General features: G+C 65.5%; 50 protein-coding genes (1 of these 50 cut by a window edge). 23 read left to right on the top strand and 27 right to left on the bottom strand.

The window, feature by feature from the left end; genetic code table 11:
* On the top strand, window positions 1–72 hold the 3' end of the coding sequence (lpxO, locus tag BLW48_RS24795) for a lipid A hydroxylase LpxO (protein ID WP_093058112.1). Its footprint begins 825 nt before the window's first position; 72 of the gene's 897 nt are visible here — the last part of the coding sequence; its start codon lies off the left edge, out of view; its stop codon occupies window positions 70–72.
* 10 nt (window positions 73–82) lie between these two features.
* Here the strand turns inward: lpxO and BLW48_RS24790 are convergent, their stop codons facing one another.
* Complete coding sequence (locus BLW48_RS24790) at window positions 83–967, bottom strand: LysR family transcriptional regulator (RefSeq protein ID WP_093178048.1); 885 nt, start codon at window positions 965–967, stop codon at window positions 83–85.
* Between the two features lie 105 nt (window positions 968–1072).
* Between BLW48_RS24790 and BLW48_RS24785 the strand changes: the two genes are divergently transcribed.
* Both BLW48_RS24785 and BLW48_RS24780 read left to right on the top strand, forming a co-directional pair.
* The gene (locus BLW48_RS24785; protein WP_093178046.1) at window positions 1073–2062 is read left to right on the top strand and encodes a tripartite tricarboxylate transporter substrate binding protein; all 990 of its coding nucleotides are present in this window, start codon (window positions 1073–1075) and stop codon (window positions 2060–2062) included.
* Complete coding sequence (locus tag BLW48_RS24780; RefSeq protein WP_093178044.1) at window positions 2059–3108, top strand: threonine aldolase family protein; 1050 nt, start codon at window positions 2059–2061, stop codon at window positions 3106–3108. Before BLW48_RS24785 ends, BLW48_RS24780 begins: the two co-directional genes overlap by 4 nt.
* A 19-nt stretch (window positions 3109–3127) precedes the next feature.
* Here BLW48_RS24780 and BLW48_RS24775 read toward each other — a convergent pair whose 3' ends face one another.
* The gene (locus BLW48_RS24775; protein WP_256330903.1) at window positions 3128–3817 is read right to left on the bottom strand and encodes a phosphatase PAP2 family protein; all 690 of its coding nucleotides are present in this window, start codon (window positions 3815–3817) and stop codon (window positions 3128–3130) included.
* A 111-nt stretch (window positions 3818–3928) separates the two neighbouring features.
* On the opposite strand from BLW48_RS24775, the gene BLW48_RS24770 reads away from it, so the two are divergent.
* The 3 genes from BLW48_RS24770 to BLW48_RS24760 are packed head-to-tail and all read left to right on the top strand — an operon-like array spanning window position 3929 to window position 6201.
* On the top strand, window positions 3929–4612 hold the full coding sequence (locus BLW48_RS24770; protein WP_093178043.1) for a response regulator: 684 nt from the start codon (window positions 3929–3931) through the stop codon (window positions 4610–4612).
* 1 nt (window position 4613) lies between these two features.
* Window positions 4614–5966 carry a sensor histidine kinase gene (locus tag BLW48_RS24765; protein WP_093178041.1) on the top strand — a complete coding sequence of 451 codons (1353 nt, stop codon included), beginning with the start codon at window positions 4614–4616 and terminating at the stop codon, window positions 5964–5966.
* A gap of 13 nt (window positions 5967–5979) precedes the next feature.
* Window positions 5980–6201 (top strand): oxidoreductase-like domain-containing protein, encoded by a 222-nt coding sequence (locus BLW48_RS24760; protein WP_093058118.1) that lies wholly within the window; start codon window positions 5980–5982, stop codon window positions 6199–6201.
* A 69-nt stretch (window positions 6202–6270) separates the two neighbouring features.
* Here BLW48_RS24760 and BLW48_RS24755 read toward each other — a convergent pair whose 3' ends face one another.
* From BLW48_RS24755 to BLW48_RS24730, 6 genes are all read right to left on the bottom strand, one after another.
* Window positions 6271–6966, bottom strand: coding sequence for a hypothetical protein (locus BLW48_RS24755; RefSeq protein WP_093178040.1), 696 nt, complete (start codon window positions 6964–6966; stop codon window positions 6271–6273).
* 13 nt (window positions 6967–6979) lie between these two features.
* Window positions 6980–7297: a toxin-antitoxin system YwqK family antitoxin gene (locus BLW48_RS24750; RefSeq protein WP_093178038.1), complete on the bottom strand. Its 318-nt coding sequence runs from the start codon at window positions 7295–7297 to the stop codon at window positions 6980–6982.
* A gap of 82 nt (window positions 7298–7379) precedes the next feature.
* Window positions 7380–8150 (bottom strand): ABC transporter permease, encoded by a 771-nt coding sequence (locus BLW48_RS24745; RefSeq protein WP_093058140.1) that lies wholly within the window; start codon window positions 8148–8150, stop codon window positions 7380–7382.
* 11 nt (window positions 8151–8161) lie between these two features.
* Window positions 8162–9019 carry an ABC transporter ATP-binding protein gene (locus tag BLW48_RS24740; RefSeq protein ID WP_093058141.1) on the bottom strand — a complete coding sequence of 286 codons (858 nt, stop codon included), beginning with the start codon at window positions 9017–9019 and terminating at the stop codon, window positions 8162–8164.
* Entirely contained in the window at window positions 9019–10050 is a 1032-nt protein-coding gene (locus BLW48_RS24735) for an ABC transporter substrate-binding protein (protein ID WP_093058142.1), read from the bottom strand. The genes BLW48_RS24740 and BLW48_RS24735 overlap by 1 nt, the downstream gene beginning before the upstream one ends.
* A 190-nt stretch (window positions 10051–10240) precedes the next feature.
* Entirely contained in the window at window positions 10241–12541 is a 2301-nt protein-coding gene (locus tag BLW48_RS24730) for an NADP-dependent malic enzyme (RefSeq protein WP_093080533.1), read from the bottom strand.
* A gap of 210 nt (window positions 12542–12751) precedes the next feature.
* Between BLW48_RS24730 and BLW48_RS24725 the strand changes: the two genes are divergently transcribed.
* On the top strand, window positions 12752–14092 hold the full coding sequence (locus BLW48_RS24725; protein WP_093080531.1) for an NAD(P)/FAD-dependent oxidoreductase: 1341 nt from the start codon (window positions 12752–12754) through the stop codon (window positions 14090–14092).
* A 3-nt stretch (window positions 14093–14095) separates the two neighbouring features.
* Here BLW48_RS24725 and BLW48_RS24720 read toward each other — a convergent pair whose 3' ends face one another.
* Genes BLW48_RS24720 through gcl form a run of 3 tightly spaced genes read right to left on the bottom strand, consistent with a single transcriptional unit; the run spans window position 14096 to window position 17645 of the window.
* Window positions 14096–15004 carry a 2-hydroxy-3-oxopropionate reductase gene (locus BLW48_RS24720; protein ID WP_093178036.1) on the bottom strand — a complete coding sequence of 303 codons (909 nt, stop codon included), beginning with the start codon at window positions 15002–15004 and terminating at the stop codon, window positions 14096–14098.
* A 42-nt stretch (window positions 15005–15046) separates the two neighbouring features.
* Window positions 15047–15832, bottom strand: a complete 786-nt coding sequence (gene hyi / locus BLW48_RS24715) for a hydroxypyruvate isomerase (protein WP_093178035.1) — start codon at window positions 15830–15832, stop codon at window positions 15047–15049.
* A 22-nt stretch (window positions 15833–15854) separates the two neighbouring features.
* Window positions 15855–17645, bottom strand: a complete 1791-nt coding sequence (gene gcl / locus BLW48_RS24710) for a glyoxylate carboligase (RefSeq protein ID WP_093178033.1) — start codon at window positions 17643–17645, stop codon at window positions 15855–15857.
* 110 nt (window positions 17646–17755) lie between these two features.
* Between gcl and BLW48_RS24705 the strand changes: the two genes are divergently transcribed.
* Window positions 17756–18658, top strand: coding sequence for a LysR family transcriptional regulator (locus BLW48_RS24705; RefSeq protein ID WP_093058148.1), 903 nt, complete (start codon window positions 17756–17758; stop codon window positions 18656–18658).
* Window positions 18659–18664: 6 nt separating this feature from the next.
* Here the strand turns inward: BLW48_RS24705 and BLW48_RS24700 are convergent, their stop codons facing one another.
* From BLW48_RS24700 to BLW48_RS24675, 6 genes are all read right to left on the bottom strand, one after another.
* Window positions 18665–20161 carry a carotenoid oxygenase family protein gene (locus BLW48_RS24700; protein ID WP_093178031.1) on the bottom strand — a complete coding sequence of 499 codons (1497 nt, stop codon included), beginning with the start codon at window positions 20159–20161 and terminating at the stop codon, window positions 18665–18667.
* Between the two features lie 13 nt (window positions 20162–20174).
* On the bottom strand, window positions 20175–20612 hold the full coding sequence (locus BLW48_RS24695) for a DUF2141 domain-containing protein (protein ID WP_093058150.1): 438 nt from the start codon (window positions 20610–20612) through the stop codon (window positions 20175–20177).
* A 138-nt stretch (window positions 20613–20750) separates the two neighbouring features.
* Entirely contained in the window at window positions 20751–21857 is a 1107-nt protein-coding gene (locus tag BLW48_RS24690) for an AI-2E family transporter (protein WP_093080517.1), read from the bottom strand.
* A 161-nt stretch (window positions 21858–22018) separates the two neighbouring features.
* Entirely contained in the window at window positions 22019–22723 is a 705-nt protein-coding gene (locus tag BLW48_RS24685; RefSeq protein WP_093080515.1) for a GntR family transcriptional regulator, read from the bottom strand.
* Between the two features lie 20 nt (window positions 22724–22743).
* On the bottom strand, window positions 22744–24078 hold the full coding sequence (locus tag BLW48_RS24680) for a C4-dicarboxylate transporter DctA (RefSeq protein WP_093178030.1): 1335 nt from the start codon (window positions 24076–24078) through the stop codon (window positions 22744–22746).
* A gap of 133 nt (window positions 24079–24211) precedes the next feature.
* Window positions 24212–25153, bottom strand: a complete 942-nt coding sequence (locus BLW48_RS24675) for a LysR family transcriptional regulator (RefSeq protein WP_093178028.1) — start codon at window positions 25151–25153, stop codon at window positions 24212–24214.
* Window positions 25154–25289: 136 nt separating this feature from the next.
* On the opposite strand from BLW48_RS24675, the gene BLW48_RS24670 reads away from it, so the two are divergent.
* Genes BLW48_RS24670 through BLW48_RS24660 form a run of 3 tightly spaced genes read left to right on the top strand, consistent with a single transcriptional unit; the run spans window position 25290 to window position 31243 of the window.
* Window positions 25290–26768 (top strand): short-chain fatty acid transporter, encoded by a 1479-nt coding sequence (locus BLW48_RS24670; RefSeq protein ID WP_218137521.1) that lies wholly within the window; start codon window positions 25290–25292, stop codon window positions 26766–26768.
* A gap of 25 nt (window positions 26769–26793) precedes the next feature.
* Window positions 26794–30258, top strand: coding sequence for a molybdopterin-dependent oxidoreductase (locus tag BLW48_RS24665; protein ID WP_093178026.1), 3465 nt, complete (start codon window positions 26794–26796; stop codon window positions 30256–30258).
* 40 nt (window positions 30259–30298) lie between these two features.
* Window positions 30299–31243, top strand: a complete 945-nt coding sequence (locus tag BLW48_RS24660) for a bifunctional Delta(1)-pyrroline-2-carboxylate/Delta(1)-piperideine-2-carboxylate reductase (protein WP_093178025.1) — start codon at window positions 30299–30301, stop codon at window positions 31241–31243.
* A 426-nt stretch (window positions 31244–31669) separates the two neighbouring features.
* On the opposite strand, the gene BLW48_RS24655 is transcribed toward BLW48_RS24660, so the two are convergent.
* Together BLW48_RS24655 and BLW48_RS24650 are read right to left on the bottom strand one after the other, a co-directional pair.
* Window positions 31670–32188, bottom strand: a complete 519-nt coding sequence (locus BLW48_RS24655) for a DUF4760 domain-containing protein (protein WP_093178023.1) — start codon at window positions 32186–32188, stop codon at window positions 31670–31672.
* A gap of 254 nt (window positions 32189–32442) precedes the next feature.
* On the bottom strand, window positions 32443–33789 hold the full coding sequence (locus tag BLW48_RS24650; protein ID WP_093178022.1) for an MFS family transporter: 1347 nt from the start codon (window positions 33787–33789) through the stop codon (window positions 32443–32445).
* A 190-nt stretch (window positions 33790–33979) separates the two neighbouring features.
* Between BLW48_RS24650 and BLW48_RS24645 the strand changes: the two genes are divergently transcribed.
* Window positions 33980–34363, top strand: coding sequence for a nuclear transport factor 2 family protein (locus BLW48_RS24645; RefSeq protein ID WP_093178199.1), 384 nt, complete (start codon window positions 33980–33982; stop codon window positions 34361–34363).
* Between the two features lie 65 nt (window positions 34364–34428).
* Complete coding sequence (locus BLW48_RS24640) at window positions 34429–35178, top strand: DUF4303 domain-containing protein (protein WP_093178020.1); 750 nt, start codon at window positions 34429–34431, stop codon at window positions 35176–35178.
* Between the two features lie 101 nt (window positions 35179–35279).
* Here the strand turns inward: BLW48_RS24640 and BLW48_RS24635 are convergent, their stop codons facing one another.
* Window positions 35280–35876, bottom strand: a complete 597-nt coding sequence (locus BLW48_RS24635) for a TetR/AcrR family transcriptional regulator (RefSeq protein WP_176928943.1) — start codon at window positions 35874–35876, stop codon at window positions 35280–35282.
* 293 nt (window positions 35877–36169) lie between these two features.
* Between BLW48_RS24635 and BLW48_RS24630 the strand changes: the two genes are divergently transcribed.
* The 7 genes from BLW48_RS24630 (at window position 36170) to BLW48_RS24595 (ending at window position 44540) form a co-directional block, all read left to right on the top strand.
* Window positions 36170–36958 carry an SDR family NAD(P)-dependent oxidoreductase gene (locus BLW48_RS24630; protein WP_093080495.1) on the top strand — a complete coding sequence of 263 codons (789 nt, stop codon included), beginning with the start codon at window positions 36170–36172 and terminating at the stop codon, window positions 36956–36958.
* Window positions 36959–36993: 35 nt separating this feature from the next.
* Complete coding sequence (locus tag BLW48_RS24625; RefSeq protein WP_093178018.1) at window positions 36994–37980, top strand: acrylyl-CoA reductase (NADPH); 987 nt, start codon at window positions 36994–36996, stop codon at window positions 37978–37980.
* A gap of 56 nt (window positions 37981–38036) precedes the next feature.
* Window positions 38037–38867: an alpha/beta fold hydrolase gene (locus BLW48_RS24620; protein WP_256330900.1), complete on the top strand. Its 831-nt coding sequence runs from the start codon at window positions 38037–38039 to the stop codon at window positions 38865–38867.
* A 12-nt stretch (window positions 38868–38879) separates the two neighbouring features.
* Window positions 38880–39881 carry an NADP-dependent oxidoreductase gene (locus BLW48_RS24615; RefSeq protein WP_093058164.1) on the top strand — a complete coding sequence of 334 codons (1002 nt, stop codon included), beginning with the start codon at window positions 38880–38882 and terminating at the stop codon, window positions 39879–39881.
* 676 nt (window positions 39882–40557) lie between these two features.
* Window positions 40558–41247, top strand: a complete 690-nt coding sequence (locus tag BLW48_RS24605; protein ID WP_256330899.1) for a response regulator transcription factor — start codon at window positions 40558–40560, stop codon at window positions 41245–41247.
* Window positions 41244–43070 (top strand): ATP-binding response regulator, encoded by a 1827-nt coding sequence (locus tag BLW48_RS24600; protein WP_256330898.1) that lies wholly within the window; start codon window positions 41244–41246, stop codon window positions 43068–43070. The genes BLW48_RS24605 and BLW48_RS24600 overlap by 4 nt, the downstream gene beginning before the upstream one ends.
* A 111-nt stretch (window positions 43071–43181) precedes the next feature.
* Complete coding sequence (locus BLW48_RS24595; RefSeq protein ID WP_177142398.1) at window positions 43182–44540, top strand: NHL repeat-containing protein; 1359 nt, start codon at window positions 43182–43184, stop codon at window positions 44538–44540.
* A 52-nt stretch (window positions 44541–44592) separates the two neighbouring features.
* Here BLW48_RS24595 and BLW48_RS24590 read toward each other — a convergent pair whose 3' ends face one another.
* The 7 genes from BLW48_RS24590 to BLW48_RS24560 form a co-directional block, all read right to left on the bottom strand.
* Window positions 44593–45486 (bottom strand): DMT family transporter, encoded by an 894-nt coding sequence (locus BLW48_RS24590; RefSeq protein ID WP_093178014.1) that lies wholly within the window; start codon window positions 45484–45486, stop codon window positions 44593–44595.
* Between the two features lie 101 nt (window positions 45487–45587).
* Entirely contained in the window at window positions 45588–45863 is a 276-nt protein-coding gene (locus tag BLW48_RS24585; protein ID WP_093178012.1) for a hypothetical protein, read from the bottom strand.
* A 106-nt stretch (window positions 45864–45969) separates the two neighbouring features.
* Window positions 45970–46980 carry a dienelactone hydrolase family protein gene (locus BLW48_RS24580; protein WP_177142397.1) on the bottom strand — a complete coding sequence of 337 codons (1011 nt, stop codon included), beginning with the start codon at window positions 46978–46980 and terminating at the stop codon, window positions 45970–45972.
* A gap of 397 nt (window positions 46981–47377) precedes the next feature.
* Complete coding sequence (locus BLW48_RS24575) at window positions 47378–47707, bottom strand: hypothetical protein (protein WP_093058168.1); 330 nt, start codon at window positions 47705–47707, stop codon at window positions 47378–47380.
* 120 nt (window positions 47708–47827) lie between these two features.
* Window positions 47828–48442: a response regulator transcription factor gene (locus tag BLW48_RS24570; RefSeq protein WP_093178194.1), complete on the bottom strand. Its 615-nt coding sequence runs from the start codon at window positions 48440–48442 to the stop codon at window positions 47828–47830.
* 5 nt (window positions 48443–48447) lie between these two features.
* Entirely contained in the window at window positions 48448–50622 is a 2175-nt protein-coding gene (locus BLW48_RS24565; RefSeq protein ID WP_093178009.1) for a sensor histidine kinase, read from the bottom strand.
* A gap of 83 nt (window positions 50623–50705) precedes the next feature.
* A complete protein-coding gene (locus BLW48_RS24560) occupies window positions 50706–54257 on the bottom strand; it encodes an indolepyruvate ferredoxin oxidoreductase family protein (protein WP_093178007.1) in 3552 nt (1183 codons plus the stop codon).
* A gap of 268 nt (window positions 54258–54525) precedes the next feature.
* Here BLW48_RS24560 and BLW48_RS24555 point away from each other — a divergent pair, with 268 nt between their 5' ends.
* The 3 genes from BLW48_RS24555 (at window position 54526) to BLW48_RS24545 (ending at window position 56918) form a co-directional block, all read left to right on the top strand.
* The gene (locus BLW48_RS24555; protein WP_093058171.1) at window positions 54526–55413 is read left to right on the top strand and encodes a LysR family transcriptional regulator; all 888 of its coding nucleotides are present in this window, start codon (window positions 54526–54528) and stop codon (window positions 55411–55413) included.
* A 431-nt stretch (window positions 55414–55844) separates the two neighbouring features.
* Window positions 55845–56114 (top strand): hypothetical protein, encoded by a 270-nt coding sequence (locus BLW48_RS24550; protein ID WP_093178006.1) that lies wholly within the window; start codon window positions 55845–55847, stop codon window positions 56112–56114.
* Window positions 56115–56492: 378 nt separating this feature from the next.
* Complete coding sequence (locus BLW48_RS24545) at window positions 56493–56918, top strand: hypothetical protein (protein WP_093178004.1); 426 nt, start codon at window positions 56493–56495, stop codon at window positions 56916–56918.
* Window positions 56919–57013 lie beyond the last annotated feature (95 nt).

Here is a 57013-nt window from a genome sequence, read left to right as displayed (position 1 = left end):
TGGGACAAGCGCGTGTACTACCTCGTGAAGTGGGCCATCTTCGGTGGCCTGGCCCTCTGGATCTTCTGGTAATGCCGGCTTTTCACGGCTTTCGCTGAAGGCCGAAGGCGGTTGCGAAGGCCTCTGCAACCGCCTCGACATTGCGGCTGCCTTCGTCCGAGTTTCGCCAGACCAGCGAGAGCTTGCGAAACGGAGCACGACTTCCCAGGCCCACTTCGCGCACCGCATAGGCATCGACCAGCGGACGCCTGGGCTGCGGGACGACGGAAACTCCCAAGCCCTGGGCGACCATTGCAACGATGGCGTCCATCGAGCGCAGCTCCATCACGCAGCGCGCATCGGGTTTCAGGCTGCGCACGTATCGCGCGGCGACGCGTCCTCCCGAAAGAGACAGGTCGTAGCCGATCCAGTCGTAGGCTTCCAGCAGTTGCCTGACGGTCTTACCGGAGGCATTCGGCGGCGCCAGCAACACGTAGGGCTGGCGATGCAGTTCCCGCCAGACCAACCGGCGCGAGCCACCGGCTTCCGGCCTGACGAGCAACGCGACGTCGAGCCGCGCCGCCTTCAGCTCGGAGATCATTTCGTCGCTGTCATTCAGCGGGGGAACCACCACATCCAGCGGCGGATGCTTCCGGCGAAGCTCATGCAGCGCCTGCGGCAGCACGTCGCTCTGCATGCTGGTGATCACGCCGACCCTGATGCGGCCCGCCACTTCCACCACCGGGCGGGAGCGAAGCATCTGCAGCCGGTGGGAGAAGTCGCCCACCGCGCTCACTACCTCATGGGCAAAGGCCGTTGGCGCCACCACGCGGGTGGAGCGGTCGAACAGCGGCTTGCCGAAATACTGCTCCAGCTGCTTGACCTGCAGGCTCACCGCGCTCGGGCTGCAGCCCACGACGCCGGCCGCGGCGGTGAAGCTGCCCTGTTCGAGGATGGTGCGCAGGGTGACCAGCATCGTGAGATTCATGAGAAATCCTCACAGTTGATATTTGTATATCTCGCTTTACTCATTTTATGGCGGGCCTAGGATTCGCTGAATTCATTCAACCTGCCCGATCGGAACCACCCGCTCATGAACGACATCCGACGCCATCGTCTCGCGCGCGCCAGGAGCCTGGCATGCACCTTGGGGCTCGCGCTCGCCGCAGCGCATGCGGCCGCCGCGGCGTGGGTGCCCGAGCGTCCCATTCACCTGGTCTCGCCGAGTCCCCCGGGTGGGGGCACGGATGCCGTCTGCCGCCTGCTTGCGGCCAAACTGGGCGAGCAGGCCAAGTGGCAGGTCGTCGTCGACACCAAGCCCGGTGCCGGCAACAACATCGGCCTGGAGTTCGGCGCGAAGTCGCCGCCCGACGGCTACACCGCAGTGCTGGGCGAAACCAGCAACCTTGCGGTCAACCAGTTCCTCTACAAGAAGCTCAGCTTCGATCCCTCGAAGGACCTCGCGCCGGTTGCGCTGGTCGGCACGGGCGTGTCGGTGCTGGTGGTGAATGCCTCCAGCCCGTACGACAGCCTTGCTTCGCTGCTGGCGGGCTCGAAGAAGAAGCAACTTGCGTACGCATCGTCCGGCAACGGAACCGTCGGGCATCTGGTGGCCGAGAACCTGCGCGTGACGGCGGGAGCCAACGTTTTGCATGTGCCTTACAAGGGCGGTGGCCCGGCCATGACGGACATGCTGGGCGGGCAGGTCGACTTCTACATCTCCTCCCTCGTTTCGGCGCTGCCGCTCATCAAGGACCACAAGCTGCGGGCGCTCGCCGTGACTTCCGGAACAAGAGACGCGTCCCTGCCTGACGTTCCCACCTTCATCGAGAGCGGCTTCAAGGGCTTCGAGTACTACACGCTCTACGGCGTGGTGGTGCCTGCGAAGACACCGGAGAACATCGTCCGGACCATGAACACGGAGATCAACCGGGTGCTCGATTCGGCGGATGTCCGCGCCAACCTCGCCGCGCGCGGCATCTATGTGCGGACCGGAACGCCGGAAGCGTTCAATACATTCCTGAACAGCGAGAGAAGGAAATGGGCGGAGGTCGTGAAGGCGACCGGCGCAACTGCCGAATGACCCAAGACAGCATGTATCCGCCGGTGGACCTTCGCAGCGACACGGTGACGCTGCCCACAGAGCAGATGTACGACCGCATCGCTTCCGCTCCTCTCGGCGACGACGGGCTCGACGGTGACCCGACCGCGCTGGAGCTGGAGGCCGAGGCCGCCCGACTGCTGGGCAAGGAGGCCGCGCTGTATGTCCCGAGCGCAACGATGGCCAACCTCCTTGCCATCCTCGCCCAGGCCGGGCGGCAGGAAGTCGTGCTTGCCGAAGCGGCATCGCACATCTACGTGACCGAGCGCGGCGCGGCCGCGCTGACCGGGTCGTTCTATCAGGGCATTGCCGGCGTCGACGGCGCCATGGACCTGGGCTTGCTCGCGCAGGCCTTGGGGCCGGGCCGCAACAAGCTGCGCACCGGGCTCGTCTGTCTGGAGACTTCCCACAACAACGCCGGCGGGGCGGTGCTGCCGCTCACCCACATGCAGGCGGTGTTTGCAGTGGCCAGGGATGCGGGCGCTGCCGTCCACCTGGACGGCGCACGTTTGATGAATGCGGCAGTGGCACTGGGCGTGCCAGCTGCGGAGATCACGGCCTTTGCCGATACCGTTTCGCTGTGCCTTTCCAAGGGCCTGAGCGCGCCCATGGGGGCCGTGCTTGCCGGGCCGGCGGACACCATTCAGCGTGCCAGGTGGCACAGAAAGCTGCTCGGGGGCAGCCAGCGCCAGGTCGGGATCGCCGCGGCCGCGGGGCTGGTTGCCATCACCACCATGGTGGGCCGGCTTGCGGACGATCACACGGTCGCGCGCCGCCTCGCTCACGGGATCGGCCAGCTTCGTGGGCTTTCCGCCAACGAGCCGCAGACCAACATCGTGCAGGTCGACGTGAGCGCCACCGGGCTCGACGCGGCTCAGTGGGAAGCCGCGCTGCGCAAGCTGGGCGTGCTGGCCCGGACTTGGGGCAGGCACAAGCTGCGCTGCGTCACCCATCGTCATACGGGCGAGCGCGAAATTGACACGGCCCTGGAGGTTTTCAGGTCCGTCGCCGCGAGCGCTGCTGCTTGACTGTCCGGTGTGCTGGGGCTCAGGCCTCGGTCCACACCAGCCAGTCGCGCGTGGTACCGGCCCAGCTCACAGCGGCCGCGAGCAGCGTGCCGCCGAGCACATCGAGCAGCACGTGCTGTCGCGTTGCCAGCGTCGAGTAGACGATGCCGAAGGCCCACAGCAGGTTCAGTACGCGCAGCCATGTGGGCGCTTGCACGCTGCGCAGCTGGCGCTCCAGCAGCACGGCCGTGAGCACCGCGAACGCGACGTGCAGCGACGGAAATGCATTGCCCCCCACGTCGGTGGCCTTCAGAAACTGCAGAGCCGGGTACTGCGCCCAGTCGACCGCAAACACCGGCACCGTCGTAGGAAAGAGCCAGAACACCACGAGGCCGACGGCGGCCATGATGGCGGCGTCGCGCGCACAGGCCCAGAGCTCTGCCTTGTCCTTCGCGAAGGCCGGCGCCAGCGAGATGTAGAACCACAGTGAGCCGTAGAGCACCATCGCGTCGTCGCTCACGCCCACCCAGTGGTCGAGCCGCGTGAGCGGCATCACCATCGGCTGCGATGGTGGGTTGTGCATCACCCAGAAGTACACGACGAAGAAGCCCGAGATGCCGACGGTGGTGCCGATCATCTTCACCACCCAGAGCGTGGCGATCCGCTGGCCCAATGCCACGTACCAGGGTACGAAAGGGTGGAGGGAGGAAGTCGCCGGGCGGGAGGTCATGCAGTGCTCCAGCTTATGCAGCTGCATTGCGTGAACATTGCGCTTTCTGCAATGAGGCCTCTCCTAGAATGGCCCGCTTCTTTTTTGCACACAGCCCTTGCCGCACCCCTCATGAGAATCCTGCTCGTCGAAGACGAAGTCGACCTGGCGCAAGCCCTGGCCTCGGCGCTGCGGCAGAACCAGGCGGTGGTCGACGTGGCGAGTTCGCTGCGTGAGGCCGAGGAGGCAGCGTTGTCTGCGCAGCACGACGTGATCGTGCTCGACCGCGGCCTGCCCGATGGCGACGGCCTCTCGCTCGTGGCCTTCCTGCGGCAGAACGATATCGCCACAGCGGTGCTGGTGCTCACGGCCATGACCGACGTGGCCGAGCGCGTGCTGAGCCTCGACGGCGGTGCGGACGACTACCTCGCCAAGCCCTTCTCGATGGACGAGCTGATGGCGCGCGTGCGCGCACTGGCGCGACGCCCAGCAGTGCGCGCGAACCTCGTCATGACGCTCGGGCAGCTGCGCTTCGACCATCACACGCGGCAGGCCCATGTGGGCGATCTTTGCCTCACGCTGCCGCGACGCGAGCTGCTGGTGCTCGAGGCACTGCTCGAACACCGCGGCCGCACTGTGCTTCGCGAGGCCATGCAAGACCGTGTGTACGGCCACAAGGACGAGATCCAGTCGAACGCGCTCGACACGCATGTGTCGCGGCTGCGCTCCAAGCTCGACAAGGCCGGTGCGCAGGTGGAGATCCATGCGATCCGCGGTGTGGGCTACCTGATCTGCGCGGCCCGCATGGCGGCATGACATGACACTGAGCCTGCTCTCGCTGCGCTGGCGGCTGATCTGGAGCCTGATCCTGCTGCAGGTGGTGGTCGGCTCGCTGGTGATGGGCGGCTTTCTCGGGCTGGCCTGGGTGCTGGGCCGCGTGGTCGACGAGACCGGGCAGGAGACCGTCACAGTGATCCAGCGCGCGCTGGCGCGCGGCCCCGATGGGCAACTGGTGGTCGAGCCGACGGCGGAAGTGCAGCGCCTGCAGAAGGCCGACCCGCCGTTCTGGTTCATCGCGCGCGATGCCCACGGCTCGGAAGTACGCAGCGGCGACGTGCCGTCTGCCTATTCCAGGCTTTTCAACGCGCTCGGCGACATGGAGCGCATGGCCCTCAACCCCGAGGACGACAACACCCGGCCCAAGGCCCGCTTCGAGCGCGCGCAGACGCGTGCGGGCCTGGTGGCCGTGATGGTGCAGACCGGCGGCCCGCTGACGGTGAGGAACACGCTCAAGGGCACGGGCATCGCCTTTCTTTTCCTGGTGGCGCCGATGGCGCTGGTGACCTGCCTCGGCGTGATCCTGGCCACGCCCTTCGTGGTGAAGCGCGGCCTCAAGGGCGTGGTGGCTACGGCCGAGCATGCCGAGAGCATCGACGTGCACGAGCGCACCACGCGCCTGCCGCTGGCCAACGTGGCCAGCGAAATCCGCCCGCTGGTCAACGCCGTGAACCGCGCATTCGACCGGCTCAACGAAGGCTACGACCGGCAGGAGCGCTTCCTCGCTGACGCCGCACACGAGTTGCGCACGCCGATCACCACGCTGCAGATCCATCTCGAAGGACTGCAGGACGGCCCGCTCAAGGTCAAGCTGATGCAGGCCTCGGCGCGGCTCGCCACGCTGGCCGAGCAACTGCTCGACCTCCAGCGGCTGGACCACGTCGCGGTGCACGACCAGCAGCAGGTCGACCTGAAGGCGCTGTGCGAGCGCGTGGCGGGCGACATCGCGCCGCTGGCGATCATGAATCGTTGCACGCTGTCGGTCGATGCGCCGCAGCCGCTGTGGGTGCGCGGCGATGCGCCCTCGCTCGAACGCGCGCTGAGCAACCTGATCCAGAACGCGATCGAGCACGGCGGGCAGGGCTGCGACATCCAGGTGCGGCTGTGGGAGCCATCAGGCTTCGAGGTGCTCGACTCCGGGCCCGGCATTCCGGCAGCGGACCGCGAGCGCGTGGTGGCGCCGTTTCACCGGCTCGTGCCGCGCGGGCGCGGCGCGGGGCTCGGGCTGCATCTCGTGGCCGAGGTTGCGCGCCTGCACGGCGGGCAGCTCACGATCGGGTCGAGCGAATCGGGAGGCGCGAAGATGCGCCTGGAGCTGAACCTCGACGCATGAAGATCTTTCCGCCATGAACGCCATCGACCGGCTGCCCGAACCCACGAACCTCGCCGGCGCGCAAGCGCTCATCGCGCGCGTGCAGGCATTGCTCGATGCCGCAGGGCTTGCGATGCGCGCACCGCCGCCCGAGCCCACAACCTGCTGCGGTCGCGGCTGCAACGGCTGCGTGTGGGAAGGCTGGCTCGCCGCCGTGGCTTACTGGCGCGACGAGGCTTCGCTGCTGCTCGGTTGATGGCTCAGGCGATGCCGGCACCAAGGGCCATCACACGGCCTGCACGGCAAAGCCTTCGAGCGCAGCGGCCTACAACTCGAGCCGCTCCCAGTGCTTGTAAGCCCACTCGTATTTTCCGCATGCGTAGGACACCAGGGTGTCGACGGCCTGATCGGCGCTGACGGGCTCGGTGCTGCGGTAGTGCGCCCCGGTGGTGACCAACTGGTGCTCCAGATGAAAGCCCTTGGGATCGGCGAACACCTGCATGTACGTGCCGCCACGCAGTTCGATGACTGCGAACGCGTTCGCGTCGTCTTGCAGCAAGGGGACCCAGTGACGGATGTTGGCTTCGTTCGCCGGCTCCGCCACGCCGAAGTCGGGGCAATCGAGCATGGGCTGCTGGTACTCCGCGCCGATGTCGAAAAGAAGGTAGTCCTGCGCGGCGGGCGCACCGTTCCTGAATATGGCGATGAAGAAGCAATCGGGGATGCCGAGCGGAACATGAACCAGCAGTGCATCGTCCGCCTTGGAGCGGCGGGCGAAGACCTGCGCCAGCTCAGGAGTCTCCCATGCGTTCAATCGCAGGGGTTCACGAAGGCTGTGCACAAGCTCCACGGCACCGCGCTTGACCGCGTCGCTTGCGGCGTGATCCTCGGTGCCTCCCTCGAGAATGCCCAGGTACTCGTGGAGTTGAATGAGCCTCGAAGGAGGCAGCTTCGGTTTGCGAGAAAAGAACATCTGGATGTGGCTCCCATCGATCCGGCATTCTGTCGCAAGGCCGGGCAACCGCCGTTGGCCGTCAGTTGTCGTAGTTCGTGCCCGGCTCTTCGGTTCCGTCGAGATTCCAGAATCGCCACACGCCGACCTCCTGGCCCTCGCGATAGCGGCCCTCGGCTGCAGCCCGTCCGTCCGGATGGAAGTCGCGCCAAAGCCCATCCTCCTTGCCGTCGACGTACTGCCCTTCGGATGCAACCGTGCCATTCTCGTGATAAGCAACGAAGAGGCCGTGCCGAACCCATCGGGTCTTGTCGGGCGACAGCACCCTCGCGTAGCGGAACTTGATCGCTCCCGATTCGTAGGGAATCTCGGCGATGTTGAGGTCGGCTTCGGGGCTCATTCCTTGGTGTTGACGGGCGAATTTGCGAACATGCTGGTGCCCACCTGCGTGTTTCGCCTCGGACCACGGTTCGCTTCAGGGCTTACTGATTCTGCGAACCCCGGTGCGCCCAACCCGTGGTGTGCTTCTCGATCACGCTGAAGAGCTCGTACATCAGCATGGCCATTGCGCCCACCACCATCAGGCCCGCGAAGGCCAGGCCCATCTGCATGGCCGAGCCGGCGGAGATCAGCAGGTAGCCGATGCCTTCGTTGGCAGCGGTCATCTCGCTCACCGTGGTGCCGACAAAAGCCAGCGTGATCGCCACCTTCAGCGAGCCGAAGAAGTAGGGCATGGAGCGCGGCAGGCCGATCTTCATGAGCACGTCCCAGCGCTTGGCGCCGAGCACGCGCAGCACGTCTTCGAGCTCCGGCTCCAGCGTGGCGAGGCCGGTCGCGATGTTGACCATGATCGGGAAGAAGCTGATCAGAAAGGCCGTGAGAATCGCCGGCCCCACGCCGATGCCGAACCACACCACGAGGATAGGCACGAAGGCCGCCTTGGGCAGTGCGTTGAAGGCCGTCATCAGCGGATAGATCGCCGCGTACGCGATGCGCGAGCTGCCGATCACGAAGCCCAGCAGAACGCCCACCACGATCGCCAGGCCGAAGCCGGCCATCGTGACCCAGAAGGTGCGCCATGCGTGGCCCGCGATGATTTCCTTGTATTCCCAGAACTGCGTCCAGATGCGCCAGGGGCTCGGGAAGATGAAGTCCGAAACCTCGAAGCCAGCGCAGATGACCTGCCACAGGATGAGCACCGCGACCAGCAGCAGCCATGGCGACCAGCGTTCGATTTGCTTGGTGTTCTTCATGGTGCGCCCGCTCAGTGAGACACGGCCGCGGCCGTCTGCGCCGCGCTGATGCCGGTATTGCGGATGGCACCGATGTGCCCGCGCAGCTCCAGCACGATGTCGGTGAACTCTTTCGTGTAGGTGAGCTCGAGTTCGCGCGGACGCGGCAGGTCGATCTCGCGCTTGACCACGAAGCGCCCCGGGCTCTTGCTCATCACGTACACCGTGTCGGCGAGGAACACCGATTCGCGCAGGTCGTGCGTCACCAGGATCACGTTGAACTGCTGCTCGGTCCAGAGGTCGCGCAGGATGCACCACAGCTCTTCGCGCGTGAATGCGTCGAGCGCGCCGAAGGGCTCGTCGAGCAGCAGCATCTTGGGCTCGTGGATGAGCGCGCGGCAGATGCTCGCACGCTGCTGCATGCCGCCCGAGAGCTGCCACGGAAACTTGTCTTCATAGCCCGCAAGGCCCACCTTCTGCAGCAGCTTGCGTGCGCGCTCGACGTATTCCTTGCGCTTGGCCTTGAAGTTCGAGCGGTAGGGCTCGACGATTTCCAGCGGCAGCAGCACGTTGTCGACCGTGGTGCGCCACGGCAGCAGCGACGGCGCCTGAAAGGCCATGCCCGATATCTTGAGCGGCCCGGTCACCGGCTGGCCGTCGATGCGGATCCTGCCCATCGACGGCATCTTCAGCCCCGTGGTGAGCTTCATGAAGGTCGACTTGCCGCAGCCCGAGGGGCCGACGATGGCGATGAATTCGCCGCGCTTGACCTTCAGGTCGATGGCCTCGACCGCGAAGTGGTTGGCGCGCAGCAGCTCTTCGTTGTAGGCGAGCCAGACGTCCTGGAAGTCGACGAAGGGGGCAGCTGCGTCTTGCGATGCGTCCGCCATCACTTGCGCAGGATGTTCAGTTCAGCGGCGGGCGGCAGCAGCGAAGCGGTCCACACCGCGTCGGGGCTCACGCGCGTCTTGGTGTTGAAGGCGTCCGACACCTGCGAGGCCATCAGCGACATGCGGCCTGCGTTGACCGCGCCGAAGCCTTCGGCGCGTGCGTCAGGGCTGTTGATGACGGTGTCGATGGCCAGTTGCAGGCGGCGGGTTTCGAGCTTGCTGTCGATGATGCCGTCGCGCGCCTTCACCGATTCGATGGCCACGGCCGGGTTGGCAATGACTTCCTTCGCGCCCTTGGCAAAGGCCGAGAGGAATTTCTTCACCGCCGCCGGGTTCTCCTTGATGAGCTTGGGCGAGGCGATGATGACGTTGCCGTACAGCTTCACGCCGTAGTCGGGGTAGGGCAGCACCACCACGTCGGCCGTCTTGGCGCCGCGCGCCTCGAGGTTGAGCAGCGAGGTGAAGGTGAAGCCGGTGATGGCGTCGATGTCGCCGCGCATCAGCATGGTTTCGCGCAGCGTCGGGTCCATGGCGGTCCAGTTGACGGCGCCGATGTTGTTGGCCTTGGCGAAGATCGGGAACGCGCGGCGGCCTGCGTCGAACACCGGCGCGCCCAGCTTCTTGCCGGCTAGGTCGGCCGGCTTGGTGATGCCGCTCTTCTTGAGCGCCATGACCGAGGCCGGCGTGTTGTTGTAGACCATCATCACCGCGACCGGCTTGTTGGGGCTGTCGGGGTTGTTGGCGTGAAATTCCATCAGCGCCGCGAGGTCGGCAAAGCCCATGTCGTAGGCACCCGACGCCACGCGCGTGACGGTGCCGCCCGAGCCGTTGCCCGCGTCGATGGTCACGTCGAGCCCGGCCGCCTTGAAGTAGCCCTTGGCCGCGGGGTGCAGGAACAGCGCGGCCGGTCCTTCGAAACGCCAGTCGAGCTGGAACTTGATCGGCGTCGGGCTCTGTGCAAGGGCCGGTGTGAGGCCGAAGCAGATGGCCGAGGCGGCGAGGAAGGACTGGAGCAGTTGGCGCTTGTTCATGCGGAGATCGATCCGTTAGGGGAAGGTGAATGCTTCGGCATTCAAGCAAAAACGGTGCCCGCACGCGATTGGTGCGAACCCTTCCAGTGGATCGAGACGGTGCGCCTTTGCACCCCTCAAATGCAAAAACGCGGCGAGGCCGCGTTTTTGGCACCGAAGGCGGGCAAAAACACCCACCGACTGAAGGCTCTTACTTGTCCACCGTGACCTTCGCCACCGCCAGCGCCGTCATGTTGATGATGCGGCGCACCGTCGACGACGGCGTCAGCACGTGCGCCGAGCTCGCGGCGCCCAGCAGCACCGGGCCGACGGTGATGCCGTTGGCACCCGTCATCTTCAGCACGTTGTAGAGGATGTGCGCCGAGTCGAGGTTCGGGCACACCAGCAGGTTGGCTTCGCCGCTCAGCGTGGTCTCGGGCAGGGCGGTGCGGCGGATTTCTTCCGACAGCGCCGCGTCGCCGTGCATTTCGCCGTCGCATTCGATGTCGGGCGCCATCTGCGCGAACAGGTCGCGCGCCAGCCGCATCTTGCGGGCCGAGCCGCGGCTGGAGGTGCCGTAGTTCGAGTGCGACAGGAAGGCCACCTTCGGCGGCAGGCCGAAGCGGCGCACTTCCTCGGCGGCCATCAGCGCGATGCTGGCCAGCAACTCAGCGCTGGGGTCTTCGTTCACGTTGGTGTCGGTGATGAACACCGTGCGCTTGTCGAGCGTGAGCGCGTTCAGCGTTGCGAAGCCTGGCGCGCCGCGCTTCAGGCCGATCAGGTTGCGGATGTGCTCCAGGTGCACGTCGAAGCGCCCGACCAGGCCGCAGATCATGGCGTCGGCGTCGCCCAGGTGCATCATCAGCGCGGCGATGGTGGTGTTCGAGCGGCGCACCATCGTCTTGGCGGCCTCCGGCGTCACGCCGCGGCGGCCCATGAGCTTGTGGAAGCTTTCCCAGTAGATGCGGAAGCGCGGATCGTCCTCGGGGTCGACGATCTCGAAGTCGATGCCCGTACGGATGTGCAGGCCGGCCTTCTTGATGCGCGCCTCGATCACTGCGGGGCGGCCCACCAGGATGGGCTTGGCCAGGCCTTCGTCCACGGCCCACTGGGCGGCGCGCAGCACGCGCTCGTCTTCGCCTTCGGCGTAGGCCACGCGCTTGGCGGTGGCGATCTTGGCGGCGCTGAACACCGGGCGCATGAACATGCCGGTCTGGTAGACGAAGCGCGTCAGGTGCTGGCGGTAGGCGTCCATGTCTTCGATCGGGCGCGAGGCCACGCCCGAGGCGGCGGCAGCCTTGGCCACGGCCGGCGCAATGCGCAGGATCAGGCGCGAGTCGAAGGGCTTCGGAATGATGTAGTCGGGGCCGAAGGCCAGCTCCTGGCCGGCGTAGGCGGTGGCCACCTCTTCGCTGATGTCGGCCTTGGTCAGGTCGGCGATCTCGCGAACGCAGGCCAGCTTCATTTCTTCCGTGATCTTGCTGGCGCCGCAATCGAGCGCGCCGCGGAAGATGTACGGGAAGCACAGCACGTTGTTGACCTGGTTCGGGTAGTCCGAACGGCCCGTGGCAATGATGCAGTCCGGCCGCACGGCCTTGGCCAGCTCGGGGCGGATTTCAGGCTCGGGGTTGGCCAGCGCCAGGATGATGGGCTGCGTGCCCATGGTCTTGACCATATCGGCCGTCATCACGCCCGGGGCCGAGCAGCCCAGGAACACATCGGCGTCCTTCACCACGTCGGCCAGGGTGCGGGCGCCGGTGTCTTTCTGGGCGTAGCGTGCCTTCGATTCGTCGAAGCCGCCCGCGCGGCCCATGTAGATCAGGCCCTTGGAGTCGCAGGCGTAGATGTTGGCGGGCTTGGCGCCCAGGCCCACCATCACGTCGAGGCAGGCGATGGCGGCGGCGCCGGCGCCCGAGACGGCGATCTTCACGTCCTCGATCTTCTTGCCGACCAGCTCCAGGCCGTTGAGCAGCGCGGCGGCCGAGATGATGGCCGTGCCGTGCTGGTCGTCGTGGAACACCGGAATGTTCATGCGCTCGCGCAGCTTCTTCTCGATGTAGAAGCACTCGGGCGCCTTGATGTCTTCGAGGTTGATGCCGCCCAGCGTGGGCTCCAGCGCCGCGATGATGTCGACCAGCTTGTCGGGGTCGTTCTCGGCCAGCTCGATGTCGAACACGTCGATGCCGGCGAATTTCTTGAACAGGCAGCCCTTGCCTTCCATCACCGGCTTGGCGGCCAGCGGGCCGATGTTGCCCAGGCCGAGCACGGCCGTGCCGTTGGTGATGACGCCCACGAGATTGCCGCGCGCGGTGTATTCGGAGGCCGTGGCCGGATCCGCGGCGATGTCGAGACAGGGGTACGCCACGCCCGGCGAATAGGCCAGCGACAGGTCGCGCTGGTTCAGCAGGGGCTTGGTCGGGGTGATCGAGATCTTGCCCTTGACGGGCGAGCGGTGGTATTCGCGCGCTGCCTCGCGAAGTGCTTCTTCTGCAGGGGAAAGGGGTGCAGCCATGAAAGTCTCCTTGTTTCTGACGGGCAATGAGGCTACCGCAAAAGCGTGGCCTCTTCTTACAGGGTGAATGCCGAAAACGCCTGGATCTATATCTTTAGCTTGATAAGTAGGGCTGGCCGGTTCGCTAAACTGCAGATCGTTACCTACGGTTAACAGGGTATTGGCCGGGGAATCTCCAACAACGACAAAACCAATGAGGGGCAACAGCGCATGACATCCGGACCTTTCACCAGCAACGACCCCGATGTCGTGGTCATCGGCGGCGGCCCTTCGGGCTCCACGGTGGCCGCGCTGCTCGCGGACAAGGGGCACGACGTGGTGCTCATCGAGAAGGCGCAGCATCCGCGCTTTCACATCGGCGAATCGCTGCTGCCGATGAACATGCCGCTGTTCGACCGGCTGGGCGTGCGCACCGAGGTCGAGGCCATCGGCATCCGCAAGCACGGCGCCGAGTTCGTCTCGCCCTGGCATGACCACACCAGCCACTTTCACTTTGCCGAGGCGATGGACAAGAGCTTTCCGTACGCGGTGCACGTGCGCCGCTCGGAGTTCGACGAACTGCTGTTCCGCCATGCCGGCAATCGCGGCGCGCGCACCTTCGAGGGCCAGCGCGTCACAGGCGTGGACATGGAGGCCGGCAAGGGCACGCCAGACAACCGCCCGCTGGTCAAGGTCAAGGCCGACGACGGCACCGAGACTGCCTGGCGCCCACGCTTCGTGATCGACGCGAGCGGACGCGACACCCTGCTGTCGAACCAGTTCGACGCCAAGCGCCGCAACCGCAAGCACGCCAGCGCCGCGCTGTTCGGCCACTTCGCCAACGCCGAGCGCCGGCCGGGCCGCTTCGAGGGCAACATCACGCTGTTCTGGTTCGACCACGGCTGGTTCTGGTACATCCCGCTGAAGGACGGCACCGTGAGCGTCGGCGCGGTGGCTTCGCCCGCGTACTTCAAGAACCGCAAGGGCACGCTCGAAGAATTCCTGATGGAAACCATCGCGCTCGCGCCCAAGCTGGCCGAGCGCCTGAAGAACGCCACGCTGATGGAAGGCGCCACCTCCACCGGCAACTACGCCTACGACTCCGCGTTCTGCCGCGGCGACCGCTTCATGATGGTGGGCGACGCCTACGCCTTCGTCGACCCGATGTTCTCCTCGGGCGTGTACCTGGCGATGAACAGCGGCTTCGAGGCCGCCACCGCGGCCGACCACTGGCTCAAGGGCGAGGCGAAGGAAGCCGAAAAGGCCTTCCGCCACTACGAGAAGGTGATGAAGCGCGGGCCGCAGATGTTCTCGTGGTTCATCTACCGCATTACCTCGCCGGCCATCCGCCGTCTGTTCATGAACCCGCGCAATGTCTGGCGGATGCAGGAGGCGCTGCTGTCCATCCTGGCCGGTGACCTGTTCCGCAACACTCCCATCGGCCCGCGCTTCTGGGGCTTCAAGGTGACGTACTACGCGTCGTGCCTGGGCATCCTGCCGCAGGCCATCAAGACCTGGGCATGGCGCCGGCGCAACCTCAAAGAGTCTCTGGAGGCTGCTGCGAAACCCTGAGGCTCAGTCAGGAGTGACGGTGTGCTGGGCGAGCGCTTCCAAAGCCCGCACCAGCGCCGAGTGGTCGAGCTGGCCGTAGCCCAGCGCCGCACACGCATTCATCAGCTGCGCGGCTCCCGCTGTCTGCGGCAGCGACACGCCCAGCGAGCGCGCGCTCTGCATGGCGAGGTTCAGGTCCTTCTGGTGCAGTGCGATGCGGAAGCCCGGCGCGAAGGTGCGCTTGATCATCCGCTCGCCATGCACTTCGAGGATGCGCGAGCTGGCGAAGCCGCCCATCAGCGCCTGGCGCACCTTGGCCGGATCGGCGCCGGCCTTGGAGGCGAACACCAGCGCCTCGCCCACGGCCGCGATGTTCAGCGCCACGATGATCTGGTTGGCCACCTTGCAGACCTGGCCGTCGCCAGCACCGCCCACCAGCGTCACGTTCTTGCCCATCTTGTCGAGCAGCGGCTTCACGCGCTCGAAGGTGCCTTCGTCGCCGCCGCACATGATCGTGAGGCTGGCGGCCTTGGCGCCCACTTCGCCGCCGGAGACAGGCGCGTCGATGTAGCCGGCGCCGAGCGCGATGATGCGCTTGGCGAAGCCCTTGGTGGCAATCGGGTCGATGGAGCTGCAGTCCACCACGATCTTGCCGCGCGAATCCTTCAGGCCCTCGGCCACGCCTTGCGTGCCCGGCTCGCCGAACAGCACCTTTTCGACGTCGGGCGTGTCCGGCACCATGATGAAGATGATGTCGGCCTGGCGCGCCACCTCGGCGGCCGAGGCGCAGATCGTGGCCTTCGAGATGAAAGGCTCGGGCGTGTTGCCCTGCGTGTTCACGAATAGCTGGTGACCCGCGTCGAGCAGGTGGCCCGCCATGGGCGCACCCATGATGCCGAGGCCGATGAATCCGATTTTTTGTTGGGTCGTCATGTCTCTGGTTTCCTTATCCGATGTTCTCGAGGTTCGCGATGTTCATTGCTTCTGCGTGAGCGCCTGGCGCCAGCCGAGGCCTTCCACGGTGGTCGCGCGGGGCTTGTATTCGCAGCCGATCCAACCGTCGTAGCCGAGCGAATCGATGTGCTTGAACAGCCATGGGTAGTTGATTTCGCCCGTGCCCGGCTCGCCGCGGCCCGGGTTGTCGGCCAGCTGGATGTGGCCGATCTGCGCGAGGTGCTTCGTGAGCGTGTTGCCCAGCTCGCCTTCCATGCGCTGCGCGTGGTAGATGTCGTATTGCACGCGCAGGTTGGCCGAGCCGACTTCTTCGATCAGCACCAGTGCCTGCTCGGTGCGCGTGAGAAAGAAGCCCGGAATGTCGAAGGTGTTGATGGGCTCGATCAGCAGGCGCAAACCTGCCGCTTCGAGTTCGCGCGCGGCAAGGCGGAGGTTGTCGACAACCGTCTTGTGCGCAAGCTCCCTGCTCACGCCGGCCGGCACCTTGCCCACGAGGCAGTTGACCTGCGGGCAGCCGAGCGCCGTCGCGTAGTCGATCGCCACGCCGATGCCTTCGGCGAACTCGCCCGTGCGGTCGGGGTGGCAGGCGATGCCGCGCTCGCCCTTGTCCCAGTCGCCAGCCGGCAGGTTGTGCAGCACCTGCCGCAGGCCGTTGTCGCGCAGGGCGGCGGCAAGCTCCTTCTTCTCGAAGGGGTAGGGGAAGAGGTACTCCACCCCTTCGAAGCCCGCCTTGGCGGCGGCCTCGAAGCGCTGCATGAAAGGCAGCTCGGTGAAGAGCATCGTGAGATTGGCTGCGAACTTTGGCATGTCGTTTTTCTTTCTTGCAGTCTCAATCCAGCATGGCCGCGACGGCGGTCGGCGCATCGGCGATGGTCTCGGCCAGCGGCTCGAATTCGGTGATGTTGTCGATCTCGGTGCCCATCGCGATGTTGGTCACGCGCTCGAGCATCACTTCGATCACCACCGGCACGCTGAACTCCGACATCAGCGCCTCGGCGCGGCGGATGGCCGGCGCGATCTCTTCCTGCTTGTTCACGCGAATGGCCTTGCAGCCCAGGCCCTCGACCACTTTCAGGTGGTCCACGCCGTAGCTGCTTTCGATGCCTGCATCGGGGCCCGCGTTGATGTTGTCGAAGGCGAGCTGTACGCAGTAGTCCATCTCGAAGCCGCGCTGCGCCTGGCGGATCAGGCCGAGGTAGGAGTTGTTCACCACGATGTGGATGTACGGCAGCTTGAACTGCGCGCCCACGGCCAGCTCTTCGATCATGAACTGGAAGTCGTAGTCGCCCGAGAGCGCGACGATCTTGCGCGTCGGGTCGGCGGCACGCACGCCCAGCGCGGCGGGAATGGTCCAGCCCAGCGGGCCGGCCTGCCCGCAGTTGATCCAGTGGCGCGGGTTGTACACGTGCAGGAACTGCGCGGCCGCGATCTGCGAGAGCCCGATGGTGCTCACGTAGCAGGTGTCGTTGCTGAAGTTGTTGTTCATGCACTGGTACACGCGCTGCGGCTTCATCGGCACGTCGTCGAAATTGGTCTTGCGCAGCATGGTCTTCTTGCGCTCGATGCATTGCTTGGCCCAGCCGCGGCGGTCGGGCAGGCGGCCTGCGGCCTTCATTTCCTCCGCCACTTCAACGAAGAGTTCGAGCGCGGCCTTGGCGTCCGAGACGATGCCGAAGTCCGGCGTGAACACGCGGCCGATCTGCGTGGGTTCGATGTCCACGTGCACGAAGGTGCGACCCTTGGTGTAGACATCGACCGAGCCCGTGTGGCGGTTGGCCCAGCGGTTGCCGATGCCCAGCACGAAGTCGCTCGCCAGCATCGTTGCGTTGCCGTAGCGGTGGCTGGTCTGCAGGCCGCACATGCCGGCCATCAGCGGATGGTCGTCAGGGATCGCGCCCCAGCCCATCAGCGTGGGAATCACCGGCACGCCGGTAGCTTCGGCAAAGCGCACCAGCAGGTCGGCCGCATCTGCGTTGATGACGCCGCCGCCGGCCACGATCAGCGGGCGCTCGGCCGCATTCAGCATGCCGATGGCTTTTTCGATCTGGGCGCGCGTGGCGGCCGGCTTGTAGGGCTTGAGCGGTTCGTAGCTGTCGATGTCGAATTCGATCTGCGCCATCTGCACGTCGAAGGGCAGGTCGATCAGCACCGGGCCCGGGCGGCCCGAGCGCATCAGGTGAAAGGCCTGCTGGAACACCTGCGGCACCTGGCCCGGCTCGCGCACCGTGACCGACCACTTGGTGACGGGCTTGGAGATCGACTCGATGTCGACCGCCTGGAAGTCTTCCTTGTAGAGCCGCGCGCGCGGCGCCTGGCCGGTGATGCAGAGAATGGGGATCGAATCGGCCCAGGCCGAGTACAGGCCCGTGATCATGTCCGTGCCCGCCGGGCCCGAGGTGCCGATGCACACGCCGATGTTGCCGGCGATGGCACGGGTGTAGCCCTCGGCCATGTGCGAGGCGCCCTCGACGTGGCGCGCGAGGATGTGCGAGATGCTGCCGCGCTGGCGCAGCGCCGAATACATCGGGTTGATTGCCGCGCCCGGAACGCCGAAGGCCTGCGTCACGCCTTCTTTTTCCATCACCAGAACCGCGGCTTGCACCGCTGTCATCTTTGTCATTTGAGTCTCCTTGAGGTGGTCCCACTGTAGGAAGCGGGGGGCATTCGAAGAAGACGGCTGGGGACCATAAAACCTATTCCATGGCGGAATAAGTGACTACCATCCGGCCCATGGACAGATTGTTGGCAATGGAAATGTTCGTGCGCGTGGTCGAGACCGGCAGCTTCTCGAAGGCGGCGCGCGAGTTCAACACCACGCAGCCCACCGTGACCAAGCAGATCGCGGCCACTGAAGAGCGGCTGAAGGTGCGGCTGCTCAATCGCAACACGCGCGGCGTGAGCCTCACCGAGCCGGGCGCGCTGTACTACGAGAAGTGCAAGACCATCGTGCGCGAGGCCGAGGAGGCCGACAGCATCGTGCAGCTGCGGCAGAACCAGGCTCAGGGGCTGCTGCGCGTGGGCACCTCGGTGGCATTCGGGCGGCGCGTGGTGGTGCCGCTGGCACTCGAATACATGCGCCGGCATCCGCAGGTGCAGCTCGACCTGAGCTTCGAGGACCGCTACGTGGATCTGATCGCGCAGGGCATCGACGTGGCGATCCGCATGGGCAAGCTGGCCGATTCTTCGCTGGGTGCGCGCTACCTGGGGGTCAATCCGTGGGCGATGGTCGCGTCACCGGCCTACCTTAAGAAACACGGCACGCCGAAGCGTGCGCAGGACCTGAGCGCGCACGTGGCGCTCATCTACAGCAGCGTGGTGGGCGACGAGTTCTGGCGCATGCACACGCCCAAGGGCGAGCCGGTGACGGTGCCGGTGTCCGGCCGCTTCCGCTCCAACAATCTTTCCGCCGTGCTGGCCGCGGCGCGCGACGGGCTGGGCATTGCGCTGATGCCGCGCTACGTGGCCAGCGACTCGCTGGCCACGGGCAAGGTGCGCGAAGTGCTCGGCGACCACGCGCTGCCCGAGCAGGAGATCCACGCCGTCTTTCCCTCGCCCAAGCTGGTGCCGGGCAAGGTGTCGGGCTTCGTGGCCTTCCTGCAGGGGCGCTTCGACGAAGGCTGGTGGGCGGCCTGAGCTTCTTCAGGCCGCAACGAATGCGCCGTGCAGGCCCAGCGGCAACGCGTAAGGCAGCGTGGCCTGCGCCACCGGCCCCGCCGCCAGGTGGTCGGCCGCGAAGCACGACAGCACCGTCTTCTGCCGGCCGAAGTCGAGCACCGTGCCCAGTACCCAGCCAGGCTTCGAGCCGTCTGGCACGAAGACATGCTCTTCCACCATGGCCTGCGCGCCATAGTTGAAGCGCTGGCTGCGGCCGGTTTCGACGTCGGTGCGCGCGATCGAGCCGAAGCCCGGAATATCAGGGCGGATCTGCGTGGCATGAACCACGTTGCGGTGGCGCATGCCCACGCGGCGCGGGTCGATGCGCGGAAACTCGGCCTCCAGCGGCAGGGCCTTCTGCGTGGCCTCCCCAGTGCCGAGATTCAGCGTCGCGACGGTCAGGTGTGGATGGGTGCTTCTCACAATGCGCGCGCGCATCACTTCGCGGTTGGTCGTGAACACCGAGTCGGCGTTGTCCGAACGCACGTAGTCGATGTGGATCTGCGTGCCGCGCGGCGTGTCTTCTTCCCAGGCATTGCCGACGTGAAAGAGGAAGCCGGCCGGCAGCGTGAGCATCTGGCGCTTTTCCCAGTTCTGCTTGTCGACCACCAGCGCGCGCATGCCGAGCTCGGGCCGCCAGACGTGTGCGTCTAGGAAGCTCGCACCGGCCTCCTTGCGCTTGCCGTCGTAGACCAGCGGCGGCATCAGGAACACCAGGTGCCGCTCGGTCACGGCGAAGTCGTGGACCATCGGCATGTCAGCCACCGGCACCACGGCGGCGCGCCGCAGCGTGCCTTCGGGCGCAATCTCGTACAGCGCCAGCAGGCCCTGGCCGGAGCTCACGCCGAAGTTCCAGATAGTGCCGTTCGGATCGACCTTCGGGTGGGCCGAGAACGGCATGCCCGCGAGGTCGGCGCGCCAGGTCTTCACGCCCAGCGTGTCCAGCGTGCGCGCATCGATGCGCGTGGCCGAGCCGCCTTCCCACAGCGCCAGCACCTCGCCGCGCATCGGCAGCACGCTGGTGTTGGCGACGTTGATGCTGTCGGCCGAGGTTGGCGGTTCCACGCCCGGCGGCATGGTGCCGAAGGCCTCGAACAAGCGGCGGCCGGCCTTCGCCTCGGCCACGCGCTTGGGCGTGGCGACGTAGCGGCCCTGGTGGCGCACGTCGGCGCCGTCGATCACGAAGCTGTGCACCATGCCGTCACCGTCGAACCAGTGGTGGTAGCGCTCGCCGCCCAGGTCGTGGCCGGCCGGGCCGATGCGAAACAGCGTGCCGGCGACGGCATCGGGAAAGCGCCCGCGCACCGTGGCGCGGGTCGGCGGCAGGTCGCCTGCGGGCGTGGTGAAGCCGGTCTTCCAGGGCGCGCTGGCGGCTTCGAACTGGGCTTGCCAGTCGTCGGTGCCGGCGGCGCGCGCCAGCGGTGCCAGCAGGGGCAGGGCGCCGGCCGAAACCAGCAGGCGCAGGAGTTCGCGTCGTTCCATGGCGGTCTACTCCTCAGTGCAGGTGAATGACGGTCTGCAGGTCGGCGTCGACGCTGATCGCCGCGGCTTCGAAGGACGGCGGGGCGCGGTTGCCCTTGGCGTCGTTCGAGAAGCCGTAGCGCTCGGTCGGCATGCCCATGAGGTTGGTGTCGAGCTTGCCGTTGCCGTTCTCGTCGGCAAACACCCGCAGCGCGTAGCGCCCTGGCGCCAGCCCCGCGAACACGAGCCGGGCCTTGCCTTCGCGCATCGGCGCGGTCTGCGAGGCCACGGCCTTGCTGTCGGCGTAGCCGGCGGCGTCGTTGTACAGCGCGACGTAGAGCGTGGCTTCGGCGGTGGGGCCGTCGGCGACGCTCAGGCTCAGGTCGGCGGCAAGGGCGCCGAAAGGCGCGAGGGCCACGGCGGTGCACAGGGCGCGCACGACCGGGCGGGACAGGAGGGCGGGAAGTTGCATGGCAGGCCTCGTTGGAAGTTGGAGGCCCGACGATCTCGCAGGCTGGGCGCGGTGCCCAGCGCCATGTGACGAAACGCAGGTTTGCGCGCGTGAAATGCGCGCGGGCGGGGACAGAACGGGCCGGCGCCCGTGCCTGCCTCAGCCCTTTTTCTTGTCTCCGGCGCTTTCCGCGCCCTCAGCCGCCTCGTGGCCGTTGCCCACGTGCCCCGAATCCGCGAACAGGCTCCACGCAGCCATGAACAGCGCCGCGATCACCGGCCCGATCACGAAGCCGTTGATGCCGAAGATCGCCATGCCGCCGATGGTCGACATCAGCACGATGTAGTCGGGCATCTGCGTGTCCTTGCCCACCAGCACGGGGCGCAGGATGTTGTCGACCAGGCCGATCACGAACACGCCAACGAAGATCAGCACGCCGCCCTGCCAGAAATGCCCCGTGGCCAGGAAGTAGATGGCCACCGGCCCCCAGATCAGCGCGGCACCCACGGCGGGCAGCAGCGAGAGGAATGCCATCAGCACCGCCCACAGCAGCGCGCCCTGCACGCCGAGGAACCAGAAGGCCAGCCCGCCGATGGTGCCCTGCGCAATGGCCACAGCCACGTTGCCCTTCACGGTGGCGCGGATCACGGTGGTGAACTTGTTGAGCAGGTAGTGCGTGTGCGGCTTGGCGAGCGGCACGGCATCGCGCATCGTCTTCGACAGCGTCGCGCCGTCGCGCACCAGGAAGTACAGCAGGTACAGCATCACGAAGAAGCTGACGACAAAGTCGAAGGTGTTCTGCCCGATGGTGAGCGCCTGGCTCGCGATGATCTGGCTGGCCTGCCCCGCGATGGCCGACACGCGAGCCTGCCAGGCCGCCATGTCGCCGAGGTTGAAGCGCTCGACCAGGTTCAGCAGCCATTGCGGCGAGGCATCGAGGATCTGCTGGAAGTAGGCCGCGAAGTTGATCTGGCCCGAGCGGATGTTCTGCGTGACCAGCGCGATCTCTTGCACCAGCGACACGCCCACCATCGCCAGCGGCAGGATCACGATGAACAGGCAGATGGCCAGCGTCGACAGCGCAGCGGCATTGGGCTTGCCGCGCATTTTCTTCAGCAGCCACTTGTAGAGCGGCGTGAACAGGATCGCCAGCGCCACCCCCCACAGCACTGCGCCGAAGAACGGCATCAGCACCCAGAGGAAGGCGGCGGTCACGGCGGCGAGAAGGGCGAGGAACACGCCGCGCTGGAGTTGGGGTGAGTTCATAGTTGTCTCGGACTGTAGCCGAGCCGGAACCCACGGCCGTGTCAGCGGGCGCGCCCTTGTGCGGCGCAACAGGACTGGGGAGGAAATCCGCCGGAAGCGATGGCCCGGCGGGCTATGCCTGCTATCGAACAGATAGCTGCCACCGGTATTAATGCACGGCTTCAGCGCTTGGCGCGCGGCAACGCCACAGGCGCCAGCGTGGCGCGCAGCCGGCTCGGCGCGTCCGGCTCGGCGGCGGCATCGACCTCGAGCGAGCGCTCGACATTGCCGATGTGATCGAGCATCAGCCGCCGCGCCCCGGCGGTGTCGCCGGCCTCAAGGGCCGCGACGATGGCGCCGTGTTCCGAGCAAGACTGCCCCGCCTCGTGCTTCGACTGGTAGAGCGTGGCCGCCAGCGTGGTGCGCGCCGTGAGGTCGCGCAGCACGTCGACCAGCAATTGGTGTCCCATCTGCTCGGCCAGGCACACGTGGAAGTCGGCCAGCAGGAAGGCGCGAGTGGCGGCATCGGCGCCTTCGATGGCGCGCTGCTCGTCGGCGATGTGGTCACGCAGCTTGCGGATCACCTTCGACAGCGGCCGCCCCTCGCTCGCTTCGAGGATGCCGGCCTCGACGATGCGCCGTGCGGAGAAAGCATCGCGCGCCTCTTCGGCCGAAGGCTCCACCACGTACCAGCCGCGGCGCGATTGCACTTCGACAAAACCGCGCGCCTGCAGCTGCATCAGCGCCTCGCGCACCATCGTGCGGCTCACCGAGAAGTTCTCGGCCAGCGCCTGCTCGCCGAGCCGCTCGCCCGGCGCGAGCTTCTGCGCGAGGATGGCCTCGACGACGCGTTCGGCAATGACGGTGGGGCTGACGTCGGCGGGCATGTTTCTTTTCTTTTTCTTCTTCAGTGGGCGCTCGAGGCGGTGGAGGTGCCTGCGGTGTTCACCACGGGCTCTGCCAGCGGCTCGTCGTCAGGCGAGTAGCGGCCGTCGAGCACCGCGTGTGCGCGTTCACGGTCGATGTCGCCTTCCCAGGCGGCGATGGCAACGGTCGCCACGCAGTTGCCGATCAGGTTGCCCAGTGCGCGGGCGATGCCCATGAACCAGTCGACCGACAGCACCAGCACCAGCCCGATGGCGGGAATCGCCGGAATGGCGTGCAGCGTGGCGGCCAGCACCACGATGGCCGAGCCCGGCACGCCGTGCGCACCCTTGGACGTGACCAGTGCGATCGCCAGGATCGTCATCAGGTCGGTCATCGAGATCGGCGTGTTGGTGGCCTGCGCGATGAACACGGCCGCCAGCGTGATGTAGATGGAGAAGGCGTCGAGGTTGAACGAGTAGCCCGTGGGAATGACCAGGCCGACCGTCGAATCGCGGATGCCCATGCGGCGCAGCTTGGCCATGATCTGCGGCAGCACGCTGTCCGACGAGGTGGTGGCGAAGACGATGGTGAGCTCTTCGCGCAGGTAGCGCAGCAGCTTGATCAGGCTGAAGCCCGACATGCGCATCACCAGCCCGAGCACCACGAACACGAAGATCAGCACCGCGCCGTAGAAGAGCGCAACCAGCATGCCCAGCTGCTTGAGCGAGCCGATGCCGTACTGCCCGACCGTGAATGCAATGGCACCCAGCACGCCCAGCGGCGCCAGCTTGATGATGATTCCCATGATCTTGAACAGCACCAGCGAGAGTGCATCGACCACCACGGCCACCGGCTTGCCACGCTCGCCCAGCAGCGTGAGCGCGCAGCCGAAGAGCACCGCGAACAGCAGCACCTGCAGCACGTCGCCAGTGGCGAAGGCGTTGACCACCGTGGTCGGAATGAGCTTCATCAAAAACTCGACCGTGCCGCCGCTCGTGAGCTTGTCGGCGTTCGAGGCATAGGCGCTCATCGCGGCCGGGTCGAGCTTCGACGGGTCGACGTTCATGCCCGCGCCGGGCTGGAACACGAAGGCCAGCACCAGGCCCATCGCCAGCGCGATGGTGGTCAGCACCTCGAAGTAGATGAGCGACTTCACGCCCACCCGGCCCACGCGCTTCAGGTCTCCCGCGCCGGCAATGCCATGCACCACCACGCAGAACACCAGCACCGGGATGATCATCTTGATCAGCTTGATGAACCCGTCACCCAGCGGCTTGAGCTTGACGGCGTACTCGGGCGCGAAGAGCCCCGCGAGCACGCCGAGCACCAGCGCGATGACCACCTGACCGAAAAGCGATTTGGCGAAGCGAGGCATGGAGTCTCCTGTCTGTCTTGTCTAGGTTTTGCATGCAAGCAGCGCCTTGTCTTGCATACAAGAAATGTAGGCAAGAAGACTTTGGGAAGGTCAGAGGGTATTCCCGGGCCCGCCATTTGTTGATTGGAGTGAACTACTGCGGCTCGTCGTCCATACGCGGTTGTGACTCTCTCGTCAGCGTCTTGGCCAGCAACCGCAAGGTACTCGCGGAGGCTGCAGTGGCCTCGGAAAGAACGGCACCGCGCCGGTAGGCCAGCCCCAGGTCCATCGAGGGCACCGCGCTCGACACCACCGTCCTGCGAATTCGCCCGCCGTCGTGAGACCAGGGGCGAAACACCAGATCCGACAAGATGGTCACACCCACGTTCTGCGCAACGAGGCTGCGCACGGCCTCGATCGATTTGGTGCGGAACACGACCTTGGGCTTGAGCTTCATCGCGCCCCAGTAGCGGCCAACGGTGTCCACGTGCTCGTCCATGTCCAGCAGCACGAAGGGCAACTGCGCGATCTCACGCAGCGACACCGACTTGTGCGCCACCAGCGGATGGTCGAACGACGTCCACAGGCGGCGCTGCGACTTCAGCAGGTTCTCGCGCCGGATGTCCGGCGCGCGAGAGAGGTTCGACACCAGTACCACGGCCAGGTCGAACTCGCCGCTGCGCAGGCCATCCTCGATCTCGAGCCGGTTGCGCTCCACGGGCTCGAACTCGACCAGCGGCAGTTGCCTGCGCATCGCGCCGATGATCTTCGGCAGCATGTATTCGGACACGGTGTCGGTGATGGCGATCTGCACCCGCCCCTCGACCGAGGACACCGAGTTGCGGGTTTCCTCCACCGCTGCCTCGAGCGTGTGCAGCATGTGCTCCGCGTGCCGAAGAAAGCCCTCGCCCTGCACCGTGAGCCGCAGCCCGTCGGAGTGCCGCGTAAAGAGCTGCACCTTCAGCGTGGACTCCAGGTTCTTGAGCGAAGTGGTCAGCGACGGCTGACTCACATAGCAGCGCTGGGCCGCGCGGGACACCTGCCCCGTGTGCGCGGCAGCCACGAAGTGTTGCAGCTGCTTGATCGTTATCGACATAGATGCGCCCTATATCGCTCTATTGAAAATAGAGATTATGAATTGTCGATGGTAGTTCCTAACATCCGCGCAGCACGCCATGTCAGGCGTGTGACGAGGACGCCCACAGTTCCAGCAGCAGTAGCAGGAGAAACCCATGCCATCGACATCACAGACTTCCGCCGGCCCCGGCATCCACCCTCCTGTACCCCAAGATGCCCAGGCCGATGCCGGGCTGCTGAGCCGCCTGGGCCTGCGCTTCACGGCCTGGGCCGAGCGCTGGTTTCCCGACGCCTTCGTGTTCGCGGCCATCGCCGTGGTGGTGGTCGCGGGCGCCGCGCTGCTCAACGGATCGAGCCCGCAGGCGGTGGCCAAGTCCTTCGGCGACGGCTTCTGGAGCCTGATTGTTTTCACGATGCAGATGGCGCTGGTGGCCGTTGGCGGCTACGTGGTGGCGACCTCGCCGCCGGCCGCGCGGCTCATCCGCAAGCTGGCCGCACTGCCCGTGTCGGGGCGGCAGGCCATCGCGTACGTGGCAGCGATCAGCATGATCCTGTCGCTCTTCAACTGGGGCATTTCGCTGATCTTCAGCGCGCTCTACGTACGCGCGCTGGCCGGCCGCCTCGACCTGCGCATGGACTACCGTGCCGGCGGCGCGGCCGCCTACCTCGGCATGGGCGCGACCTGGGCGTTGGGGCTCAGCTCGTCGGCGGCGCAGTTGCAGGCCAACGCCAGCAGTCTGCCCAAGAGCATTCTTGACATCACCGGCGTGATCCCGTTCAGCCAGACCATCTTCCTGTGGCAGTCGGTCGTCGTGGCGCTGGTGTTGATCGTAGTGTCGGTGGCCATCGCGCTGTGGTCGGCGCCCGACGCGAAGCACGCGGTCACGGCGCAGGATCTGGGCGTGGACCTCACGGAAGCCAAGCCGGCCTCCCCCGATTCCGCCGGGCGCCGCCCCGGCGAGTGGTTCGAACGCAGCCCGCTGCTCACGCTGCTCCTGTGCGCGCTGGGCTTCGGCTGGTTGGCGCAGGAGTTCATGGCCAAGAGCCCGTTGATCGCGATCTCGGGCCTCAACACCTACAACCTGCTGTTCCTCATGATCGGGCTGCTGCTGCACTGGCGCCCGCGCAGCTTTCTCGACGCGGTGTCGCGTTCGGTGCCGTCGACGGCGGGCGTGATCATCCAGTTCCCGCTGTACGGTGCCATCGCGGCCATGCTGACCGCCGCCAAGGGCGACGGAGGCATCACGCTGTCGGACCGCATCGCGCACCTGTTCGTGAGCATCTCCAACGTCGACAGTTTCGCCGTGGTGATGGGGGCGTATTCCGCCGTGCTGGGCTTCTTCATTCCCTCGGGGGGCGGCAAGTGGATCATCGAGGCGCCCTACGTCATGCAGGCGGCCAACGACCTGAAGGTACACCTGGGCTGGGCCGTGCAGGTCTACAACGCGGCCGAGGCGCTGCCCAACCTGATCAACCCGTTCTGGATGCTGCCGCTGCTGGGCGTGCTGTCGCTGAAGGCGCGTGACATCGTGGGCTTTACCTTCCTGCAACTGCTGGTGCATGCGCCGCTGGTGCTCTTCATGCTGTGGGTCTTCGGCCGCACGCTGAGCTATGTTGCGCCGGTGATTCCTTGAATGCCTTGAGTCACGCAGGTTCCGGATGCAAGTGACGACGACGGCGGCAACGCAAACCAAGCAGGGCTACTGCACGCTCTGCCGTTCGCGCTGCGGCACGCTCAACGAGGTGCGCGACGACATGCTGGTGTCGGTACGGCCCGATGCCTCGCACCCCACCGGCCAGGCGATGTGCATGAAGGGCAAGGCCGCGCCCGAGCTTGTGCACAGCCCGCACCGCCTGCGCTACCCGATGCGCCGCACCAGGCCCAAGACCGAAGCGGATCCGGGCTGGGTGCGCATCGGCTGGGACGAGGCGCTGGCCGAGACCGCGCAGCGGCTGGGCGCCATCAAGGCCGAGAGCGGCGCCGAGTCGGTGGTGTTCGCCGTGACCACGCCCAGCGGCACACCACTGACGGACAGCATCGATTGGATCGAGCGCTTCGTGCGCCTCTTCGGCAGCCCCAACATCTGCTACGCGACCGAGGTCTGCAACTGGCACAAGGACTTCGCGCACGCCTTCACCTTCGGCTGCGGCATGCCCGCGGCCGACTACGCGCAGGCCGAACTGATCGTGCTGTGGGGCCACAACCCCGCGAACACCTGGCTGGCACAGGCCAATGCCATTGGCCGGGGTCGTGCGAAGGGGGCGAAGATGGTGGTGATCGATCCGCGCCCCACCGCGCTCGCGCGGCAGGCCGACACCTGGCTGCCCGTGCGACCCGGCACAGATGCGGCACTGGCGCTGGGGCTGATCCACCTGCTGATCGCCGACGCGCGCTTCGACGAAGACTTCGTGCGCGCTTGGACCAATGCCCCGTTGCTGGTGCGCGGCGACAACGGACACTTCCTGCGTGAGCAGGACCTGTGGCCCGATGCCGACGGCAACCGCTTCGTGGCGTGGAACGAGGCGCTCGCTTGTGCGGTGCCTTATGACACCGCGCAGGCGGCGCAAGCCCAGGACGCAGCCCACTTCCGCCTGCGCGGCGCGGTCGAGATCGATGTGGGCGCACATCGCCTGTCGTGCGCTCCGGCTTTCGAGCTGCTGGCCCAGGGCTGCGCCGCCTATACGCCGCCGGATGTCGAACGCATCACCGGCGTTGCTGAAGCCTCGTTGCGCGCGGTCGCCGATCTCTTTGGCACTTGCCGCCGCGTGGCCTACCACGCCTGGACTGGCATCGGCCAGCACACCAACGCCACACAGGCCGAACGCGCGGTCGCCACGCTGTATGCGCTGTGCGGCAGCTTCGACCGCATCGGCGCGAACCGCGTTCGCGTCGGTCCGAGCGTCAACGCCGTCAACTCGCTCTCACTGCTGCCCGACGCGCAGCGCGCCAAGGCGCTCGGTCTTGCGGAGCGCCCGATCGGCCCCCCCGCGCACGGTTGGGTGACGGCGCGCGACACCTACCGCGCGATTCTCGAAGGCGAGCCTTACAAGGTGCGCGCGATGATGGCCTTCGGCACCAACCTGCCCGTGTCGCAGGCCGACACCGCGCTCGCGCACCAGGCGCTGTCGCAGCTCGAATTCCACGTGCACTGCGACTTGTTTGAAACACCCGCCGCCCGTTACGCCGACATCCTGCTGCCGGTCAACACGCCATGGGAACGCGAAGGCCTGCGCATCGGCTTCGAGATCGACGACCGCGCGGCCGGTTGGGTGCAGTTGCGCCAGCGCATGGTTGCGCCGCGCGGCGAATCGCGCTCAGACAACGATGTGATCTTCGAACTGGCCACCCGCCTTGGCATGGGTGACGGCTTCTTCGGCGGCCGCCTCGACGCTGGCTGGAACCACATGCTCGAGCCGCTCGGCCTCACGGTCGACCAGTTGCGCGCCCGGCCCGAAGGCATTGCCTGCGCCATCGACGCAAGCGAGCAGAAATACGCCCGCGCCACGCCCACCGGCGTGCGCGGCTTCGACACCCCGACGCGCCGCGTCGAGCTCTATTCCGAAACCCTGCTGCGCCACGGCCAGCCGCCGGTCGCCACCTTCGTCGAACCGGCCGACACGCCGCGCGACGCGAAGGCCACGCGCCAGGGCCGCTTCCCCTATGTGCTGAGTTCGGCCAAGAACGGCTTCTATTGCCATAGCCAACACCGCAGCCTGCCTTCGCTGCGCAAGCGCGCGCCCGATCCGGTGGCCGAGCTGAGCCCCGCACTGGCGGCCGCCAAGGGCATCGCGGACGGTGACTGGATGCGCATCCGCACGCGCGTGGGCGAAGCCCGCTTCGTCGCACGCGTCACGCCTCAACTGGCGGACGACGTCATCGTTGCCGAGTTCGGCTGGTGGCAGGGCTGCCCCGAGCTCGACCGCGACGGCCTGCCGATCGAAGGAGCACTGGGCAGCAACTTCAACGCGCTGATATCCGCCGACAGCTGCGACCCGGTGAGCGGCTCGGTGCCGCACCGCTCCTTTCTCTGCGACATCGAACGCGACCCGGCTACCGGGACGCGGCAGCGCAAGTGGTCCGGCTACCGTCCCTTCCGCGTCAGCGAGCTGCGGCCCGAGGCCGATGGCGTGCTGGGTATCCACTTCGAGCCGGTCGACGACGGCAAGCTGCCCGACTACCGTCCCGGGCAGCACGTCGAGATGCAGTTGCATCTCGACGATGGCACGCAAGTCACGCGCGCCTACTCGCTCACAGGCGCGGCCGAGGTGCCGGGCCGGCGCAGCTACAGCGTGGCCGTGCGCCACCAGCGCGGCCGCTCGGCCGACGGCACGCCGCACGAGGGGCGCGTGTCGAGCCATCTGCACTGCGCGCTGAAGGTCGGCGACACCCTCACGCTACGTGCGCCGTCAGGCGGCTTCGTGCTGCCGCGCCACTCGCCGCAACCGCTGGTCTTCTTCGCGGGCGGCATCGGCATCACGCCCTTCATCAGCCTTCTCGAATCGCTTCCCGACGGCACGCAAGGGCCGGCCATCTGGCTCTACTACGCGAACCAGAACAGTACGACACACGCCTTTCGCGAGCGTATCGCGCAGCACCGCGCGCGTTTGCCGCAGTTGCGGGTCGTTGACCACTACAACGCACCACGGCCCCAGGAGCGCCTGGGCATCGACTACCACTCGAACCGCTACATCGACGCAAGCGTGGTGGACGATGCGCTGATCGCGCAGCGCGCCCGTTTCTACATGTGCGGACCACCCGCCATGATGGACGCCGTGACCGACGGGTTGATGGCGCGGGGCGTTCCGCGCTTCGACATCTTCAGCGAGGTATTCCGCTCGCCCAGCACGCCGCCCACCGACGGCGACCAGCACTTCACCGTCAACTTCGCGCGCTCGGGCCATGCCCCCGCGACGTGGACGCCCAGACAGGGCACGCTGCTGACTTTTGGCGAATCGCTCGGCCTGCAGATGGCCAGCGGCTGCCGCGTAGGCCAATGCGAGAGCTGCGCCGTGCGCCTGCTGGCCGGCAAGGTCCGTCATCTGCACGGCAGTGAGCCGGAAGACCCGTCCGTGTGCCTCGCCTGCCAAGCCGTCCCTCTCGAAGACGTGGTGCTCGAGGCATGACTGCGGGCACTTCCATCCACTTGATTCCATCCGCAACCCTATGAAAATCATCGATACGGAAAGCACCCGCCGTGCGCTGCCCTTCGAACGCTTGATCCCGGCGCTTCGGGAGATGTTCGTCGCTGGCTGCGAGGTGCCGTTACGGCACACGCATTCGCTCCAGGCCGGGGCGGACGACCCGCCCCGCACCGTGCTGGTCATGCCGGCGTGGCAACGCGACCGCTACCTGGGCATCAAGACCGTGACCATCTTCCCGGACAACGCGCAGCGCGGCCTGCCCGGACTGTTCTCGACCTATGTGCTGTACGACGCAAGCACCGGCGAGCCGCTGGCGCAGATCGACGGCAACGAGATCACTTCGCGGCGCACCGCTGCCGCATCGGCCCTGGCCGCGTCCTATCTCGCGCCTGCGGGTTCGCGCAGTCTGCTGGTCGTGGGCTGCGGGCGTGTCGGCAGTCTTGTTCCCGAGGCCTACCGTGCCGTGCTTCCCATCGAACGAGTCGTGGTGTGGGACCGCGACGAATCCGCAGCGAAGGCACTCGCTGCGCGGCTGTGCGCGCAGAACATCGAGGCGGCCGTCGCGCCGGACCTCGCCAAGGCGGTGAACGATGTCGACGTCGTGAGCTGTGCCACGCTCGCCACGCAGCCACTGGTGCAGGGCGCGTGGCTGCGGCCGCGCAGCCACCTCGACCTGATCGGCAGCTTCACGCCGCAGATGCGCGAAGCCGACGATGCCTGCTTTGCTGGCGCACGCCTGTTTGTCGATACGCAAGAAGCGTTGGACAAGAGCGGCGAACTGCTCGGGCCCATGTCGCGCGGCGTGTTCGCCGCCGCAGATGTAGCGGGAGAGTTGGCCGATCTGGCCGCGGGCAGGATTCAGGGACGAGCCGAAAGTGACGGGCGGACCGTCTTCAAGGCCGTGGGTACCGCGCTGGAGGACTTGGCCGCTGCAGTGCTGGTCTATGAGGCTTCCGATCCGCACTGAGCACTTACCTTCGCAGGCCGTCGCTACATGATCTCAAAGAATCGCTTTTCTCGACCTCTCGCGTCCCAAACTTCACAGAAGTCGATTTGCCCCGCCGTTTCCAGACATGTCAGATGGCGTCTTGCGTATCAAAGTGCGCGCCGTTCATGCGGGCTACCTGATGCGCCTATGGTCCGTGGATCGGCTAGTCCAGAACATTGATACTTGCACAGCTGTCACTTGGAGTTTGGTCTAGAGGGGGCAGTCCACGACTTTGTTTTTTGCCTGCCTTTTTGCAGTACTAGCTGATCAACGGCCTACATGTCTTCTGGTCCATCGGTTTGTTCCCCTTGGGCAGCTGCCCAAGGGGGAACAAAGCGGTGGGATGCAAGCGGGGCACATGTCGCACCGAAGCGCCACGCTGGCTGAGAGAGGTCCTCGTCGGGTCTATGCGGAAGGAGGCGGGGGCGCGGTGGTAACCGTCGCCTGAGCCTGTTCCGCCTCGCAGCGTTTCTTGAACTCGGCGTGGAGCTCCAGGAAGTGTTCCAGGACGTGCTTGTCGAGATCGTGGCGAGCCTTGATCCATGCCTCGACCGCCGGGTTCTTCTTCGCATCGATGAAGTACGCCCACCAGTAGTTGTAGACCAGCTCTTTGTCGAAGGCTTTCTTCTTGACCAGGAGAGCCACGGTATCGAGCATGCCCAGCATGCTCTTTGCCGCATCGTCAAAGTCCTGGCCTTCTGCAACAGCCTTTTGCACGAGCTTCCAGTCGGCCATCAGCCCGGCGGTCCGCTTCTCGAGAAATCCGACGGTTTCCCGGTAGCGGGCGGACTTCGTGTCCGCGTAGAGCTTCCAGATGAATGTGCATATGCCTGCGACCAGCGCCAGCAGCGAAAGCCAGTCGCGAAACGCAACGCCATTCTGCTGCGTCATCTGCTGGGCACACGCCGAGAGAATTTCGTTCATGCCTTGTGCTCCTTCGTCGTGAAAGCAGGCCATGGAGGCCGTCCCGAGTCTGTGCTTTCTCGACGGATGCAGCATCCCTCGAATGCGGGAGGCGCCTGCTCGGCACGTTGCGGCGGCATGGCCGCCGTGCCGCGCCGTGCCGAAGACGCGGCCCCGGACGGGCAGGTCCGGTCCGGGGGCTTGCGAGGAAATCAGAGGGTATTTCCGGGCCCTCTGTCGCCCGGTTTGCAGGGGTGCTCTGTCGGGGCGCGTGCTTACTTGTCGTGATGCAGGTACGTCGCCTGCTTCGGCAGCAGCAGGCTGACGAGGAAGGCCACCCCCATCATTCCCGTCACGTACCAGTAGAAGTACGACTCGTGCCCGATCGACTTCAGCCCCAGCGCCACGTATTCCGCGCTGCCGCCGAAGATGGCATTGCCCACCGCGTACGACAGGCCTACGCCCAGTGCACGAATCTCGGGCGGGAACATCTCGGCCTTCACGATGCCGCTGATCGAGGTGTAGAAGCTCACCACCGCCAGCGCGAGCGTGATCAGCATGCCGGCCACCAGAGGGCTGCTCACGCTTTGCAGGTTGCTCAGCACCGGCACCGTCATCAGCGCGCCCAGTGCGCCGAACAGCAGCATGTTGGTGCGGCGGCCGATGCGGTCCGACAGCGCGCCGAACAGCGGCTGCATGCACATGTAGATGAACAGGCATGCCGTCATCACGTTGCTTGCGGTCTTGATCGACATGCCGGCCGAGTTCACCAGGTACTTCTGCATGTAGGTGGTGAATGTGTAGAAGATCAGCGAGCCGCCGGCCGTGTAGCCCAGCACCACGAAGAAGGCGCGCTTGTGGTTCGTGAACAGTTCGCGCATCGAGCCGGCGCCCTTGGCGGCGCGGGTCTTGGTGCTGGCGGTTTCGGTCAGCGTGCGGCGCAGCATGAGTGCGACCACCGCGGCGATGGCGCCGATGACGAACGGAATGCGCCAGCCCCAGCTCTTGAGCTCGGCCTCGTCGAGCACCTGCTGCAGCACCACCACGACAACCACCGCCAGCAATTGGCCGCCGATCAGCGTGACGTACTGGAACGACGAGAAGAAGCCGCGCTGTCCGCGCATCGCCACTTCGCTCATGTAGGTGGCGGTGGTGCCGTATTCGCCACCGACCGACAGGCCCTGCAGCAGCCGTGCGGCCAGCAGCAGCGCGGGCGCAGCGGCGCCGATCTGTGCATAGGTCGGCAGGCAGGCGATGACCAGCGAGCCCACGCACATCATGACGACCGAAGTCACCATCGAAGTCTTGCGACCCTTGCGGTCGGCCAGGCGGCCGAACAGCCAGCCGCCGATAGGGCGCATGAGAAAACCGGCAGCGAACACGCCAGCGGTGTTCAGCAGCTGCACGGTGGGGTCGGACTTGGGGAAGAACGCCGGCGCGAAGTAGATGGCGCAGAAGGCGTAGACGTAGAAGTCGAACCACTCCACCAGGTTGCCGGACGAGGCGGCAAAGATGGCGAAGATGCGCTTGCGCTTTTCTTCGAAGGTGTACGGGGTGTTGTTGGCGGTGGTCGCGTCGGGGCTGGAGGCGCCGGCGGTCGCACTGCTTGCGATGGCGGTCATGAAAAGGGGTCCTTGCTTGTCTCTTGCTGCGGCCCGCCGCAAAGCCGCGCGAAGCCGTTCCGCCGAGTCTGTCCGGCCGCCGCCGGGTTGTCGTCCGTAGCCTGCCGCCGGGCGGCTACGTATCGGTACGCAAGGGTAAATACCTAGAATGGGGTGCCGCAAGCAAGCGGGCTCGCAATGGGGGTCGATGATGGAAGAGCAGAACATCCGGACGGCTATCGACAGACATTGGGCTGCGTCCGCCGCAGGCGACCAGGTCGTCGAGCATGAGATCTATCACGACGATGCCGTGTGCACCTACCCGCAGTCAGGCGAGGTCATCCACGGCCGGCACAACCTGCAGGCACTTCGCAGCCATCACCCCGGCAAGCCATCTGGGTTTGTGGTCCGGCGGATCGTGGGGGAGGGCAGTCTCTGGATCACCGAGTATGCGATCGACTACGGGGGCAAGAGCGCCTTCACCGTGAGCATCATGGAGTTCCGGGGTGGAAAGGTGTCGCGCGAGACTCAATACTTTGCCGATCCCTTCGACGCCCCCGCTTGGCGCGCCCAGTGGGTCGAACGGGCAGCGTGATTGCGCACAAGCTGATGTTCAAATTCAGGAGACACCGCGCCCCGCCAGAAGGAGTTCTCGCCGCCATGACATGGTCACTGTTCTACCGCTTCGACAACGAGGTGCCCACCGACTTCCACGAATTGCGCCAGTTCGGCAGCTCACTGTGGGCCGCGAGTGGCAAGGTGAAAACCATGGGGCGCTCCAGCGTCGCCGAGTTTGCCAGTCCGCAGGCCGCGAAGGACGCCCTCGTGCAGCGCAGCAGCGAGATCGAGGCCCAGGGCTACAAGCGGGTGCGCCAGGGCACACACGACCCGGCTCGCATCGACTTCCCCCTGCTCACCGCCGAGATTCGCGATGGTGCTCGCCGCGCCTTCCAGGCCATTCGCGCAGCCCACCCCGACGAAACCATCCGCCTCTTCGCGCTCGGCAGTGACGACAGCGCGATGACCATCGTCCACGCCGCCGGCGTTCTTGCGCTGGGCGAGCCCGGCGACATGGACGACGAAAGCGAGATCTGGTGCTCCGCCGAGTGGCCCCATTCGGAGGGCGACGAGTTCCTCGACATCGCCTACCGCATGATTCTGCCCTGCCACCGCAATGACTTGCCCTGCAGTGTTGAGTTCGACGTCTTGCACGCGGGCCTCTTCGAAGCCTGCGTCGCTGCGATGGAACAACTTGATCGCGAAGGGTTCTTTGGTACTGGCGCGGTGCGTGAAGAGGTTGTACTGCTGTGCCAGAGCGAAGGCGCCGAGGACATGGAAGGGTCGATTGCCCGGCTCAATACTCCGCGTGTGGTGGGGCGACTTGAACGCTGGATCAAGCTCTGCGAGTGAGTTCCGATGGGGATGGTCTTGGCGGGTTAACGGTCAGCGGAAACGCCGAAATCCGCAAATCGGTCATCTTTCAGCGTGTGCAAGAAACTGGACTGGCTGTTCTAGGCAAGGGAGGAGCCAAGGGTCGGCGAGGAAAGCCTCGACAGGACTGCAGTGCGGCAGACATCCAGAATTTCATCGGCGAGTGGTGAGTCGTCAGGACACGCCCGTGACAGCACTATTGCGCCGATTACCTGTGCAATGACGTCGATCCGCTTGGCACGCGCGTCGCCGCACTGATCGCCTTCCTCGGTCGCGCCGCACTGGTTTGCCAGGTTCGCCAGCAAGCTTTCAACGCCGGCCGCAAAAGCCGTCTTGATCGACTCCGTCTGACGCGCGGCATCTCCGCATAGTGCGGCCATCGTGCAACCGTCACCAGGAGCATCGCGGTGCTCACGGGACAAGTAGTGCTTGACGAACTCCATCGCATCGACGCCTTCGGCCTTGGCCGCCGTCTGCGCAAAACCGCATGTTGCCGCTTCTGCCATCAGGTCGGCCTTGGACCCGAAGTGCTTGTAGAAGCCACCATGGGTGAATCCTGCGCCCGCCATCAAGTCCGCAATCCCCACCCCGTCATAGCCTCGCTCGCGAAACAGCGTGGAGGCCGTCTCGACGATGTGTGCCCGGTTCGCCTGGGCCTGCGCTTTGGTGACCTTCATGTCCAGGATCTCTCTAGATGTGCCATCAGTGAAGTCATGAATATACATTGATGTTAATCATCATCAAACCCCTTGACAACAAAGATGACAATCGACATCATTAAGCCAACTCACCTCGGAAGGCTTCTGGAAATGAGCGATACCCACCTGACCGCCCCCCCTCTTCGAGGTGGATGGCGACAAATTCGCCTATCGCCGCTGGGGCAACACGCGATCCAGTTCCTGAAGGAGTGATGCCGCCCGCATCCCCTTTTTCTGCCTGACCAACGACCTTTTCGATCAAGAGAAAACACATGACATCCCATTCCACTGTTCTCATCACGGGCGCCTCGACCGGCATTGGCGCCATCTATGCCGACCGCTTCGCACGCCGCGGCCACGACCTTGTGCTGGTGGCACGCGACAAGGCGCGCCTGGAAACGCTCGCTGCGCGCCTGCGCGAGGAAACCGGCGCTGCCGTCGATATCCTTCCGGCCGACCTGACCCAGCCCGGCGATCTGGCCGCAGTCGAGACACGCCTGCGCGAGGACACCAGGATCGAAACCCTGATCAACAACGCCGGGGCTGCACTATCCGGTCACTTCATCGACCAATCGACAGACGATGTCGCCCGACTGGTCAGTCTCAACACCACCGCACTCGTCAGGCTGGCGAGCGCCGTCGCCCCGCGCCTGGCGCAGGCTGGCAAAGGCGCGATCGTCAACATCGGCTCGGTGGTCGGCCTGGCGCCCGAGTTCGGCATGTCGGTCTACGGCGCGACCAAGGCCTTCGTGCTGTTCCTGTCCCAGGGGCTGAGCCTGGAGCTCACGCCCAAGGGTGTCTACGTGCAGGCGGTGTTGCCAGCCGGAACCCGTACCGAGATATGGGAGCGCGCGGGCATCGACAGCAGCGCGATGCCTGATCTGATGGGCGTGGAAGAGCTGGTAGATGCCGCACTGGTCGGATTCGACCGCCGCGAACTCGTGACCATCCCGCCGCTGCATGATGGCGCGCGCTGGGAGGTGCTGAACGCGGCACGGCAGACCTTGATCGGGGACATCCGGCAGGCGCATGTGGCAGAGCGCTATCGAGCCGCCGCCTGAAACCGCAAAAAGCCCCAGAGCGGAAGGGACGGCACATGACATTCAAGGCACTGCTCGCCAGCAAGACCGGCGACACCATTTCAAGCAGCCTGGTCGACTTCAAGGACGAAGATCTGATGCCGGGCGACGTCACCGTCGCGATCGAGTACTCGACGGTGAACTACAAAGACGCGATGGCACTCAGTGGCCGGTCACCGGTCATTCGCCAGTTTCCGCTGATTCCGGGCATCGACTTTGCTGGTGTCGTCGAGTCGTCGACCTACCCCGGCCTCGTCGCCGGCGACCGTGTGCTGGCGACCGGCTGGGGACTGAGCCAGACGCACCACGGCGGCTTCGCGCAGAAGGCGCGGGTGAGCGGTGATTGGCTGGTCAAGATCCCGGAGGTCTTTTCGACCCGGGATGCCATGGCCATCGGCACCGCCGGGTTCACCGCCATGTTGGCCGTGCTCGCACTGGAGCATGGGGGCCTGGCGCCCGAGCGTGGAGACATCCTGGTGACCGGCGCCAATGGCGGCTCCGGCTCTGTGGCCATCGCATTGCTGTCGGGCCTGGGCTACCGCGTGATCGCATCGACCGGCCGACTCGACGAAGCCGCCTACCTGCGTGCGCTGGGCGCGGCGGACGTCATCGACCGCCACACCCTGTCCGAAGCGGGCGCACCGATCGCCAAGGAGCGGTGGGCCGGCGCCATCGATTCGGTCGGCAGCCATACGTTGGCGAACGTCCTGGCGCAGACCCGGTATCGCGGCGTGGTCGCGGCCTTCGGCCTCGCACAGGGCGCGGATCTGCTGGCATCCGTGCTGCCGTTCATCCTGCGCAACATCACCCTCGCAGGTATCGACTCGGTCAATGCGCCGCAGCCTGTGCGGCTGCAGGCGTGGTCGCGTCTGGCCAGCGACCTGGATCTAGAAAAGCTTGCACGGACCACCAAGGTGATTGGCCTCGCGGAGGTGCCTGATGTCGCCAGTCAAGTCCTCGCAGGGAAGGTCCAGGGGCGCACCATCGTCGATGTGAACGCCTGACCGCCAACACGATGACGATGACGTTGACCCCTACCGACCGGCACCCAGGATCGAGCGTGCCCTACATCGACACCACCACCCGATCGATCGATGTCGGCGGGACTGCATTCGCGTACCGCGACCTGGGGCCGCGCACTGGCGTGCCGCTGGTCCTGCTCAACCATTGGGGCGCAGTCCTCGACAATTTCGACCCGCGTATCGTCGATGGGCTTTCCCGCAGGCATCGCATCATCGCCATCGACTACCGGGGAATTGGCGCTTCGGGCGGAACGGCACCTGTGACCATCGACGCGATGGCACGGGATGCGATCGCACTGATCCACGCGCTGGGTTTCGAGAAGGTCGATCTGCTTGGCTTCTCCCTCGGAGGATTCGTGGCGCAGGACATTGTGCTGAAAGCCCCCGGCCTGGTGCGCCGGCTCATCCTGACCGGTACGGGGCCGGCGGGCGGCAAAGGCATCGACCAGGTAGGGGCGGTCTCCTGGCCGCTGATGGTCAAGGGCTTGTTGACGCTGCGCGATCCGAAGACTTACCTGTTCTTCACCTCCACGGCCAATGGTCGTCAAGCCGCCAAAGCCTTCCTGGAGCGACTGAGGGAACGCAAGACGGATCGGGACAACGGGCCGACGCCCAATGCCTTCCTGCGACAGCTGAAGGCAATCAAGGCCTGGGGCCGGCAGGTGCCGCAGGATCTGGGCGGCATCCGCATCCCTGTGCTGATCGCCAATGGCGACAACGACATCATGGTGCCCACCGTGAACAGCCATGACATGGCGCGTCGCATTCCTGGCTCACAACTGGTCATCTACAAGGACGCCGGACATGGCGGGATCTTCCAGTACCACGGCGAGTTCGTGCCCAAGGCGCTGGCCTTCCTCAATGACTGAAAAAAGTACCCCATGAAAGCTTTCATCATCGATCGCTACGGAAAGAAAGAAGTTGGCCGCATCGGCGAAATGCCCGACCCCGAGGTCCGGGACGATGACGTCCTGATCCGGATCCATGCGGCGAGCATCAATCCCCTGGACACGAAGACCAGGAGCGGTGAATTCAAGCTGATTCTTCCCTACCGCCTCCCCCTGATCCTGGGCAACGACATGGCCGGAACGGTCGTGCGGGTCGGCGCTCGCGTTCGCAACTTCAAGCCCGGTGATGAGGTCTATGCACGCCCTGACGACGATCGCATCGGCACCTTCGCCGAGTTCATTGCCGTCAAGGAGTCGTCGCTGGCGCTGAAGCCCGCGAATCTCGGCATGGTCGAGGCCGCCTCCGTTCCTCTGGCGGCCCTGACGGCCTGGCAGGTGCTGGTCGAAACTGCCAAGCTGAAGAAGGGGCAGAAGGTGCTGATCCATGCCGGCTCCGGCGGCGTCGGCACCATCGCCATCCAGCTTGCCAAGCACCTCGGCGCGTTCGTGGCCACGACCACCAGTACGGCCAACATCGGCTGGGTGAAGGCCTTGGGCGCGGACGTCGTCATCGACTACAAGCAGCAGGACTTCGCCACGGTGCTTCGCGGCTACGACGTGGTGCTGAACAGCCTCGGCACCAACGAGCTGAACAAATCCCTCCAGGTTCTCAAGCCGGGCGGGCATCTCATCTCCATCTCCGGGCCACCCACCCCGACGTTCGCCGTCGCGCGAGGACTGGCCTGGCCGCTCCAGCAGGTGCTGCGCCTGCTGAGTTTCGGCATCAGGAAGAAGGCAAAAAAGATCGGGGGTGAATACACCTTCGTCTTCATGCGGGCCGATGGGGCGCAGTTGCGCGAGATCACCGCCCTCGTCGAATCTGGTGCGATCCGTCCGGTCGTCGACAAAGTATTCCCGTTTCAGGACACCCACAAAGCTCTGGCCTACGTAGACAGTGGGCGCGCCAAGGGCAAGGTCGTGGTGCAGATGATTTAGCTGCCGCGCGATGTTGCGCGGAAAGCGCACGGTTGTGCCCGGGCTGTTCAACAAGCTGTCGTGTTTCGGCGTGCGTTTCTTGATACGGCGGTTCGCATCGCGGGTGGCGACTCAAGTGCTTGGCAAGCCGCGGTTCGAGCTGCCGACACGCTCCAAGCAGACAAGCCGCGTGGTCCAAGTTGCGAGTACGAGCAGCTCGCCTTTAGCTTCGGTGGGAATGCCGTCCAAACCGCTGGCGTATTGAGTACCCCGACGGCAACGAGAGAGATGCCGGTCTGCGGGCCGATTGCTTAATACGCCCTGCAACGAGATGTCCCGAAGGCATATGCCCTTTCGCCTATGCCTTTCTCTATTTGCGCGGCAATTGAACCTCTGCGTCACGAGCGTCAGCGCCGAACCGAACCGGTAGTGAGCAACGAGAGAGCGGCTTGATCGCTCATCAGTTCGATCAGGACTGTGTGGCTCTCCGGTGGAGACATGCGTGATTTCAATGCCGCCCTGCTGCTTAAGGCGTTCCATCCAAAGATGCAGGATGGTGTCGATATGGGGAAACGTCGCGCGATGTTGTGAAGCCCGAACCTCCTACCGATGGCAGATGTTGCTCATGGCAGAGCTGCGGATCTCATGACTTTGGTCATTTCAGGTTCGCAGCCATCCGCACTAAGATGCCCGGACCATGGCTACTGCCACCCCCCTGCCGCTGCATGCCGCGCCGTTGCGTAGCGAGGCCAGCGTTGCCATACCGGCGCGGGGCATCCTGGTGGTCGACGACCACGAGTTGGTGCGCCTGGGCCTGAGGGCGCTGCTGCTTGCGGAGACCGGCAGCGTGCCGGTGTACGAGGCACGCTCCCTGGCCGACGCATTGCGCCTGTACGAGTTCCATCTCACGTCGCATCTTCTGGTGCTGCTCGATCTCGATCTACCCGACTCCCAGGGGCTGGATACCCTGGTGCGTTTCAGGCGCGCCTTTCCTGCATCGCGCGTGGTCGTGCTATCGGGCAAGGACAGCCATGCGTTGATGCAAGGGGTGATGGCGCTCGGGGCGCAGGCCTTCCTGCCCAAGACAGGTCACCTGGGCGAGGTGTTGCGCTACGTGAGGGACAACGATCTGGTCGCTCTGCCAGCCTCGCCGTCCACGGTCCCTGTCGCTGTCCGCACGACGCCGACGACGGCGACGACTGAGTTGCAGCCGCAGCTCAATGCGCGCCAGGTCGAAATCCTCGACTGGCTGCTGGCCGGCAAGTCGAACAAAGAGATTGCACAGCTGTCGCACCTGACCGAGGGCACGGTCAAGAACCATGTGTCTACCCTGTTGTTGCTGTTCGGCGTGCGCTCGCGAGCCCAGCTCATCAGCAGTCTGAAGTGAGCCTTCCGCGCCATGCGGCCTTCGACGTGGCGATGCCCCGCATGCCTGCAATGACTGACTTGCATCCGCCCGAGCTGGCCGAGCGGGTGCTGCGCGAACAGGTGGCCGCGGTCCATGCCAACGCGCCGGCAGCCTATCTCGCGGACTTCCTCACGGCACAGTCGCTGGGCATCGGCCTGTTCGTGGCCACGTGGCGCTGGCAAGTCCTGCTGTGGATGGCACTGCACCTGGCGTTAACGCTGCGACGAGCCTATCGGCGCTACCAGCGCAGTCCTGATGCTGCCGCCCATCCCGAGTACTGGGCACGCTTCAATGCGCGCAACGTGCTGCTGCGCTCCTGTGTCTGGGGCCTGGCGCCGTGGCTGTGCGTTCCGCCGGGGCGCAACCTGGGGCTCTGGGTCATGGTCATCGTGATGATGATGGGCGGCTGCGCCGGCGGAGCGCTTTCGCTGGCGGTTCTCAAGCGCAACATTCCACGCTTCATCGTGCCCAGCATGGCGAGCCTGACCTTGGCGCTGGCCTGGCGCGGCGATAGCACGCACCTGTTCCTGGCCACCGGCTGCCTGCTGTACATGTGCGTCATGATCATGTTCGCGCTGCAGCATCATCGGCTGCTGACAGCTGCGCTGACCATGCGTTTCGAAAAGGAGGCGCTGGCCGAGCAGCTGAGCCATCAGATTGCCGCAACCCAGCGTGTCAGCGAGGAGAAGACGCGCTTTCTTGCCGCGGCGAGCCACGATCTGCGCCAGCCTCTGCACGCCATCGCATTGTTCGGAGCCGTCATTGAAAAGAAGCTCAAGGGCACCGAGGAATGGAATCACGCGGTGCGGTTGATGGATGCGGTCGGAACGCTCGGCGATTCGCTCGACATCCTGCTGGACATCTCGCGACTTGATGCTGGCGAGGTGGCGCCGCAGATTCGACCCGTGGAGCTCAATCCGCTGTTCCTCGCGCTCAACAATGTGTGCGTGGCGCAGGCGGCCGACCGGGATCTGCAACTGCGGTTGCGTGCCACGCCTTGCTGGGTGCTGAGTGATCCGCAGCTGTTGCAGCGGCTGCTGTCCAATCTCGTGGACAACGCGCTCAAGTACACGACGCGCGGCGGCGTGGTGGTGGCTGCCCGCGCACGCGGTCCGCTGGTGTGGATCGACGTATGCGATACCGGCATCGGCATCGCGGATGAGCACCTCGGCCGCATCTTCGACGAGTTCTACCAGATCGGTAATCCGGGGCGCGATCGAGCACAGGGACTGGGCATCGGCCTGTCCATCGTGCAGCGGCTCTCACGCCTGCTGGCGCACCCGCTGCAGGTGCGCTCGCGCCTGCATCACGGCAGTCGCTTTCGCCTGGTGCTTCCGGCAGTGACCGCCTCGGGTGTCGTGCCACTCGCTGCATGCCCAGGCGCTGCCTTGCCATTGCCGCAGCGCGTGCTGCTCATCGATGATGAAGCCGCGATCCGCCAGGCCGTTACCGGGCTGCTGCAGGCCCACGGCGTAACCATCGATGCAGTGGCCAGCGAGGCCGAAGCCGAGGCCGTGCTGGTGCAAGCCGCACATGGAAGTACCCCTGTCGAAGTTCTGTTGTGCGACGTGCGGCTGGCCGACGGTGCCGACGGACTTGCCGCGGCGCAGCGACTGAGCGCGCGCTTCGGCCCTGGCTTGCAGGTACTGTTGATCACCGGGGAAACCGCGCCGCAACGACAGCGGCAGATGCTCGACTCCGGGTTGCAGGTGCTACTCAAGCCGGTGGCCGCCGACAGGCTGCTGCAGGCCCTTGCATCGCTGACGCGGCACGATACGACGCACGCTTGCATGCGCTCCTGAGCATCTTTTTTTTGCTGCTCGGCGATGACCTTCGACACTAGATCGCAGGCGTTGCCGACCCTACCGTGGAGGCCTTCTCGTTCACTCCACTTGAAAAAAGGAAGGCCCATCATGAATACCACTCGTACCGTTTCCCGCGCATGGCGTGCACCTGCCGCGCTGCTGATGATGAACCTCGTGCTGGCCGCCTGCGGCGGTGGTGGGGGAGGAGGCGGCGGCTTCCCCGGCTTCGCTGTCGCTCCTGCACCTGCTCCTCAGGGAACGCAGACGCCGGCACCGACGCAGGAAGACACCGCGCCCTCCATCACGACACAGCCATCGGATACCACCATTGGCCAGGGCGTGACCGCCATGTTGAAGGTACAGGCTGTGCGTGCCACGAACTACCAGTGGCAGCGCAGCGTTGATGGCGGTGCCAACTGGACCGATGTTTCCGGCGCCACCAGCGACAGCTTCACCACAGCTGCCAATCAACTGGCCGACAGCGGCCAGCAGCTGCGCGTGCAAGTGACGGGCCCCAATGGCAGTGTGACCAGCCATGCCGCCACGCTGACGGTCAAACCCTGGATCGCCAACGTGCTGGCGACCACCGGGGTGACATACAACCGTCCCTATCAACTCGTTCTGGATGCCAGCGGCGCGAACCTCTACGTGGCCATGGGAGGCAATGGTTCGGTCTACAGGATCGACACGGCCAGCGGCAGCGGCGCGGAAGTAACGCCGGGGACGACCATGAACACGCCGTATGGCCTGGCACTGGCCGCCGACGGTACCCTGTACGTGAGCGACCAGCATCGCATCAACAAGATCGCCCCCAACGCCACAACCTACAGCACCTGGGTGGGCAGTGGCACCAGCGGGTACGCCGACAGCCCGGCCGCTGCAATGTTCAACGACCCCGCCGGCATTGCGCTGGACAGCGCAGGCAACCTGTTCGTGGCAGACCTGGAAAACAAGCGCGTGCGCAAGGTCGCAGCCGATGGCACCACGAGCACGCTCGCGGGCGACGGCACGCAGGCCTACCTCGACGGAGTCGGCACGGCCGCCCAGATGGCGCGCCCGCAGGGCCTGGCGATCAGCCGCGATGGCAGCACGCTGTACGACACGGACACCGACGGCACATGCTTGCGCAAGATCGATGTGGCCAGCGCCACAGTGAGCACGCTGCTGGGCGATTGCAACGGCAACGCTGTTTCCAATGTGGTCGACGGAACGGCCGCCACGCCGGCCAAGCTCGGCTATTCCTACGGCGTAACGGTGGATGCACATGACAACGTGTTCCTGACGCATGCCTGGGATGGCGTGGCGCGAGTGGTCACGCCTGCGGGCGAGATCAGCACACTGCGGGACAGCACCGGCGCGGCGATGAGGTTCAATTTTCCGATTGGTGTGGCGGTCGCCAGCGACGGGACCATCTACGTGGGTGCATCCAACGGCAACCAGATCTTCAAGCTCACGCTGGCGCCCTGAGCCGTTGATCTTGTCTGCCCGATGCGGCTTCGCACGCCCGCTTCGCCGCGGATCAGGTGGCCTGCCTCTTTGGCCGAGCAGATTTTGGCGCCTCGCTTCGCGCCAGCCACAGTCCGCTCGCAACGATCAATGCCCCGCCGCCCAGCGTCCATGCGTCGGGCGCGGCCTGCCAGAACACCCAGTCCAGCACAAGCGCCCAGGCCAGGGCGCTGTATTCGAAGGGGGCGATGGCGGCGGCCTGGCCGTGACGGAAGGCCTCGGCGATAGCCATCTGGCCCAGAAAGCCGCTGATGGCCAAACCCGCAAGCACCCACGTGTGTTCAGCCTGGATTGGCACCCATTGCGGCGCCGACAGCAGACCGCCGCCCACTGCCATGCCGGCCGTAGTCCAGAAGACCAGCGCGGCGCTCGATTCGGTGCGGCTGATGAGCCGGCCCAGCATGTTCGACAGCGCATAGCAGACTGCGGCCACCAGAATCGCCAGAGCACCCACCGAGAGGAAGGCACCCTGCTCGGGCCGAAGTGCGATCACGACACCGACGAAGCCCAGCCCGATCGCGATCCAGTGCCGAGGCTGGACCGACTCGCCCAGCATCGGCACGGCGATGAGCACCATCAGCATCGGAGCGATGAAAGTGAGTGTGTAGGCCTCTGCCAGGCCCAGGGTCTTCAGGCCATGGACGAAGAGCACGAGCATCGTCATGTTCAGCGCGGTGCGCAGCAGGTGCAGGCGCCAACGCAGCCGGCGGCTGAAAACGCCGGCTGCCTCGCGCCGCCAGGCGATGTACAGGCACACCAGGGGCAGAGCCGTGAGACCGCGCAGTGCCATCACCTGCACCGGCGGGTAGTGCCCGGCCAGGTTCTTGAGCAGCGCGTCCATGCAGGCAAAGAAGGCGCAAGCCAACAGCATCGCGGCGATGCCGCGCAGGGTTCCGGTCGAGTGCATGGTCGGGTTGTCTCGCGGCAGTGGCCGGGGAGGGGACTTGTTCTTGACCGCCTAGCATAGGCGCTGCGAACGTCTGGTCCTGGCCGTTCTGAGCCGCTCAGTCAAGCATAGAAGGAGTAACCGGCTGACGCCAGGCAGCCGACGCATAGGACGCCGAAGAGCCAGACAGACTGGCTGAGGTCGCCGATGCCGCGGGTGGCGTTGTACTGCTTTCGCTTTTGTTGTTCTGCGAGCGAGACATGGGCGACGTCCTCATCCCAACCCTTTGCGGTCAGAGAGTAAGGAACATCCTTCGCCAGCGTCGAAAGGCGCGCGGCGTCATAGGCGAGATATCCAAAGACGGCAGCTGCGGTGAGCATTACCCAGGGGAAAATCATGCTCCAGGTTGTCCGTGAAGCGTGAAGAAAACCCCATCGGGTGTCGGCAGCGACAGTCCGGTCATGGCCGGTTGCGGAAACATTGGCATGCCACAGGCCCTGGATGTCATTGGCCACTATCGAACACAGATTTGAGAAATTCGCCAACATCAAGCGGCGATTGCTCGCGTCCCAGCGCATCGCCACCAAGCATCACACCATAGCTGAGACAGCGCTTGGATTCTGCTGTGGCCTCCGTACCCGACAGCGTTTTCTCATCTTTGCGCATCGTGAATTTGTTTGTATCCAGATCATAGGCGCCATGGCATTCGCGTGCGCTTGTTGCTGACTTGACGACATGGAGTCGTGTCGGCCTGTCAAATCCGTGATAAGCATCGGGGTAAGTTTTCAGCGTGACCTGTGCGCCTTGCTTGCGTAAATCGTTGGCGTACGTCACGCACGGCGCTGGCGGCGTGTAGTTGTCCTTGCCGCCAAGTAGCATCAGTATCGGAGCGCCATCCAGATGCGCCGATGTGTAATGTATGCCGCAGCCGGGATAGAAGGCTATATGTGCGGCAAAGTGCAGATCGTCTTCGATCAGGGCGCGGCGAAACGGCTCCTGTGCAGAATAAAGCGCTGCAATCCCTCCGCGCGAGAAACCCATCACACCGATTTTTCTTTTGTCGATACGTGGATCGGCCGCCAATAGGCGTAGAGCAAAGTAGGCGTCTGCCACACCTGCCGTCATCGATAGCTGAGTTTGGTCAGCTTCGGTATTGGTGACGCCTCGGCCCGTAAAACTATCGACGACGAAACTGGCAAATCCCATCGAGTTCAAGCGTTGCGCCCAGACCATCTCGCCTGAATTAACACCGCTGCTTCCGTGCAGGATGACCACCGCCGGAACGGCAGAGTTCATCGCTTCAGGAAACGCCAATCGCCCGGTGATTGAGACCTTCTTGTCAACGGTGCGCTCCACAAAATCCTTGACGCGTTCAGGCGTGACAGTCTCAAAGACGATGGTGCTGCCATGGCCATCGTCACGGGGAGACCCGGGCATTGTTGAAGCTGCGCATGCGCTTCCAATGCTGACCATGCACATGGCAATAGCAATGAAAATTCTTCTACAAGTGCTCATGTTTTTGTGATGGTGTGGATGTACCAATTTCCGCTCCTGTGCCATTCTCCTCCCTACTCGCTAACCGGCAATGATCTGCGAACGCCAGCTACACGATAGTTATTTGCGAGCGTCGCTCGTCAGGATTCTTCATGGCGAGCCTTGCGATGACTGTGGGTCGGCAGCACCGCTCCGGTAGCCTCTTGCCCCAACTATTAGTCATAAGCCATTCAAGCCTTTCCCAAAAATATGGACGACTGGCTGGCAGGCCTGACTGGTCCTGGCCGAAATTTGCCATCGACTCGAGAGCAGCGCTGCGATGCAGCGACACTGAAACGGCGCGGCCTTGGTGAGGTCCCCGGACCAGAAGACGTCGCAAAGCCCACCCCAGGTCAGTTCGATATGCCGCCAAGAAATGTCAGGTCTTGTTGTCAGCCCGGCTCTGCTTCAGCCGGCGAATCTCGGCGAGCTGGAACCTGAAGGCATCGACCGCTTCCTTGGCCTTGGGCTCCCAGGTGTCGGTCTTCATGTGCGCGAGAACCGCCTCCAGCGCATCACCGAGTTGTCCAATCTGCCGTCCGTAGCTTCCGACGTCATCCAGAATCTGCTGCTCCAGAGCAGGGTCTGACGACTTGCCCATATTGATGTTGATGAACCCAAGCTGCCCATTGGCGATCTTGGTAAACCAAGTCCAGGGATTGATTTCCTGGCGCACATTGCCAGAGAGCGGCAAGTAAAAGTTCGGCATCGGAGACCTCCTGCGCAACGCGACTGGCTGCGGCGATGAGGTCAAGCAAGAAGCTCGCCGAGCCACTTCCGGTCCTGCCATGGGCTCGCGCATTGGGCCCCCTTGCTTCCAGTCGGGTCGCTACAGCGCGTGTTCCCGCAGGAACCGGTCCAACTGATGGCTGTTCGCCAGCCCCAGCTTGGCGAACACATGCGCGCGGTGGGTTTCCACGGTGCGCTGCTCCAGCGGCGCGAGCTCCTGCGCGATCTGCTTGTTGGGCTTGCCCTCGGCCACCAGCCGGGCCACCTGCATCTCGCGCGGCGTCAGCTTGTCCCACAGTGCCTGCGCGGCCTGGCGGGCCTGCCGGCGCGCGGCGATCTCGCCGGCTTGCTTCAAGGCTTTGGCGATGCTGTCGAGCAGGCGCTCGTCGTTGCAGGGCTTTTCGAGCCAGCCGAAGGCGCCGTTCTGCACGGCCTCGACGGCCATCGGTATGTCGCCGTGGCCGGACAGGAAGATCACCACCAGCGGGCTGTCTTGTGCGCGCAGCGCATCGAACACCTGCAGGCCACTCACGCCTTCCATGCGCAGGTCCAGGATCACGCAGCCCGCGCGCTGCAAATCGGCGCCGGCCAAGAAGGCCTCGCCCGAGGCAAAGGTCTGCACCGCGTAGCCGCGCGACAGCAGCAGCAGGCCCAGCGAGCGGCGCACGGCCTCGTCGTCGTCCACCACGCACAGGTTGTTGGCAAGAGCGCTCATGGCGTTCATGGGGGTGTGATTTCCAGTTCGAGGGTGAAAACTGTGCCACCGCCGGCCCGGTTGGCAAAGGACAGCCGGCCGCGATGGGCCTCGACGATGGTGCGGCAGATGTTCAGCCCCAGCCCCAGCCCGCCGGTCTTGGTGGTGAAGAAGGGCGCGAACACCTGCTCGGCCAGCGCGGCGTCGATGCCCGGCCCGCGGTCGGCCACGCGGATGTGCATGCGCCCTTCCTGCACCTCGGCCTCGATCTCCACGAGCCGCTGTTCCGGCGGCGTGGCCTGCATGGCGTGCAGGCTGTTGGACAGCAGGTTCAGCAGCACCTGTTCGAGCAGTACGCGGTCGCCGCGCACCTCGGGCAGCCCTGCCGGTATGTGAACCTCGGCGCGCGCCTGGCGCATGCGCATCTCGCCCTGCAGCAGCGCCAGCGCGTTGCTGACCAGCGCCGCCACGGCGCAGTCTTCGGTGCCTGCGGTGCGCTGGCGCACGAAGCCGCGGATGCGCCGCACGATCTCGGCGCTGCGCTGGGCCTGGGCCATGGTCTCGTCGAGGCTGCTGACCAGCAGCGACTGGTTGCCCTGCTCTGCAAAAGCCTTGGCAGCGCTCGCGAAATTGCTCAGCGCCATCAGCGGCTGGTTCAGCTCGTGGGCCAGCGTGGAGGCCATCTCGCCGAGGCTGGCCAGGCGCTGGGCGTGCTGCAGCTGCTCGTCGTTCTGGCGCTGGCGCAGTTCGGCGCGCTTCTGCTCGGTGATGTCCACCACCGAGCTCATCCAGCCGCTGTGCTTGCCGTCGGCGTCGATCAGCGCGGCGGTGTAGACCATGGTGATCACCTCGTGCCCGTCGCGGTGCCGCAGGCGCGACTCGAAGCCCGCATGTGCGGGCTCGCCGCTCATCATGGCGTCGTAGTGGCGCCAGTGCAGTGTCACGTCGTCAGGGTGCCAGTACGGGTAGGGCGGCAGCCGGCCGAGCAGTTCGTCGGCGCCGTAGCCGGTCATCTCGCAGAAGGCCAGGTTGACGTAGATGATGCGGCCGTCGAGGTCGCGTGCGCGCATGCCCACCAGCAGCGAATCTTCCATCGCCTTGCGGAAGGCGTGGGCCTCGTCGAGTTCGTGGGTGCGCTCGCGCACGCGCAGCTCCAGGTCGCGCCGCGCATCGCGCTGCTCCGCGAAGCGGCGTTCGCGCAGCTGCCAGTACAGGCCGCCCAGCAGCAGCAGGCTGGCACACAGCAGGCCCAGCATCCAGGCGCGTTCGCGCGCGCGAGTGACTTCGGCATGGTCGGCCATCACCGTCAGCGTCCAGCCGAGATCGGGCAGCGGCTCGTCCACCGCCAGGAAGCGGCGCGGCTGGCCGCCGAGGTCGGTGCGCACGAGGTAGCCGGGCCCGCCTTCGTCGCGATCGACCTTCCACGGCAGCGCCGGAAAGTTCGTGCGCGCGCCGTACTGCTGGTCGCGCCGCATGCCTTCGATCTCGGCGGCGCCCAGGACTCGCGTGGCCTGGTACATCCATGACTGCACCGAACTCAGGAACACGATGCCGCGCGCGTCGGTCAGCAAGATGGGGTCGCGCGCGAAGGTCCAGGCATCCTGCAACTGGCGCAGGCTGACCTTGACCGTCACCACGCCCAGCACCGCGCCGCCGTCCGGCCGCACCGGTGCCGAAATGAAGAGCCCCGGCTCGCCGGTCGTCTGGCCCACACCGTAGAACAAGCCGTTGCGTCCCGCGCGGGCGTCGATGAAGTAGGGCCGGTTGGCATACGACTCGCCGACGAAGGTCTGCGGCGTTGCCCAGTTGCTGGCCGCCAGCGTGAGGCCCTGCAGGTCGATCAGGTAGAGCGCATCAGAGCCCGCCTGGCGGTTCACTTCCTCGATGTAGCGGTTGGCGCGCTGCTTCACCGCCGAGTCTTGCGGATGGGCCAGCGCGGCCAGCACATCCGGATGCAGGCTTGCCGTGAACGGGAGGTAGCTGTACTTGCCGGCGGCATCGCGCAGGCCCAGCACGTGGACTTCCATGGCGCGGCGGATCGAGTCGGCCTGGAAGTTAGCTTCGCGGCTCGCGGCCCATTGGGCTGCGAGGCCGATCAGCAGCAGCGCCAGTGCGAGTACGGCCGCCCATGCGGCTGCCGCGCGGTAGCGGCGGCGCGGGCGGGTTGGGGGTGGCGCAGGAGCGGGCGTGATTGGCGGCATGAGAGACAGGGGCCGACCGGCGCGGCGATCAGAATTTTGCCCTGATCGCCGGCAGGCCCCCTCGAATGCCGCTGGCTCGGGGCTCAGGCCGCCACGGGCTGCGCCTGCTGCGGGGCGCGTGCACGGGAAGCAGGCGCCGTGTCCAGTTGCTTCACCAGCACACCCCACCGCACACGCGCCGACACCACGCTCTCTTCCTTCACATGCCCGAAGCCGCGGATCTGCTCGGGTAGCCGTGCCAGCGACAGCGCGGTGTCGAAGTCGATGCAATCGAAACGCGCAAGCACGTCCTCGACCGTCGCGCGGTAGTCCTCGATCAGCTGCCGCTCCATGCGGCGCTCGGCGGTACGGCCAAACGGGTCGAGCGCCGTGCCGCGCAGGCCGCGCAACTTCGCGAGCAGGCGGAACGCGCTCATCATCCACGGCCCGAAGCTCGTCTTCACCGCGCGGCCCTCGGCATCGCGGCGGCCCAGCACCGGCGGGGCGAGGTGGAAGCGCAGCACCGGCTTGCCTTCGAACTGCTCCTCCAGCTTTTCCATGAAGCGCTTGTCGGTGTAGAGCCGCGCGACCTCGTATTCGTCCTTGTAGGCCATCAGCTTGAAGAGACCCGATGCGACGGCCTTCGCCAGCTGCGTGCTGCCGCGCTCGCGCTGTTCGACCACGCGCACGCGCTCCACCAGCTCGGCATAGCGCTGCGCATACGCCGCGTTCTGGTACGCCGTGAGGAATGCGGTGCGGTCCGCCACCAGCGCCTCGAAGCTCTGCGGCCGCTGCAGCGCCACCACCTTCGAAGGCGCGGCTTCACGCGTTACTGCGGCAAGATCCAGCGCCGCCTTGCGACCCCAGCGGAACGCAGCCTGGTTCGCCTTCACGGCTACGCCGTTGATCTCGATGGCCTTGTTCAATGCCTCGGCGGACAGCGGCACAAAGCCCTTCTGGAACGCAAAGCCCAGCAGGAACAGGTTTGCCGCAATCGCATCGCCCATGAGCCGCGTTGCAAGCTGCGTCGCATCGATGAAGTCCGCGCGGCCTTCGACCGATTCCTCGATCAGAGCGCGCACCTGCGCGGCCGGAAACTCCCAGTCGGGTTGCTGCGCGAAATGCCCCGTCGGCTGCTCGAAGGTGTTGACCAGCGCATAGGTGCGCCCCGGCCGCATGCGCGCGATGGCATCGGGCGCGCCGGCCGTGAGCATGTCGCAGCCCAGGATCAGGTCGGCCTCGCCGGTAGGAATGCGCTGCGCCTTCAGTTGCGCCGCGTCGCGCGCGATGCGCACGTGCGACGTTACCGAGCCGTTCTTCTGCGACATGCCCGTCATGTCGAGCACGCTCACGCCCTTGCCCTCGAGGTGCGCCGCCATGCCGATCAGTGCGCCGATGGTGATGACGCCCGTACCGCCGATGCCGGTGATCAGGATGTTGTGCATGCCTTCGAGCGCGAGCGGTGCCGGATCGGGCAGGGCGGCTTCTTCCGACGGAGCCTTTGCCGCCACCGGCGCCTGCTTGCGCGGCTTCACGCCTTCCACCGTCACGAAGCTCGGGCAGAAACCCTTGATGCACGACTCGTCGGCATTGCACGCGCTCTGGTCCACGCTGCGCTTCAGGCCCAGGTCGGTCTGCTTGGGCAGCAGCGCGGTGCAGTTCGACTGCTCGCCGCAGTCGCCGCAGCCTTCGCACACAGCATCGTTGATGAACACGCGCCGCGCGGCCTGCGGAAACTCGCCCTTCTTGCGGCGGCGGCGCTTCTCGGCTGCGCACACCTGGTCGTAGATGAGCACCGACACGCCCTCGAACTCGCGCAGCTCGCGCTGCACCGCGTCCATGTCGTCGCGGTGGTGCACGGTGAGCACGAAGCCGTCGCGCTCCGGCGGCAGCACGCTGCGGTCGGCCCAGCGCGTCGGGTTTTCGGCCACCAGCGCAAGGCGCTTCACGCCTTCGGCCGCCATCTGGTGCGCGATGCGCGGCACGGTGATGGGCCCGTCGACCGGCTGCCCACCCGTCATCGCGACCGCGTCGTTGTAGAGGATCTTGTAGGTGATGCTCACGCCAGCAGCCACCGCCGCGCGGATGGCGAGCGAGCCCGAGTGGTAGTACGTGCCGTCGCCGAGGTTCGCGAACACGTGCTTGCGCTTGGAGAACCACGCCTGCCCCAGCCATGGGGCACCTTCGCCGCCCATGTGCGTGGTCGTCTTGTTGTGCTCGGGGTAGATGGCCGTTGCCATCACGTGGCAGCCGATGCCCGCGAGCGCGAGGCTGCCTTCGGGCACCTTGGTCGAGGTGTTGTGCGGGCAGCCCGAGCAGTACCAGGCTGGCCGCGAGGGCGTGGCCACGGCCTTGCCCAGCACCACGTCCTTCGCGTCAAGAATGGCGAGCCGCATGCGGATGCGGTCGCTGGTGTGAAAGCGCGCCACGCGCCCTGCGATCACGCGCGCGATCTGCGCCACCGAGAAGTCGGCCGTTGCCGGCAACAGCCAGCGGCCACGCGGATGCACCCACTCGCCCTGTTCGTCGAACTTGCCGATCACGCGCGGGCGCACGTTTTCGCGCCAGTTGTAGAGATGCTCCTTGAGCTGGTACTCGACGATCTGGCGCTTTTCTTCCACCACCAGGATTTCTTCGAGCCCGTCGGCAAACTCGCGGATCGAGTCGGGCTCCAGCGGCCACGGCATCGATACCTTGAAGAGGCGAATGCCGATGCGCGCGGCCTCGTCTGCATCGATGCCGAGTTCTTCCAGCGCTTCGAGCACATCGCGGTACGACTTGCCCGAGGCCACGATGCCCAGCCGCGCCTTGGGCGAGTCGATGGTCACGCGGTTCAGCCGGTTGGCGCGCGCATAGGCGATGGCGGCGTAGATCTTGTAGTCCTGCATCAGCGCTTCCTGCTTGCGCGCCTGCACGCCGAGCGTGTCGGTCGACAGGCGCGCGTGCACGCCGCCGGGCGGGAACACGAAGTCCGAAGGCAGCCGCGTGTGCACGTCGAGCGCGCCGGCCGGTATGGAGCCGGAAGATTCGACCGTGTCGGCCAGCGCCTTGAAGCCCACCGGCAGCCCTGCGAAGCGCGACATCGCAAAGCCGTGCAGGCCCAGCTCGATGTATTCCTCCACGCTCTGCGGATAGAGCATCGGGATCATCGAGGCGGCGAACAGGTGGTCGCTCTGGTTGGGCAGCGTGGAAGAAGACGCGCCGTGGTCGTCGCCCGCCACCAGCAGGATGCCGCCGTTGGGTGAGGTGCCCGCATGGCTCATGTGCTTGAACACGTCGCCGCATCGGTCCACGCCGGGTGCCTTGCCGTACCACATGGCAAAGACGCCATCGACCGTGCTTTCGCCGGTCAGGTGCACCTGCTGCGTGCCCCAGACGGCGGTGGCGGCCAGCTCCTCGTTCACGCCGGGCAAGAACTTGACTGCGTTGGCTTCGAGCTGCGGCTGCGCCTTCCACAGCGCTTCGTCCAGGCCGCCGAGCGGCGAGCCGCGGTAGCCCGAAACAAAGCCCGCGGTGTTCAGCCCCGCCTTCTGGTCGCGCCATTTCTGCACGAGCATGAGGCGCACCAGCGCCTGGATGCCGCTGAGGTAGATCCGGCCTTCGGTGGCCGTGTATTTGTCGTCCAGCGCAACGCTGGCCAGTTCGTGGGATGCCATGACTGAAAAAGACTCCGGGTAGGACTCGTTGAAATGCGGGCGTGGCCCCGGTAGAGGGCCGGCTCGCGAGATGCCTCGCCGGGGTAGACGGCGAGGCAGCAACGATTCTTCCGCCTTGTCTTCTGAAAGTGCTTCTTCGTTTTGGCAAAGCGCGACGCTTTACGGAAGATCTGTCTTTTGCGGGTGCGATCGACCGAAAGGATTTCGGCAGGCTCGAACCGTCCCGCTGGCCCGACAATGGCGACCCCCGCAGCACGACGAGAACCCGATGAGACCCGACCTCGATTCGCTGGCGCTTTTCCTGCGCGCCATTGAGCACGGCAGCCTGTCGAAGGCCGCCGCCGAGAGCCACATGGTGCTGTCGGCCGCGAGCCGCCGCCTGTCCATTCTCGAAGGCCACCTGGGCGTTGCGCTGCTGAACCGCACCTCGAAGGGCGTGACGCCCACCGGTGCCGGAGAGTCGCTCGCCATGCATGCGCGCCAGATCCTGCGCGACGTAGACCGCATGCGGGCCGACCTGTCCGACTACGCACAGGGCGCCACCGGCCGCGTGCGGCTGCATGCCAATGCCTCGGCCATGGGCCAGTTCTTGCCGGACGACGTGGCGAGCTTTCGCCAGCGCTACCCCGAGATCCGCGTGAGCGTGGAAGAGCACCGCAGCGTCTACATCGTGCAGGCCATCCGCGACCGGCAGGCCGACGTGGGCGTCATCACCAGCGAGGCGGCCGACCCGGCGCTCAACTTCATTCCCTACCGAACCGACCGCCTGGTGGCCATCGTGCGGCAGAAGCATCCGTGGCGCGGGCGCGAGGTGTCGTTCGAAGAACTGCTCGACTTCGATTTCGTGGGGCTGGAAGACGACTCCGCCATCTCCCGCACGATGGAAGACGCCGCCATGAGCGCGCGCAAGGTGCTGAAGCTGCGTGTGCGAGTGAAGAGCTTCGAGGCGGTGTGCCGGATGATCGAAGCGGGAATGGGCGTGGGCATCCTGCCCGAGGGGGCTGCGGTGACTTATCGCAAGGAGATGAAGCTGCGCTTTATCAACCTCACCGATGCTTGGGCTTCACGCCGGATGTATCTGTGCACGCGGCAGGAGGCATTGAGTTTTCCGCAGCGTCGGCTTGTCGATCATTTGCTGGCGCGGGGGATGCCTTAGAGATCGGGATCGGGTTCATTCAGGGCGACGCTCACGCCGACGGGGTACCTTGCTCCGCGAATGTCCCCCGGCCTTCGGCCTCCTCCTTTATTTCGCTGCGCAAGGCACCCCATCGGCGTGATCGTTCAGAGCGGCAGCGGAAGCTGCATTTGTTGGCGGTCGCCGAGACTTCATGTCGCATGTAGCGGCTATTTCGCCGGGTTCTTCTCTAGAGTGGATGCCCCTGTCACTCGATACCCCAACAAGGGGAGAAGAAAGGCGCAACACACACAACCACCGAGATGTTTGAAGGCTGCTTGCCTCGCGGCAGGTCGTCGGTGCGAAAGCAGCGATGCAGATGCGAGGTATCAAAAGGCGACGGCCGAGGTGTTACGAGCACCCCAGCCGTCTAACCAAGTTCGTGCAACTACCTTGGAAGGAACCGCACAAAAATGGCTACCAAGACTATAGCCCGGCCTCGCACGCAGGTCGCTTCCGAAGACAACGCCCAAGACCCGGCGGATCTTCTCGAAAACACCCTCTCTCAGCTTGAAGCTCTCCTGTGGGTCTGCCACGGGGAAGACATCGACTGGTGCAGCGGGGATGGGCCTCGACGACTGGACAACCTGCTTTGGCTTGCGGCTGAATTGGCTCGCGAGGCGGGGGAGCTGTTTCAGCTGAGCGAGAAGGCGCGGCGCGGAGCGCCTGAGATCGGCAGTTAGCGGCTGGTCCCGCCTGGCGAACGGGTTCTTTGGGGTACGACGGCTGAAGCCTTCGTGATGGAGGGAATTCGGTTTGGTTGAGGCTGCTTGTGGATAGGCCTCGGTATCAGCCATGCGCTCCATGCTGATCGTCTACAGACAATGCGAGCATCCGCTTTGCAGGGCGGAAGCGGACTGTCGCTGCTCGAGGCTAGACTTCCGAGTCCGGCCAGTAGCAGTCGGTCGGCCGCGCCTCAGAATTCGTGGGATAGCGGACGTTCGCGGCGCGCGCGCAACGACTTCTTGTAGATTGTGTTGAAGCGCGTGCACACCCAGCGCGGCGCGACAAGAATTGGCGCCAGCATCGACCAGAACCTGAACTAATTGAGGAAGCATTGCTTGAGCTACGTTCTGGAACCCGAAATTGCAGGTGGGTGGGGACCTGGTACAGACGCCGACACCTCCGTTCACCCTCCGTTGGTGCGACGGCTTGTTTACCAGTTCGAGGATTGGTTAGGGGATGACCTGCTCGAAACCTTTCCTTGCTTCGTTGTGACCACCAGGCTCGCTGAGGCAATCCGGAAATCACAGCTGACTGGCTACTCGCTGGAGCCAATCGCCATCACGACGTCAGAACAGTTCGTGGAGCGAAACCCGCGATGCACCCTGCCAGATTTCCATATCCTTCGGGCGCAGGGCGAAGGGGGCGATTTTTGGATAGGCGAAGACTACCGGCTTGTCGTCTCCGACGAGGCGTTCGACCTCCTTGGCAACTTCTCGCTCAAGCACTGCATGGTTGACAAGCTACCTCCCGACGTCAAATGACGGCCAGTAGCCGACCTTCACCGCCTCGGTCTACCTTCCACCCCAACTCGCCAATCACAGAAACATGACAGTCGCGATGTCACCGCTGTGGATCA

Source organism: Variovorax sp. YR266 (assembly GCF_900107295.1).
Classification (GTDB): domain Bacteria; phylum Pseudomonadota; class Gammaproteobacteria; order Burkholderiales; family Burkholderiaceae_C; genus Variovorax.
The sequence above is the reverse complement of the archived record's forward strand: the minus strand, read 5'-3'. Positions and strand labels throughout refer to the sequence as shown.

Bases quoted from the DNA above. Each gene is read 5' to 3' on its own strand.
- BLW48_RS24725 (WP_093080531.1), top strand. From the start codon at position 12,752: ATGACATCCGGACCTTTCACCAGCAACGACCCCGATGTCGTGGTCATC.
- BLW48_RS24635 (WP_176928943.1), bottom strand. From the start codon at position 35,876: ATGAAGGTCACCAAAGCGCAGGCCCAGGCGAACCGGGCACACATCGTC.
- BLW48_RS24645 (WP_093178199.1), top strand. From the start codon at position 33,980: ATGGAAGAGCAGAACATCCGGACGGCTATCGACAGACATTGGGCTGCG.
- BLW48_RS24655 (WP_093178023.1), bottom strand. From the start codon at position 32,188: ATGAACGAAATTCTCTCGGCGTGTGCCCAGCAGATGACGCAGCAGAAT.
- BLW48_RS24660 (WP_093178025.1), top strand. From the start codon at position 30,299: ATGAAAATCATCGATACGGAAAGCACCCGCCGTGCGCTGCCCTTCGAA.
- BLW48_RS24560 (WP_093178007.1), bottom strand. From the start codon at position 54,257: ATGGCATCCCACGAACTGGCCAGCGTTGCGCTGGACGACAAATACACG.
- BLW48_RS24675 (WP_093178028.1), bottom strand. From the start codon at position 25,153: ATGTCGATAACGATCAAGCAGCTGCAACACTTCGTGGCTGCCGCGCAC.
- BLW48_RS24615 (WP_093058164.1), top strand. From the start codon at position 38,880: ATGAAAGCTTTCATCATCGATCGCTACGGAAAGAAAGAAGTTGGCCGC.
- BLW48_RS24605 (WP_256330899.1), top strand. From the start codon at position 40,558: ATGGCTACTGCCACCCCCCTGCCGCTGCATGCCGCGCCGTTGCGTAGC.
- BLW48_RS24640 (WP_093178020.1), top strand. From the start codon at position 34,429: ATGACATGGTCACTGTTCTACCGCTTCGACAACGAGGTGCCCACCGAC.
- BLW48_RS24625 (WP_093178018.1), top strand. From the start codon at position 36,994: ATGACATTCAAGGCACTGCTCGCCAGCAAGACCGGCGACACCATTTCA.
- BLW48_RS24685 (WP_093080515.1), bottom strand. From the start codon at position 22,723: ATGCCCGCCGACGTCAGCCCCACCGTCATTGCCGAACGCGTCGTCGAG.
- BLW48_RS24570 (WP_093178194.1), bottom strand. From the start codon at position 48,442: ATGAGCGCTCTTGCCAACAACCTGTGCGTGGTGGACGACGACGAGGCC.
- BLW48_RS24650 (WP_093178022.1), bottom strand. From the start codon at position 33,789: ATGACCGCCATCGCAAGCAGTGCGACCGCCGGCGCCTCCAGCCCCGAC.
- BLW48_RS24665 (WP_093178026.1), top strand. From the start codon at position 26,794: ATGCAAGTGACGACGACGGCGGCAACGCAAACCAAGCAGGGCTACTGC.
- BLW48_RS24585 (WP_093178012.1), bottom strand. From the start codon at position 45,863: ATGATTTTCCCCTGGGTAATGCTCACCGCAGCTGCCGTCTTTGGATAT.
- BLW48_RS24690 (WP_093080517.1), bottom strand. From the start codon at position 21,857: ATGAACTCACCCCAACTCCAGCGCGGCGTGTTCCTCGCCCTTCTCGCC.
- BLW48_RS24780 (WP_093178044.1), top strand. From the start codon at position 2,059: ATGACCCAAGACAGCATGTATCCGCCGGTGGACCTTCGCAGCGACACG.
- BLW48_RS24595 (WP_177142398.1), top strand. From the start codon at position 43,182: ATGAATACCACTCGTACCGTTTCCCGCGCATGGCGTGCACCTGCCGCG.
- BLW48_RS24735 (WP_093058142.1), bottom strand. From the start codon at position 10,050: ATGAACAAGCGCCAACTGCTCCAGTCCTTCCTCGCCGCCTCGGCCATC.
- BLW48_RS24670 (WP_218137521.1), top strand. From the start codon at position 25,290: ATGCCATCGACATCACAGACTTCCGCCGGCCCCGGCATCCACCCTCCT.
- BLW48_RS24760 (WP_093058118.1), top strand. From the start codon at position 5,980: ATGAACGCCATCGACCGGCTGCCCGAACCCACGAACCTCGCCGGCGCG.
- BLW48_RS24680 (WP_093178030.1), bottom strand. From the start codon at position 24,078: ATGCCTCGCTTCGCCAAATCGCTTTTCGGTCAGGTGGTCATCGCGCTG.
- BLW48_RS24730 (WP_093080533.1), bottom strand. From the start codon at position 12,541: ATGGCTGCACCCCTTTCCCCTGCAGAAGAAGCACTTCGCGAGGCAGCG.
- BLW48_RS24775 (WP_256330903.1), bottom strand. From the start codon at position 3,817: ATGACCTCCCGCCCGGCGACTTCCTCCCTCCACCCTTTCGTACCCTGG.
- BLW48_RS24590 (WP_093178014.1), bottom strand. From the start codon at position 45,486: ATGCACTCGACCGGAACCCTGCGCGGCATCGCCGCGATGCTGTTGGCT.
- BLW48_RS24770 (WP_093178043.1), top strand. From the start codon at position 3,929: ATGAGAATCCTGCTCGTCGAAGACGAAGTCGACCTGGCGCAAGCCCTG.
- gcl (WP_093178033.1), bottom strand. From the start codon at position 17,645: ATGACAAAGATGACAGCGGTGCAAGCCGCGGTTCTGGTGATGGAAAAA.
- BLW48_RS24565 (WP_093178009.1), bottom strand. From the start codon at position 50,622: ATGCCGCCAATCACGCCCGCTCCTGCGCCACCCCCAACCCGCCCGCGC.
- BLW48_RS24700 (WP_093178031.1), bottom strand. From the start codon at position 20,161: ATGGAACGACGCGAACTCCTGCGCCTGCTGGTTTCGGCCGGCGCCCTG.
- BLW48_RS24750 (WP_093178038.1), bottom strand. From the start codon at position 7,297: ATGAGCCCCGAAGCCGACCTCAACATCGCCGAGATTCCCTACGAATCG.
- BLW48_RS24580 (WP_177142397.1), bottom strand. From the start codon at position 46,980: ATGAGCACTTGTAGAAGAATTTTCATTGCTATTGCCATGTGCATGGTC.
- BLW48_RS24785 (WP_093178046.1), top strand. From the start codon at position 1,073: ATGAACGACATCCGACGCCATCGTCTCGCGCGCGCCAGGAGCCTGGCA.
- BLW48_RS24555 (WP_093058171.1), top strand. From the start codon at position 54,526: ATGAGACCCGACCTCGATTCGCTGGCGCTTTTCCTGCGCGCCATTGAG.
- BLW48_RS24740 (WP_093058141.1), bottom strand. From the start codon at position 9,019: ATGGCGGACGCATCGCAAGACGCAGCTGCCCCCTTCGTCGACTTCCAG.
- BLW48_RS24695 (WP_093058150.1), bottom strand. From the start codon at position 20,612: ATGCAACTTCCCGCCCTCCTGTCCCGCCCGGTCGTGCGCGCCCTGTGC.
- BLW48_RS24745 (WP_093058140.1), bottom strand. From the start codon at position 8,150: ATGAAGAACACCAAGCAAATCGAACGCTGGTCGCCATGGCTGCTGCTG.
- BLW48_RS24630 (WP_093080495.1), top strand. From the start codon at position 36,170: ATGACATCCCATTCCACTGTTCTCATCACGGGCGCCTCGACCGGCATT.
- BLW48_RS24575 (WP_093058168.1), bottom strand. From the start codon at position 47,707: ATGCCGAACTTTTACTTGCCGCTCTCTGGCAATGTGCGCCAGGAAATC.
- BLW48_RS24550 (WP_093178006.1), top strand. From the start codon at position 55,845: ATGGCTACCAAGACTATAGCCCGGCCTCGCACGCAGGTCGCTTCCGAA.
- hyi (WP_093178035.1), bottom strand. From the start codon at position 15,832: ATGCCAAAGTTCGCAGCCAATCTCACGATGCTCTTCACCGAGCTGCCT.
- BLW48_RS24790 (WP_093178048.1), bottom strand. From the start codon at position 967: ATGAATCTCACGATGCTGGTCACCCTGCGCACCATCCTCGAACAGGGC.
- BLW48_RS24720 (WP_093178036.1), bottom strand. From the start codon at position 15,004: ATGACGACCCAACAAAAAATCGGATTCATCGGCCTCGGCATCATGGGT.
- BLW48_RS24705 (WP_093058148.1), top strand. From the start codon at position 17,756: ATGGACAGATTGTTGGCAATGGAAATGTTCGTGCGCGTGGTCGAGACC.
- BLW48_RS24765 (WP_093178041.1), top strand. From the start codon at position 4,614: ATGACACTGAGCCTGCTCTCGCTGCGCTGGCGGCTGATCTGGAGCCTG.